Origin of the sequence: Longitalea arenae (genome assembly GCF_016924755.1) — a bacterium.
Lineage (GTDB): Bacteria > Bacteroidota > Bacteroidia > Chitinophagales > Chitinophagaceae > Niastella > Niastella arenae.
On the sequence record NZ_JAFFJX010000018.1, the window covers coordinates 57,672 to 112,351 of the forward strand.

Here is a 54,680-nt window from a genome sequence, read left to right on the forward strand (position 1 = left end):
ACTGATATTATCTGTTTTCTTTTCACATCCGCTTAACTGGATAGCTAATAGAACGACACCGGCAGTTATAACAGTAAATAAATATTTCTTCATACAACAGTTTGTAAAACAGCTACTTTGTTACAGGACAACCATGGAGGTGTTTAAGTTGCAGCCCAAAACTAAAAAAACCATCCGCCGTGTGGCGAATGGTTGTAACGTTGATCAGTAATTATTTATTGCCTGAAAATCAGGCTAATTGTCCCCGTTGGATCACGCCGCCGCCGATCACATCATCGCCTTCATAAAACACCGCGCTCTGGCCGGGCGCAATGCCTTTGGCGTAATGCGAGAACTGTACCTGCACGCCTTTTTCATGGTTGTACAGGCTGGCCAACGCGCCTTTATCTTTATACCGGATCTTGGTGATCGCTTCCATGCCATCGCTTATGCCATCGTACTTGATCCAGTTGATCTTACTAACCAGCATATCCTGGCGGTTCAGGTCATCTTCCTCTCCCAGCATCACCGTATTGGTTTCGGGAATGATATTGGTAACATACACCGGTTTGCCAAAAGTGATATCCAGGCCTTTGCGCTGGCCAATGGTATAGAAGGGATAGCCTTTATGTTTGCCCAACACTTTACCGGTCTTATCTACAAAATTGCCGCCCAGGACTTTTTCTTCCAGTCCATCAACCCTTCGCTTCAAAAAGCCCCGGTAATCATTATCGGGCACAAAGCAAATTTCATAGCTCTCGCTCTTCTTCGCCAATTCTGGGTAACCATAATCGAGCGCCATCTGGCGGATGGCCGTTTTATGATAAGTACCCAGCGGCAACAGCGTGCGGCTCAGCAGGTCTTGCTGCAGGCCCCATAATACATAACTCTGGTCTTTGGTCTCATCTACCCCTTTGCTGATATAATACCTGCCATTCTCATGCTGGTGCACATTGGCGTAGTGACCAGTGGCAATATAGTCGCAGCCCAATGCATCGGCCCGCTTTAAGAGGGCGCGCCATTTAATATGCGTATTGCACATTACACAGGGATTGGGTGTACGCCCTGCCAGGTATTCATCTACAAAATTCTCGATCACAAAATCGCCGAACTCATCGCGGATATCCAGGATATAGTGCGGAAACCCGTGCTGCACAGCAGCCATGCGGGCATCGTTGAAAGAATCGATATTACAACAGCCGGTTTCCTTTTTGCCGCCGCCACTGGTGGCATAATCCCATGTTTTCATGGTAATGCCCACCACCTCATAACCCTGATCGTTGAGCATCAGGGCGGTAACGGTACTGTCGATACCGCCACTCATTGCCACCAAAACTTTTCCTTTACGGCTCATATCATAAAAAAATTAAGCTTGCAAATATACGATTAATGGCTCAAAGGGAGGAACCAGGGCCGACGGGCTGCCGGTTATCCGGTTTCCCAACCGGCCAACAGGGCTAATAACAGCAAAGGGCTCAAATAGTTGAAAGGCGAAGCCATTAGATCCCCAAAATCGCAAAACCCCGAAATTCTTGTCTTATCTTCCATCCTAACTTCTATCACCAAACTTTAGAGTCATTATGAGAAAACATGATGCCTGCACCCGGATCTGGATGATGGTGGCTTGTATAATATTTTCAATACATACCGCCCCTGCGCAGGACCTTGCTTATTATCTTCCCGACAGCATTACCTACAATACAGCCATTCCCAAACCCAGGGATATCATTTACCATGAGCCCGGCGAATGGCATGTGACCCATGACCGCCTGGTGAATTATATGTACGCGGTAGCAGCGGCCGCTCCTGAGCGTATCAAACTGGAGCGGATGGGCTTTACCTATGAGAACCGGCCGCAAGTGCTGCTGATCATTACTTCGCCGCAAAATCACCAGCGGCTCGAAGCCATCCGCGAACAACATCTTCAGCTAAGCGATCCCCAACGGTCGGCCGGCCTCAATATCGACAATATGCCCATCGTCGTGTATATTGGTCATTCCATCCATGGCAATGAATCGAGCGGGGCCAACGCCGCCCTGGTAAGCGCCTATTACCTGGCAGCCGCACAGGGCAAACAGATCGATGCGCTTTTGCAAAAAACCGTCATTCTTTTCGACCCTTCCTTTAATCCGGATGGTTTACAACGCTTCTCCACCTGGGTGAACCAGCACAAAAGCAAGAACCTGGTAACCGATCCCAATAGCCGCGAGTTCAATGAAGTATGGCCCGGTGGCCGTTTCAACCATTACTGGTTCGACCTGAACCGCGACTGGCTGCCATTGGTGCATGTGGAAAGCCGCAACAGGCTGGAATGGTTTCATAAATGGAAACCAAATATTTTGACCGACCATCATGAACAGGGCAGCAATGCCACTTTCTTCTTCCAACCAGGGGTACCCTCGCGCGTAAATCCATTGACCCCGGCCGGCAACCAGGAACTTACTGGTAAACTCGGTGCATTTCATGCAGCCTTCCTCGACCGCATCGGCTCCCTGTATTTTACCAAAGAGAACTATGATGATTTTTATTACGGTAAAGGTTCCACCTACCCCGATATAAATGGCGCCATCGGCATCCTCTTCGAACAGGCTTCCTCGCGGGGGCATGCCCAGGAAACAGAACATGGTACCCTGCGTTTTCCGTTCACGATCAAAAATCAGTTCACCACTACCCTTTCTACCCTCGAAGGCGCCAACGTTTTACGCAAAGAATTCCTTAGCTACCAGCGCGATTTTTATAAGAACGCCCTCGCCGAAGCCGCCACCACTCCCATAAAAGCCTATGTTTTCGGCAGTGGCCGCGACCGCAGTAAAACGGCTTTGTTCGTTGATATGTTAAGACGCCAGCAGATCGACGTATATGAACTGAATACCGCTTTACAGGCAGATGGTACTGCTTTCGAAAAAGGAAATGCCTTTGTGGTGCCCGCCCATCAGGCGCAATACCGCGTGATCAGGGCCATCTTCGATAAAACACTCAATTATAAAGACAGCCTGTTTTACGACATTACCGCCTGGACCTTACCCCTCGCCTTTGGATTACCCTATGCTGAATTAAATGCGGGCCGTTACAATAACTCGCTGTTGGGTACGAAAGTCGACAAAGCCATACAACCCACCGGAAGCGTTGTGGGTGATAAAAGCAGCTATGGATACCTGTTTGAATGGGATGAATATTATGCGCCCCGCGCCTTGTATGCATTACAGCAGGCAGGTATTATGACGCGGGCAGCATCTGCTCCTTTCGACATAGCGGTTCATGATGGCAGGCGCAGATTCAATTACGGCGCTATTTTTATTCCGGTAACAACACAAACGATGGATGCCGGTAAAATATACCAGCAGGTAAAAACAGCAGCAGAACAAAACGGTATTACAATCTATTCCCTCCATACCGGCAGCGCGAGCAGCGGCAGCGACCTGGGCAGCCACCGAATGCGGCCGGTAGCACAACCTTCCATCGCTTTGCTCACCGGTACCGGTGTGAATGCTACCGATGCCGGCGAGATCTGGTTCCTGCTCGACCAGCATTTTAATATTCCGGCTACCCAGCTCGAAGTGCCGGTCTTTAACCGGATCGATCTCACCCGCTACAATACCCTCATCATGGTTGGCGGCACGTATAATAACCTCGACAAAGAAAAGCTCCGTAACTGGATCCAGGCCGGCGGTACTTTCATCGTTACTGAAGAAGCGGTTCAATGGGCCGCACAAAACGGACTGACCACGGTAAGCTTTAAAAAGGCAAAAGAAGACAGCGCGAAACAAATCCCTTATATAGAACGTGAATACCGGCTTGGCGCACAAAGAATGAATGGCGCCATCTTCAGGGCCATCACCGATCTAAGCCATCCGCTTGCTTACGGCTACAACCAGCCGTATATCGATCTGTTCAAAGCCAATGCTGTTTACCCCGAACGGAATAAAAATCCCTATTCAAATCCGCTCGTGTATGGCGATAAACCTTTGCAAAGTGGTTTTGTAACAAAGGAAAACTATAATGCCATAAAGAATTCAGCGGCTGTTCTGGTGAACACGCTGGGTTATGGCCGCGTGATCTCCATTGCCGACAATCCGAATTTCAGGGCGTTCTGGCTGGGCGGAACCAAATTGTTCTTAAACTCGATCTTCTTCGGAAGACTGATTGAGCCAGGATCTGCACGCAACGAATAACCAATGAGCTAATTTGCTAATTTGCTAATGTGCTAATGGTCAATATTGTAATTACTACGCATTTGCAGTGCTGTTAATAATTGAGCTTGCATTTAATTAGCACATCAGCAAATCAGCACATTAGCATATTATTCTTTAATTTGCCCCACAAAACAATATTTAAGTACGACGCTAAATTTATTAAGTATGATCAAGTTACAAGTAATCGGCAACCTGGGTAAAGATTGTGTTACCAACAATGTGAATGGGAAAACGGTAATGAATTTTACGGTAGCGCACACAGAAAGGTTTCGTGATGCCCAGGGTAACCAGAAAGACAAGACCATTTGGGTGGATTGTGCTTACTGGAGCGACCGGACCGGCATTGCGCCTTACCTGCGCAAAGGCACCCAGGTATACGTAGAAGGAAACCCCGAAATAAGAACATTTACCAAACAAGATGGAACATATGGCGCTTCACTTACCCTGCGCGTTGTGTCAATACAATTATTGGGTGGCCGTCCTGAAGGCGGCAGCGGTGGGGGAGACTATAGCGGCGGCGCCAGTCAGTATTCAGCGCCCACGCAAAGAAGCAGTGCCCCAACATCATCATCTGGCAGCGGTGGCTTTAATGAGCCTGTAGATGATCTGCCATTTTAGTCAATGTGCCAATGTGCTGATTTGCTAATGTGCTATGAAATGCAGTTCCGATAGTGAAGAATAATAATTAGAATAAGCCGGTAACATCGTAATGAAGTTGCCGGCTTTTTTGTGCATTGTCAATTCACGATCTTATGGGCATGCGGGCGATCATGAACCTGCAGAAGACAATAAGAAAGCTGCGAGCCCGCAATACGGGTAACCGGCAACTGGTAACCGGTAACTGGTAACCGGCAACCGGCAAAAGGTAACCGGTAACTGGTAACCGGCAACCGGGAACTGGTAACCGGTAACTGGTAACCGGCAACCGGGAACTGGTAACCGGCAACTGGTAACAGTGAACTTAGAACTTTGAACTATTAACTTTGAACTTGTTCTCAAACTCCTTCACCAGTCTTTCAATCTCAAACCTGCTCACCGGCTTCCGCTGATCATCGATATCAATCACATACAAATACCCCCTGTTGCCAGTGGTAGCACTAAAAGCGCTCACCAGGTTGAACTGATCACTTACCAGCAGGCGGCCATTCGATGTATTCCATAATTCCTTGGCGCACAAACAACCCATCGTAGGCGTTAGCGGATACCAGGGTTTGTTCCTGAAATACTCCGGGTCGATGGTAGTGCCGTGCGCGATGATGGAATTGCGGCCGATCTTACCGGCATAAAATGCTTCTGTAAGGGAACTGAAATTCCGCAGCGCGGGCGGCAGCAATTGCAAATAAGACCATAACGCATCAAAGTTGGGCGTATACACCACACTGTCGCCGGCATGAAAGTAACTTGTCCATTTTCTTTCATAAGGCATTACCAGCTGCAGGTTTGGCGTAGGGCCAATTAGTTTATTATACGTGACCGCAGTGCCCTGAATGCTGTATACACCCTGTGGCGTATTGCCATCGGGAATAAAATAGGGCATGCCCGAAGCAGCACGCGCCAGTTGCTCAATCATCATCAGGCGGCCATCGGCATGACGCATAAAACTGCCATCGGCATTTTGTACAATGGCCAGTCCGGCATAATCGCGATTATGGCGTTGAAAGGAATAAATGACCTTCTTCTTTACTACCTGTTGATAGCGGAACAATTCCACCAGGTCGTTCACGGCAGGCGCTTTATAGTGGGTATAGCTATTCAGGTATTTATCCAATTCGAACAGCACCGGAATATGGCCGTAATTAGGGAATTGCTCCCTGATCCTTTTTCGAATCGTGGCGGTATTGGCGGTTGATGAATCGTATCGCAGGCTATACACCGCTGCCATGGCAAACAGAAAGGGATTGGATTCCTTCGCCAGTAACAATTGAATGCTTTGAATGTATTGATGTGGATACATGCCATACACGGCTTCAAGCATGGCCCGTTTGGTATCATATTGCAGCGCATCGTAGTGAACAAATAACTGGGTAATGCCCTGTTGGGTGGTATCATTGTCGAGCATGAACTGAACAATGGCCCGGCAGGCAGCTTCATACTTATCTTCGGTATTACTGTCGAGTGGCGCTAAAAACGCCTTGCCCACTACATTCTCGTGCAGGTCTTTTAATAATAGTTGCCGCTTTTTATATAGCACAAAATCGCTATAAATATCTTCCCGGCGCGGCTGCGCTTCTGTATCATATTGTAAAAAAACAAGTAAACAAAGAAGTACGGCCTTAACCTTCATAGTTGTAAATATACTTTACCGGCTGAAAAAAAATCTTTAATTATCTGTAACTTCAGTCACCTTTTCGCAGCATCGATCTTATTGGCGGGTACTCAGCAAGAAACGTGCAGTTATTAATTTATTCAGTATAAGCAAAGAAAATTGTTTGTGGTTTGGTTTTTGCGAAAACAGCCAAACACTAAACGCACGATCTGCCGAACTGCTGAATCCCGCCTGCAACCGGCAAAGGACTGAACAAGCCATGATACATGTAGCCGGCAACCGGTAGGTCCCAAATAACCCGAAACCTGAAATTGTAATGGATCGATTCATGAACCTCATCAACTTGTCAACTAATCAACCTTAACTCTATGTCAAAAAGAGATTACGCATCTACCCGCCGCAGATTCTTAAAGCAGTTAACAGCTTCCGCTGCGATGCTGTCTGCCAGTCCCTTTGCCTCCATCGCCAAAGCCAATGAAGAAACACTGGAAGAACGCATCATCCGGTATGAAAAGCGCATCAGTGCCAATGACGCCATTCGCATAGGCATTATTGGCACAGGCATTATGGGGCACCAGGATCTTCAGACAGCCCTCAAAGTACCGGGCGTTGAACTGGCCGGCGCCTGCGACCTGTATACCGGCCGGCTCGAGCGGATGAAGGAATTACATGGCAGCTCTTTATTCACCACTCAGGATTACCGCGAATTATTAAATAAAAAAGACATTGATGCCGTGATCATTGCCACCAGCGATCACTGGCATGCTCGGATAGCCACCGAAGCATTTCGCAAGAATAAACACGTGTATTGCGAAAAGCCGATGGTGCATAAGATCTGGGAAGGCCTGCCATTGATCGGCGCGCAGCGACTGAGTAAAAAAGTGATGCAGGTGGGCAGCCAGCGGGTAAGCAGTATTGCCTATATCAAAGCAAAAGAATTATATAAAGCCGGCGAAATCGGTGCGCTTAATTGTGTAGAAGCCACCTACGACCGGCAAAGCGCGATCGGCGCCTGGGAATATACCATGCCCACGGATGCCAGTCCGCAAACAGTGGACTGGCGGCGCTACCTGAACGGAATGCCCCAGATGGCCTTCGACCCCAAAAAGTTTTTCTGGTGGCGCAATTACAAAGCTTTCGGCACTGGTATGGCCGGCGATCTGTTCGTACATCTGCTGTCAGGCGTGCATATGATCACCGATAGCAATGGCCCTACCCGCATTGTATCGAGCGGACAACTATCTTATTGGAAAGATGGCCGCGATGTACCGGATGTAATGACGGCCATTATGGATTATCCGCAAACAAAGGCGCATCCTGCTTTTCAACTCATGTTACGGGTGAACTTCATCAGCGGTGGCGGTAATAAGAGTATGATCCGCCTCTATGGTACGGAAGGGATGATCGAGCTGGAAGGCAATGGCTTTACGGTAACGCACAGTATGTTACCGAAGGCGCCGGGCATCGGCGGTTATGATGCCCTGAACACTTATCCTACCAGCATGCAGGAGGAACTGAAAAAACAATACAATGAGCGCTGGACGAAAGAAGATCATAAACGTCCGGAAAAGGCGCCGGTAAAATATAAGGTGCATGATGGCTATAGCGATCACCTCGATCATTTCACGAATTTCTTCGACGCTATTCGCAATGGCACGATGGCCAATGAAGGACCTGAATTTGCTTTCCGGGCCGCAGCGCCCTGCCTGGCCGCCAATGACAGCTATTACCAGAAAAGGGTCATTCACTGGGACCCCGTGAATATGAAACTAAAAGCATGATGTGCTGATCGGCTAGTGACTAATTTGCTGATTTGCTAATGTGCTGATTTGCTAATGGAATACGCCTGCAGGAACTGGTAACTGAACGATCCATTTGCAACAGAAAAGGACTTTCTTTGCACCATGGCTGAAAAAATATACTCGTACCAACAGTTATTCAATTTTACCAACCTGGTATTTCAACAGATCGGCTGTCCGCCTGAACAGGCCGAACTCGCCACCGAAGTTTTATTGAGCGCCGACTTGCGCGGCATTGATTCCCATGGCGTTGCCCGCCTCAGCGGTTATGTTCGCCTCTGGGAAGCCAAAAGGGTGAATGCCAAACCGGTGATCAGGATCATTCATGAAACACCTTCTACCGCCGTAGTGGATGGGGATAGTGGATTAGGGCTCGTAGTGGCGCCCTTTGCCATGCAGGTAGCCATCGAGAAGGCCAAAAATGTAGGCACCGGCTGGGTCAGTGTACAGAACAGTAATCACTTTGGGATTGCCGGCTATCACGCCATGATGGCCCTCGAATATGACATGATCGGCCTGGCCATGACCAATGCCAGTCCACTGGTGGCGCCCACTTTTTCAACCGAACGCCTGCTGGGCACCAATCCCATTTGCGTAAGCATCCCGGCCGGTGAAGAGCCTGCTTTTGTGGCCGACCTGGCCACCACCACTGCCGCCAATGGCAAACTGGAGATCCTGCAACGGAAGAACCTGGAAGCCCCGCTGGGCTGGATCCAGGATAAAGAAGGTAAGGCGAGCACCAACGCCCACGAGCTGAAAACCGGCGGCGCGCTGCTGCCGCTGGGCGGCGACCGGGAGCATGGCAGCCATAAGGGATATGCGCTGGGTGCCGTGGTCGATATCTTTTCAGCCGTACTCAGCGGCGCCAATTACGGGCCCTGGGTTCCTCCCTTTCCGGCTTATGTGCCCATGCCCACCGGCATGCCGGGTAAAGGCATCGGTCATTTCTTTGGCGCCATGCGCGTGGATGCATTCCGCCCCGCCAGTGATTTCAAAGAACATATGGACAAATGGATCAGGCGTTTCCGCAGTGCCAAACCGGTGAAAGGCGAAGAAAAAGTACTGATCCCCGGTGATCCCGAGCGCGAGATGGAAGCGGTTCGTTTCAAAGAAGGCATTCCGTTGCTGGAGGCGGTAGCAAATGATCTTAATGCGCTGGGAGAACGGTTTGGTGTTAAGTTATAAACCAATTGTTACAAGGTGCAGGTTGCAGGTTACAGGAAAAATCAATACGGCAGGTAGCCATGTAACCTTGAACTTATAAGGCGCAACGCTGAAGTGGTAACCGGAAACCAGCAACTGGTAACTGTTTGCACCTTATCTTTGCAGCCCTAAATAAATATTCCCAAATGAAAATCATGAAGTTTGGTGGTACCTCGGTAGGCAAACCCGATCGGATGCACCAGGTAGCGCAACTGATAACGAAAGACGACAGCGAGCCACGTATTGTAGTGCTGAGCGCATTAAGCGGCACCACCAATGCACTGGTAGCTATTGGCGAAGCCATGGCAGCTGGCAACCGTGACCAGGCCAAAGAACTGATCGACAAGTTGGAAGCCCATTACCAGTCTTTTATCAAGGAACTGGTGAAGACCGATAAGGCATATGCCAAGGCCAAGAGCATCGTATCTGAGCATTTCGAATTCCTCAACATCATATTGAAGATCTCATTCAGCGAAGCGCTTAGCAAGGATATCCTGGCGCAGGGTGAGTTGCTTTCTACCAAATTATTCAGCGTTTACCTCGACGAAAAAGGCATAGATCATATGCTGTTGCCGGCGCTGGAGTTCATGACCATCGATGCCCAGGATGAACCGCAGCTGAGCACGATCAAAGTAAAGCTGGGCCGCATTTTGCAGGAAAACAGCAAGAAGAAATTATTCATTACACAAGGTTATATCTGCCGTAACGCCCGCGGTGAAGTGGATAACCTGAAACGCGGTGGCAGCGATTATACCGCATCGCTGATAGCTGCAGCGGTGAACGGTTCTGTTTGTGAGATCTGGACCGATATCGACGGTATGCACAACAACGATCCGCGTATCGTTAAGAAAACAGTTCCTATTGAACAGCTGAGCTTTGAAGAAGCAGCCGAGCTCGCTTATTTCGGCGCTAAAATATTACACCCAACCTGCATCTGGCCTGCCCAGCAACAAAAGGTTCCGGTAAAATTACTGAACACCATGCAGCCTGAAGCGATAGGTACTACCATTACGCAGGAAGCAGGTTCCGTTGGCGTGAAAGCTGTAGCCGCCAAAGACGGTATTATTGTTGTCAATATCAAGAGCAGCCGCATGCTGTTGGCGTATGGCTTTCTCAGAAAGATCTTTGAAGTGTTTGAAAAATACCGCACCTCTATCGATATGATCACTACTTCTGAAGTAGCAGTATCGGTAACGATCGATCATGGCGGTAACTTAACCTCTATCGTAAAAGAGCTGGAACCATTCGGCACCATTACTACGGAAGACAATCACACCATCATTTCTGTAGTGGGTAATGAAATTGCACAGACCCAGGACATCCTGAGCAAGTTATTCGAAGCATTGAAACCCATACCGGTTCGCATGGTAAGTTATGGTGGCAGCAAACACAACGTATCGATGCTCGTTCCTTCTTCGTACAAAACCCAAACCCTGCAATTGTTGAATAAGGGCTTGTTTGGTTTGGAGTAGCGAGCAGTAAATAGTGAGTGGCTGCTAGGGTTCGCCGATAGTGAACGCGTAATAAAAAGCCGGTAATCTCGAAAGATAGTACCGGCTTTTTATTTCTTGAAAAGTCTCCTTATTTAACTTGCGCGAAGCGCACCCCAGGTCTTGTTAATTATCGGAACTGTATTCCATTATCACATTATCAAATTATCACATTGCGCCAAGCGCACCCCCAATCCCCTTGATTATCGGAACTGTATTCAATCAGCACATCAGCACATCAGCACATCAGCTAATTGCTCACTGGCGTTTCAGCCAGCCGCTTTTATCCATCCATTCCTGCACCAGGTCCATCCACTTTACATCACTGGTAGGGTTATTCATGCCAAAGCCATGTCCGCCTTTTTCATACAGGTAGAAATCGAAGGGCACTTTATTCTTTTGCAGGGCCGTAGCAAACAGGAGCATATTCTGCACTTTAACGGTTTGATCGTCCTCCGCATGCACGAGGTAAGTAGGCGGTGTTTTTTTGGTGACCTGCAATTCATTGGAGTATTCCTGCTTCTTTTCGGCCGAAGGCTCATTGCCTAATAAATGCTCACGCGATCCCATATGGGTAATGCTATCCGCAAAACTGATCACCGGGTAGATCAGGATCATGAAATCGGGCCGCAGGTTCGTCTTTTTGCCCACTTTAATATACGCATGATTGAAATGAGTGCCCGCTGTGGAGGCAAGGTGGCCGCCGGCAGAAAAGCCAATAATACCTACCCTGTCTTTATCGATGCCCCAGTCTTTTGCATGCTCACGCACCAGTTGGATCGCCCTTTGTGCATCCTGAACAGGACCTATTTCCTTATTCACCATTGTTAGATCGCTGGGCAAGCGGTATTTCAGCACAAAAGCCGTTACGCCCATTTCATTAAAACGTTTGGCTACATCATGGCCTTCGTGGCCGGCTGCCAGCAGGCGGTAACCACCGCCCGGTATAACGATCACTGCTGCGCCATTTGCTTTTTCTTTCGGCGCCTGATATACCGTGAGCGTTGGCCGGCTTACTTTATAAATGCGGAGAATGCCCTTCTCATCGGTCTGGCTATTTTCTTCATCAGGAACCTGTCTGGCATTAGGAATGGAATCAGGGTATAAGGGAATGACGTTTTGTGCGCAACTGATCAAGGCAAAGCAAGTTAGGTTTATCAAAAGTGTGAGTAGTTCTTTCATAAAACGTACTTATCACCAAATTTACTTGTTTGCATTAATAAACGGGCAATCGGCAAAGGACAATGGGGAATAAATTTCCGGCGGCAAAAACCGTCGATTGATCTCAAAGACCGCGCGCCATTTCCGCCTGACCATTGCCGGTTCACCAGCAATTTAGCTGAATATTAAGTTAAATGCATTTGCACGAATAGCTACTTCACAGCCAGGACAGCCACCTTTGTAACAGAACCGGATCATCTTGTTACTCCACCACTAAAAAACTTACATATGAAGAAACTTTACCTTACGGTCATCCCTATTACCATGTTGCTGTCAGGCTGCAGCAAAGACTTTTTGAAAAGTTATGAAAGACGCCTCGTGGGCGGTACCTGGGAGTTATACGACGTGAACCGCTTTGGCATTGGCAGTGGCGACAGGCCCAATTTTACAAACGGCCGCTTTACGTTTGAATCATCCGGCGATGTAACCTATGTGAATGACCAGGGCCAGGTTTATGAAGGCAGCTGGGACATCCGGCGCGACTGGCAGCAGGATACGCAGATCCGGGGACTGTTTATAACCGTGGTCAGCTTTCAAACCCAGGATGTCATTTCTGAATACTTTGATGATATGCAATTCACCGGCACCAACCGGTTCAAAGCATTTACCTACAATGGCGGGCGCACCTATACCTGTAAGTTTAAACGATAACAGAACGAAGACAGTTGGCAAAATTAGAAGTGGCAGGTTTGGACAGATGCTCGTTGCGAGTAGTAAGGATCGAGCAGGAAAAGATCAGATTATTTAGAGCCCAGCGCGAGAGCCAAAGCCAGCCCTGCCAGCCAATCCACGAGCTACCGCTTTCAAGAAAAAAGCCGGCAACCTCATCTAAGAAGCTGCCGGCCTATATTTATTTTCTTATTTATCCCTGCATTTCATTAGCAAATCAGCACATCAGCAAATCAGCTAATCGACTACAGCACCAGCATGGCATCGCCATAGCTGAAGAAACGGTATTTGTCCTTAATAGCCTTTTTATAAGCTTCCATCGCCAGGTCATAACCGGCAAAAGCACAAACCATGATCAGCAGACTGGTTTTGGGCAGGTGCAGGTTGGTAACCAGTGAATCGGCAATATTGAACTGGTAAGGCGGATGGATGAAGATGTTCGTCCAGCCCTCAGAAGGCTTCAACAACTTTTCAGCAGTATAAGAGCTTTCGATGGCCCGCATGGTGGTGGTTCCGATAGAACAAATACGGTGTTTGCCTTCGATCGCTTTGTTCACGATCTTGCAGGAGAGCTCATCGATCTTATAGTATTCAGCATCCATTTTGTGTTTGCTGAGGTCTTCCACTTCAATGGGTCGGAAGGTACCCAGGCCTGTATGCAGGGTCACCTCGGCAAAACGAATACCTTTAATTTCCAAACGTTTGATCAGCTCGATGCTGAAGTGCAAACCGGCAGTAGGCGCAGCCACGGCTCCTTCATGCTTGGCGTACACGGTTTGATAGCGTTCTTTATCTTCTGCTTCAGGTTTGCGTTTGATATATTTCGGCAATGGGGTTTCACCCAGGAATTCGAGCATATTGCGGAACTCTTCATCGGTACCATCCCACAAAAAGCGAATGGTTCTTCCGCGGGAAGTGGTGTTATCGATCACTTCTGCGATCAGTTCATCGTTCTCGCCAAAATAAAGTTTATTACCAACCCGGATTTTACGGGCCGGATCTACAATCACATCCCAGAGCCGGTTGGGTTTGTTTAATTCACGCAGCAGGAACACCTCAATTTTCGCCCCTGTTTTCTCTTTCCGCCCATACATGCGGGCAGGAAATACTTTGGTATTGTTCACTACGAACACGTCCTTATCATCAAAGTAATCCATGATGTCGCGGAAATGTTTATTCTCTATCTGACCGGTGCTGCGATGCACAACCATTAAACGTGCATCTTCACGTCTTTTTGTAGGGTGCTGGGCAATAAGGTTAAGTGGTAAATCGAACCGGAACTGTGAAAGTTTCATGTGTATTTTTAACTGTTTTTAAGTGCCACATGAATCGAACAAGGGGAGTAAGAACAGGGTACATCGGGGGGTGAGTTCCGATACAAACGAGGTCTTACGGCACCAGGTTTGATCATGTAAGCTAAAATTCGAGCGGGCAAAGGTAATTAAAAAAAAGGCGGTTCCCAAATTTAAAAATCGATAATATGATAGAATTATCGGCCGCTACAGGAAACTGCTTACCAGTTACCGGTTACCAGTTACCAGTTACCAGTTACCAGTTACCGGTTACCAGTTGCCGGTTACCGGGTGCCGGTTACCAGTTACCAGTTACCAGTCGCCGGTTACCAGTTACCGGTTGCCAGTTGCCGGTTGCCCGGTGCTGCTTGCCGCTTGCCCTTGCGCGGAATTTCACTAACCCTGCCCGCAGCCGGCAGCTCCGGCTTTTTTGTACAACCGACCGGTGAACCCGCAACCGCTGATTGAATTTACCCGTTAAGATTTGCCATATTATTACGAAATTTATAAAGAGGGATCAGTGCCTGCAGACAACTTCCTTATTGCGCCTTAAAACAACAGACCTGAGAAGATCACCGGTCACTAATTATTGAACAAGTATGAGAAAATGTATCCTCTTGCTGCCTGTTCTGCTGCTGGCGATCGTTATGCCATCGATGGCGCAACAGTCGGGCAACAAACCGAAACCGGCTCCGCCACATCCTGCCTCCATAGTTCCCAAACCTGCCTCCAAAAAATACCCGAGCTTATTGTGGGAGATCAGTGGCAATGGCCTCAAAAAGCCATCCTACCTCTTCGGTACCATGCACGTCAGTGATAAACTGGCTTTTCACCTGGGCGATTCCTTTTACACCGCCATCAAAAGCGCCGACGTAGTAGCCCTGGAAACAAATCCCGAAAGCTGGCAGGATGATTACAGCCAGTCTGTTTTCTTCCGCGGCCGCCGCAGCAACGCCGGATTAATGAACCTGTATTCAAACCGCTGGGAATGGCCATCAGACCACATGCGCATTACCACCTTCGCTATCGACCGGTACGAAGAAGCCATCAAGGCAGCGCTGGCGGTAGAACCTTCCATGATCAATGGGATGTTATACCGCACCTACGGACGGCAGTCAGACGATTTTGAAGAAGACACTTTCCTCGACATGTATATTTTCCAGACCGGCAAGAAACTGGGTAAACGGGTGAGTGGAGTAGAGAATTTCCAGGAAAGTGAAAAGCTGGTCATGGAAGCCTACAAGGCCATGCTACGCGACCAGAACAAGAAAAAAAGAAGCTACGATTATGAAGGCATGATGACCAATCCCAAAAAAGTGGAGGATGCCTACCGCAAAGGCGATCTCGACCTGCTCGATTCCCTCGAAAGCCTCACTGTTTTCTCCGATGCCTTCCAGGAAAAGTTCCTCTATAAACGCAATGAGATCCAGGCGAATTCCATCGACTCCATTATTAAAAAAATGTCGCTTTTTGTAGGCGTGGGCGCTGCGCATTTACCCGGCAAACGCGGCGTAATTGAACTATTGCGCCAAAAAGGCTATACCATGCGCCCGATCCGCATGGACAGCCGCAACAGCCATCAAAAAGAAACCGTAGACAGGATCAGGATCAATCATCCATTCACTACCCAAACCTGCGACGATGGCTTTTATACCGTATCGATACCCGGCAAAAAGTTCTACCGCTTTACCGACTGGAACGGGATGGATGTGGTGCAATACGCCGACATGGTGAATGGCGCTTATTATATGGTCACCCGCATAAAAACGAACAGTCTCGCCTGGGGTCATAGCAGTGACCAGGTGTTCAAAAAGATCGACAGCCTCTTATATGAAAATATTCCCGGCAAGATCCTGAAGAAAACATCGATCACCAGGAACGGGTACAAAGGGCTCGACATCATTAACCGCACCCGCCGCGGCGATCACCAGCATTACCAGATCTTTGTTACGCCCTTCGAGGTCATCCTGTTTAAAATGAGCGGCAATGGCGAATACATCAGTACAGGCAATGAAGCGCAGGAATTCTTCGGGTCCATTCGCCTGAAGGAATATCCCGCCGCCAACTGGCTCACCTGGCAGCCGCCTACCGGCGGATTCAGCGTTCAACTGCCCCACGCCCCTGCCCTGTTAAAGGACAATGGTTTTGGTACCGACAGAATGGAATATGCTGCCCGCGATGCAGCTACCGGCGACAGTTACCTGATCATGAAAGCCAACCTGCACAATTATTCCTTTATTGAAGAAGACAGCTTTGAGTTGAACCTCATGGATGAAAGTTATGGTTATAGCGACTTTATTGATAAACAGCTTAGCCGCCGCTTTGTGACGGTCAACGGTTATCCCGGCCTCGAAAGCAAATTCAAACATAAGGACGGCAGCTTCAGCAGCGTAAAATATGTGATCAAAGGACCCGTGTACTACGCCATTGTTGCCAGTTACAAAGACGACCATCCCGGCATCCAGCGCTTCCTGCAATCTTTTTCCATTACGCCCTGGTTTTACCCGGCAGCGAATGAACATACTGATACCACCCTGAAGATCAGCGTCACCTCCCCGGTATATACAGAAGCTGGCAAAAAAAATGAAACGGTCGGAATGGAAGACTGGATACAACTTTCGAACGGTATCGTAGATGACGATAAAGACGATGATCATTTGCCCCCTTTTGGCACCAGGCTGATCGGCAACGACACCATTGGCGAAAAGATCCTGGTGATGCATTACAAAGTGCCGCCATACAGTTATAAAAAAGACAGCACCACACTCTGGAAGAACGCCACCGTGAACACCTGGTTTGCCGACAGCACCTTTATCATTAAACAAAACAAGGAATACACCCTGCCCAACGGCATGCGCTGCCGCGACCTGCAGTTGACAGATACCAACAGCAGCCGGCTGATCATCGCCAAGCTGTTTTACAATAAGGGACATTTTTTCAGTATCTCTACCTTAACCGATACCTTCAGCCATAAAAGCGCTTTACTCTCCAGTTTCTTTGCCAGCTTTAAACCGGCAGATACGCTGAAAGGTGAATCGCTGTTTGTTAAAAAAACCAGCCGGTTCATGAACGATCTCTTCAGCAAAGATTCCCTGGTGGTGAAAAAAGCCCGCAAATCGCTGTACCAGGTCGCCTACGACGCACAGGATGTTCCGCTGCTGAAGAAAGCCATTGATTCCCTTAACTGGTCAATGAAAGATTACCTGCTGTTGAAAAGACATTTCATCGAAAGCCTGGGCAAATTGAATGACAGCACCATTGCCCCTTACCTGCAGCAATTATACTGGAAAGTAAAAGATACGGCCGACTGGCAGAATGCTATCTTAAATGCATTGCTGCACCAACGGACGAAAGCAGCCTTCCTGGCGTTTAAAGACCTGGTGCTGCAGGAACCGCCGATCATGGACGAAGATTACTCGTATGCGCGGCCCTACAGGCTGCCTTCCGGCTATGCAGATCATACCGTCGCCGGAAAGACTGGCCGAAAGAATATGTACTATGGCCGCTGGTCGCCCTTATTCGATACGCTCGCGCTCACAAAGCATATCTTCCCCGACATCCTGCAACTGATGAATATCGACGACTACCGTAATGACATTATGAATTTACTGGTAACCATGGTAGACAGCGGGTATCTGAAAGCAGCAGATTATGAAAGCAGTTTCCCAAAGATCTACCTGGAGGCGAAACAATTGCTGAAAAAACAGCTGGCCAAAGAGAACAAGGCCAATATGGAAAAAGCCGCCCGTAAAGAAGCCGGGCCCTCCGTTTCATTCTATGCCAGCGATGAAGAGGAAGACCGTCCTTCGGATGCCGGCAATGCTGAGCTGGACCGGTATGCCACCCTGTTGTTACCATTTTATACTAAGAATCCCGGTGTACCAAGCTTCTTCGAACAACTGCAATCGACCCAGGACCGCCGTTTGCTATACAATACCTTCATTCTTCTGCTGCGCAACAATTATAAAGTGCCCGACTCCCTGTTCCTGAAGTATGCACAGCTCGATGAATACCGCAGTGAGCTGTATATGGACCTGGAAACAATGAAAAAGACCGACAAATTTCCTAAACAATACAAGACCCAGCTCGACATAGCAAGAAGTTTGATCGTGCAATCCCTTAGCAATTACGACAAGATCGACACCCTGATCTTTCTCGACAAACTGCCGGTAGCCTACGAAAACAAAAAAGGCTATGTATATTTCTTCAAATACAAACGCATGCGCGATGACATCACCTGGCAGGTAGCATCGGCAGGACTGATACCGGAAAAAGCAGAGGTGATAGATCTGAAGAATGACGACTTTACCGCTGTAGAAGAGGAGCGGAAACTGGCGAATGACAAACCGGTAAAAGAACAATTACAAAAAATGCTGAAGGAAATGTTGTATGCCCGCCGCAGCAGCGCCTCTGTATTTTATGATGCGCGCTCCTATAGTTTATACCGCAATTATTTGTCGGAAATGGTGAAGAGCCAGCGGTACCGGGATTAGTTGAAAAAGTTGATACGTTAACAAGTTGATACAGGGTGCCACACGTTGAAAGTGTGGCACACCTTGCCTAACTTTACGGAATGGCAGATGAACAAACGGTAATTACCCAAACAAAACAATGGATACAAAAAGTAGTGATAGGATTAAACTTCTGTCCCTTCGCCAACCGGGAATTTAAAAATAACACCATCCATTACCAGGTAGCATTCAACAGCAAACGAACAGATGCCCGGGATCTTATACTGCAGGAATGTAAACGGCTCGACAGGGACAGGTCAATTGCCACTACCCTGCTTATTTTTCCCAACGCTTTCGCCGAATTTGAAGAATACCTGCAATTGGTTGCATTTGCCGAAAAGCTCTTGATCCAAAAGAAATATGAAGGCATTTATCAGCTGGCTACCTTTCATCCCTTATACCGGTTCGAGAACAGCGCTCCCGATGACCCGGCCAATTATACCAACCGGTCGATATATCCCATGCTGCATTTACTACGCGAAGACGAGATCAGGAAAGCGATAAAATTTTATGGCAATGCCGAAGCTATTCCGGAAAGAAACATTCAATTTGCAAGGGAAAAAGGTGAAGTGTATATGCAGATGCTCAGAGATAGCTGCTTTTAATAGTTTATGGTTTATGGTTTATGGTTTTTAGTTGGCTCAAAACGAGGAATTCTAACAATAGGAATGCCCGGCAAAAGAACCATAAACAAAAAACCATAAACCCTACAATCCTTTTGGAATAGACGCAATTAACTGCCTGGTATATTCTTTCTGCGGATGAAAATACACCTGCTCAGCATCCCCGATCTCCTCGATCCTTCCTTTGTTCATCACCATTATACGGTCACTGATATATCGTACGACCGACAGATCGTGTGAAATAAAAACAATGGTAAACCCCATTTCGGCTTTCAGGTCGTTCAGGAGGTTTAACACCTGCGCCTGCACGCTTACATCCAGGGCCGACACCGATTCATCACAAACGATGAACTCCGGGTTCAGCGCCAATGCCCGCGCAATGACGATCCGTTGACGTTGGCCACCCGAAAACTCGTGCGGATACCGGTTAAAATGTTCCGGTTTCAGATTTACTTTTTCCAGTAGTTCAACAACGCGGTCCTTTCTTCCCTGGCTGGTGGAAATAATATGGTGCACCTTGAGCGGTTCTGCAATAGCAGCCCCAATGGTCAGCCTTGGATTGAGCGAAGAATAGGGATCCTGAAAAATGATCTGGATATCCTTGCGCATTTGCTTCATGGTTTGGGCATCGATGGCCGACAGGTCGGTACCATCATACAACACCGAACCGGAGGTTGGCGGTATCAAACCCAGTAAGGTTCTGCCAAGGGTTGTTTTCCCACAGCCCGATTCACCGACCAGTCCCAGGGTTTCTCCCTTATAGATCTCAAAGCCGATATTATCAACCGCCTTTACATATTCTACTGGCTTGCCCAACAGGTTCTTCTTAGCGGGGAACCATACATTCAGCTGGTTAACCTGGATAAAGGGCCGCTTTGCGGGCAGCGGTTCCTGCGTTTTCGCAACAGGCTGCGCAGCCGGTGTATAACGGTTTAGGTCAAACGGACGGTTTTGTTCCAGGAAATCGCTTACGATGGGCAGGCGCTCTCCTTTAGGATGCAACACCGGCCTGCAGGCCAGTAACCCTTTCGTATAAGGATGCTGCGGATTATTGAAGATCTTTCGTACCGTGCCCGCCTCCACGATTTCACCGCGGTACATAACAATGGCCCGGTCAGCCACTTCCGCCACTACACCCAGGTCATGGGTAATAAAGATGACGCCCATCTGGCGGCTTTGCTGCAATTCCCTGATCAGTTGCAGAATGGTCTTTTGCACCGTAACATCCAATGCGGTGGTTGGCTCGTCACAGATCAGTAAAGCCGGTTCACAACTCATCGCCATCGCGATCATTACGCGCTGTTTTTGTCCACCACTCAACTGATGCGGATAGCGCCTGAATAATTGTTCCGGATTGGGCAATCGCACCTGCCTGAACAGGTCGATCGTTTTTTGCTTTGCTTCCTGTTTACTGATCTTCAAATGCTGGCGCAAGGCTTCCTGTACCTGGTGACCGCAGGTGAATACCGGGTTCAGGGAGCTCATGGGCTCCTGGAAGATCATCGCGATCTGGTTGCCACGAAGCTCCTGCAGCTGCTGCGGGGTTTGCGTTAATAAGTTCACGGTATTATTGCCATCGGCCGAAAACAGGATCTCCCCATTGGTATACCGCGCCGGTGGCTTGGGCAATAACTGCAAAATCGACAATGAAGTGACCGATTTACCCGAGCCCGACTCGCCTACGATGGCGACGATCTCGCCACGGGCAACGCTAAACGACACCTCCTTTACAGCCGTCGTGGTCCCGATCTCAGTAACAAAATCAACCTGCAGGTTATTTATTTGAAGTAAAGGCGCTGGCATTGTTGTGGAATGGGTATGAACAAATATCGGAAAAATCAATTTCTGATTTTGAGATTTAGAGATTTTGTGATTTGCTAAAGTTTGAACTTTCCGATAAATCTCAAAATCTCTAAATCCCGAAATCTCTGAATTTCTCAGTTCCTACTTCCTGTTCACCCTGATCACTCCGCCGCCATTGTAAGAATGGTATTCGCCATTATACATGGCTTCAGCGCTTACAGGGCCCATTTTATAGTTTCCGGGCGACACAGCGCGCACCGCATAATAATACACTTTGCGGCTGCTTCTCAGATCATCGAACAAATTAATGCGATCATCCCGCACATCGAGCGCAGTAGGCGTTGAAGCATCCTTGATCCATTCCATCCCCGGGATCTCTTTGGTACGTGGGTTCTCGATCTCAAAGCCGGCCGGCAGAATGTCCGAGATCGCCACATTATCAACATCACCGCTGTAGGCCTTTTCAAGTGTGATCTGAACGACTATGAGGTCATTTTGCATAAAGCTATTGCCATCAACAGAACGGCCATAGCGGTCAAAGAAGCGGCGGCGCACCTTGATGAAATTGTCTTCTTCCTTATAGTTACCACTGGTGCTGATGCCTTCACTTTGCCAGTAATAATACAGGCGGCCTTCCCCTTTTGAACTTAACTCAATATTCGTACCGCCCAATTGTTTGGCCGTTAACTTTAAGGGACTGCCGGCTACACTGCCCACCGTTTTACCATTCACTTTTACATCGGCAGTAACCGTTGCCTTGTTCGCTGCCCGGGCCATTTTGCCCAATGATAGAAAACTGAATGAACACTCCTGCGTACTGTACCAGCTCCGCTGTTTCAATTTATCAGCCACATGTTTTGCCATCACCGGTATTTGCGCATTTGACGGATCGGCATCCAGCAAAGCATTCAGGGAAATGGCCTCATCGCGGATCTCGGAGTAATAGCTGCCACCGGTTTGTGCAACCGATACTTCTCCACTAAATGAAGCGGGCAGCAACTCTTTAAACTTCGCTTTATCGCCAGCCACTGCATAGGCTACGCTCAGCAGGTATTTGCTATCAAGGCTCAGCAGCATGGGATTGGCCTTGTAATAGTTCATGGCGCTCACATTGGGTTTACCGGCCAGCGCCAGCACATATAAGCTATACGCAACTTCCTTAGGCGCTATTTTCTTCTTTTGCGATTGATTGTAATAGTATAAAATGGTCTCTTTATTCTTCAACCGGTTGTTCATGTAGTTGAGAATACCATTTAAGACATTCTTATCTACTTCAAAACCCGCTTTCTGGGCTTCCAGCAGGAAATGACCTGCATACACCGTCGCCCACCAGTCTTCAGAGCCCTCACCATCCCATAAGGTAATGGCGCCATTATACAGCTGGCGCAATTTGATCTTACGGATAGCTTCCAGCACATTCCAGTTGGCAGATGATTTGTTCTCTTTATTGCTATGCAGCTGATCGGCCAGGTCGCCGAAATACAATTGCGGGAAGGCAATAGAAACGGTTTGCTCGGTGCAGCCATACGGATATTCAACCAGGTAGCGCAACTGCTTGCCCAGTTCCAGCGCCGGATTACGGCTTACCACCAGTTGGTAATCGGTGCTGTTTGGCAAAAAATCATTCAGCGTAATATTGATGCGTTGCCCATTGCCGCCAGTGAAGGATCCACTGCCGGTTACCACCTGTAAAGGCGAAGCTGGTCTTATGCTGATCTCTGTTTCGTCTGTGAACTTTTCACCCATGCCCTGCACTTCCACTTTAACTTTTCCGGCGCTTACGGCAGGCGACGCCACCAACTGGAAAACAGCCTGGCCTTCGCTATTGCCGCTGACGGACAGGGATTGCTGTTTATCGCCCAGTAAATTTAACGGACCACTCACATGCAGGGTAGCAGTGGCCGATGCGGCGTTTTTAGTGGTATTGGTGATCGTAACGGGCACGGTCACCGTATCGCCCGGACTTAAGAAACGCGGCAAAGCCGTACTTAAGACCAGCGGATCAGCTACTGTCATGGCCGCTTCGCCACTGCCAAAGCTTTCATCTTTATAAGCGACAGCCATCAATCTTACTTCACCGCTGAACTGCGGAATATCGAATTCAAACTCCGCCTCACCACTCATACCGGTTTTAGTAGAACCGCTCCAGTATGAAACGATCTTAAAACGTTTAGCTGGCATGGGATTGGTACGCTTGTTCATTTCCAGGTCACCATCACCCCCCGTACTGCTTAGCGTTGCTTTCAGTTCGGGGAACAGGAGCGGATAAAGGTCATAACCGTTTACTTCCAGCGCTTTTGGCGCATAGAAATGATTGTAGGGATCCGGTGTTTTGAAATCCGTTATCTGCAAAACGCCATTATCAACGGCGGCCAGTGTTATAAAACTGTTGGCGGCAGCTTTCACCGTCACCTTTTGGTGCGTACGGGAGCGAACCGACTTTTGCGCAACGATCTCTACATTTATCTTGCGGCTTTTTTCTTCCACCTTCAAACTTTTATAACCATGCGCTACTGTCAATGGTATTTCACTTACCTCGTGCGGTTTAATGAGCGTTGCTGTAACATACACATTCGGTAAATGTTCTGCCGAAACTTTCAGATCAACGGAAGCAGTGCGGTTCTCTACATTTACATACTGGTAAGAAACGACTTTATCCGTTTCCATCGTAACCAGCATCCGGCCGCTGAATGGCGTCTTGAACAGGAGTTTGGCGTTATCACCGGCCTGGTAAGAAGATTTGTCTGCTTCTATATCGATATTTCCTTCGGTATTTACTTCAAATGATGTGTTTTCACCGCCCCAGAAGCCATAACTATAGAAGCTCTTGCTTACATAACTGCTGGATCCGGGGGTCGCCACGCGCAGTTCATACTGGCCAGGCGAACGGGGTACAAAAGCATAAGAGGCCGTTTCACCACTTACGGTAATCGTTTGCTCAGCCACTATCTTATCATCTTTTTGCGATTCATACCTGAAATAATCGCCGCTTTTGGAAAGTACCGTACGGTATTCATGTTTGATCACCTTTACTTCAGCGCGGGCTCCGGTTAACACCTGCTCGTCTTTATTCAACGCAATGATCGGGAACTTCACCTGCTGGTTCAACGGATAATACCAATAACCATCGCTGCCTACGCCAAAGAACACTTTTTGCGTATAGATATTGGCAGTAGCGCTGCGGCTCACCGGGCGGCCTGTTTCATCAAAGACCGTTGCATAGAAGGTGGTTTTCAATAAGCCCTTGTTAGCAAACAAGGCAGGCACTTCAAAGCTTTGTTTCGCATTTCCATTTTCATCTGTACTGCCTTCGTTCACAGCTTTGTCGAAAGACATACCCTGGTTTTCTATACTAAAGTCAAACTTGCTGTATTTTTTCGGACTGAAATAAGCGGCACTCGTCTGGATCTCGGTCTCATAATTCCGGTTGGCCGCCGGTGGTCCAAAAAAGTTAACAGCATTGATAGAAAAGACAGCGGTTTGCCCGGGCTCCAGGGCATTTTTATCCAGTTTCGCCGTTACCTTAATACGATCCGGCACAAACTCTTCAATACTGAAATTCTTACTGGCCAGCAGCACGTCGTTGGATGTATACACTTCAAGTGTATAACTACCCGTTATAGCCGATTCAGCAATATCTACATCGCCATCGGTAGCGCCCTGCGCATTCAGTGTTTTGCGGAAACTTTTTAACTCTTTACCATTGGGCAGCAGGAACTTCATTTTTACCGGCAGTTCACCCGGCGACTTCCACTGGCGGTCGCGCAGCAGAACGGCAAAATTCACTTTTTCGCCCGGCCGGTAAATATCGCGTTCCGCATAAATAAATGCGTCGAGTCCGGTACTGTTGCTGCGTTTACCACCTACCTCAAAGCGGGAGGTATTTACCCTGGTACTGCTGAAAGGCAGGTAGTTAAAATCATTGGCTGTTTTGGCAATGATCATGGCTGGTTTAAAGCCGGCGAATTCCTTGCGCGAGAACGCCACTTCGGCCACACCATCTGCATTGGTAGCGCCGCTTCCCAACACCTGGTTATTATTACCATACACCACTACATTCATACCGTTCACCGGCTGCGCCGTTTTGATGGAGTTGGCAAATACAAAGAGTTTATCTTTTCCTTCCCGGGCGATCAACCCGAGATCTGATTTGGAAATGAACCGGCTGTCGCTGATCCAGTAATCCGTGGCCGAGCGCATTTTGATATGATAGATGCCTTTGAAATCGGGCAGGCGGTCTTCTACATTAAAACTGAATAAGCGGCTGCTGCCATATCTGGGCAATGAGCGGGTATCGATCTCCTGTTCGTAGATCACATCGCCGAAAGAAACATCACTGTTGTCGTAATAATCTCCTTCATAGTAGTCTTCTTCTCCGCTGCTTTCTCCTCTTGCATCTTTTGGGCTGTACCCATACCGTTGTGCCGCCAGCAGATTGCTTTCATAAATTTTGGAAACGATCACTTTTACCTTCGGTATATTGGTGATGCGCACTTCAATATGCTGGTTACCGAGAGCGCTCAGGTACACAGCCTTGCTATTGCCAAAACGTAAAGAAGGTTCTAATTCGCCAAAAGCGACATTGTTATCATATTGCTCCCGCAGTACACCACCAATACGGCCGCGCAGTCCTTTGGCGATGGTGAAAACATAACTTTTATCGGCGTCAAAATTCTCACTGCTTACCGAAAAGCCATCTTCGGTTTGTTCAACACTGAATTTTACCGCCGGGTTAAAACGGATCAGGGAAGAAATATTTTCCATGAGCACCTGTTGGCTCGTGCGAACAAACACTTTTCCGGTCAAGCCATCATGTTCGGCAGTTACATCATTGATCGTTAGATTATACGGAGAAGGAATAAAGACTTTATTCTCGATCGCTTCCCTGGTTCCATTCACCCCACCATCAGGCACCAGGCCTTTGTCGAAACTCAGCTTAGCCTCCAGGTCTTTATCTTCCAGTTTCAGTCCGGCAATGCGCAGGGAGACCCGGCTGTCGGTACCTTCTGTGATAATGGTGTAGTTAAGGGCTTTGCCACCGAGCTCCAGTTTCATCTTGTCTTTAATGGTAGCCGGACTGATTGCATAGTTAAAATACAGGTCCATCTGCGGATAAGCCGTTGTTGAATGCTGGTCGGCCAGCATCCAGGTCACGTTGGTATTATCCAGTTGCAGGTAAGGTGTATAGAATTTGATCTCCTCGCTTTTGTCGAGCTTGCCGTATTTGCTATGATCGAGCAGGTCGCCACGCAAGGTGGCCTGATAGGTAGTAGCCGGCGAGAAAGGTTGTGCCGGCGAGAAAACCAGTTCATCTGGATGTTCCCAGCGGAACCGGCCGGCAATTTTTGGTTCGAAGGAAATATACTCAGTAGAATCCCAGTTATTTAGAAGCGAATCAGGAACAAGGGATTTATCAAAACGGAACACCAGGTTACCGAGGGATTGCACTTCCCCTTTGGCATTGGTATAACTCAGGGAAACAGCGCTTCGGTTACAGGCGGCTATGATACTCACTACAAATACGCCGATTGTAACCAGCGCGATCAGTGGCTTACGCATATAGGGTTAAAGTATTAGAGAAGTTAGGGCCCACCCGTTCCGAAGGACAATCCAGGCAGGGTTGCGGGCGTTAAAATACAAAAAGGAATATAAATATTATAGCGTTCTTTTGTTGGTTGAAAATAAACCGGAAATTAGCAAGGAAACTAAGGAGGAAGGCTTGACAAAGCCATAGCATTGATTTGTAACAGAAAGGTACAATCAATTTATTCACCCAGCCTGTTAATTTGTTATTAAAGTGCCTGACCTTGGTGATATAACACACATGAAAACCCCAGCCGGAAAAATCATAAAACAATTTTTTAACCACATGCTAAGGTGGCAGCCACGACATCGTTACGCCCGCATTGGCTACAGATGGCTCCAAAGGATTTTCCTTGCCGCTTGTGTGTTTGCCATTTTATTTTTCTCCCTTAACTGGGTATTTCCGCTTCCCGATAAAGTAGAATACTCCACCATCATTACCGATAGCAAAGGCGAAGTGGTACATGCTTTTCTCACAAAAGATGAAAAATGGCGCATGAAGACCGAGCTCGATGAAATTTCACCGCTCCTGCGCAAAACCATTATTGAAAAAGAAGATAAATATTTTTATTCGCATCCCGGTGTTAATGCCCTGGCCATCAGCCGCGCATTTGTAAAAAACATTTTCCGCTGGAAACGAACCTCCGGCGCTTCCACCATTACCATGCAGGTAGCCCGCGCCCTGGAACCCAAAAGCAGGACCTATTTCAATAAGATGATCGAAATGTTCCGGGCACTGCAACTTGAATGGAAGTACAGCAAGAACGAGATCCTGCAGCTCTACCTGAACCTGGTGCCCTATGGCGGTAATATTGAAGGGGTAAAATCGGCATCGATCCTGTACTTTAAAAAGAATCCCGATCACTTATCCCTGGCCGAGATAACAGCCCTATCCATTATCCCCAACCGGCCTTCTTCTCTGGTGATGGGAAAACACAACGACCGCATTGTGCAGGAACGCAACCGCTGGCTGCAATATTTTGCCAGGGAAAAGGTGTTCACCCAAAAAGAGATCACCGATGCCCTTAGTGAGCCATTAACTGCTACCCGCGGAACCGTTCCGCAGTTAATGCCGCATTTTGCCTGGAAACTGAAACAACAGGGCGGCGATATCATCAGAACCAATATTGAACTGAATACCCAGTTAAAAACGGAAAAACTGGTGGCCGATTATGCCCGCATTCTCACGTTAAAAAATATCCGCAATGCAGCCGTGATCATTATCGATAACCAAACACATAAAGTGATCACCTATGTAGGTTCCGCCAATTTCAAAGACACCATCGATGCGGGGCAGGTGAACGGCGCCAAAGCCATTCGCCAGCCGGGCAGCACCTTAAAGCCGCTGTTATACGGCCTTTGCATTGATCAGGGTTTAATGACACCCAAAGCCATTATCACCGACGTGGCCGTAAATTATAACGGTTATGCGCCGGAGAATTACGACAAACAGTTCAACGGGTATGTAACCATGGAGTATGCGCTCGAGCATTCCCTGAATATTCCGGCGGTAAAAGGATTGCAATGGCTGGGCAAAGATCCGTTCATCGATAAACTGGCGGCCTGTCAGTTCCAACAGATCAAAAAAGACCAGAGCAAGCTGGGGCTTTCCATGATCCTGGGCGGTTGCGGCGCCAGCCTCGAAGAATTAACCGGCATGTATTCGCTGTTTGCCAACAATGGCCGTTATATTCCGCCGAAATATACCCAGGAAGCATTCGAAGCGCCAGGCCAGGGCGAAAAGATCTTAAGTGCCGCCGCCACCTTTATGATCAATGAGATCTTATCGAAAGTGAACCGGCCCGATTTCCCGCTCAACTGGCAAAGCACCGAGCACATGCCCAAGATCGCCTGGAAGACCGGCACTTCCTATGGCCGCCGCGATGCCTGGAGTATTGGGTATAACAGAAAATATACCGTAGGTGTCTGGACCGGCAATTTCTCGGCCCTGGGTATTCCGGAACTAAGCGGCGCCAATATTGCCACGCCCCTGCTCTTCAAAATATTCAATACGATCGATTATGACAGTGATGAACAATGGTTCACCCAACCGCAAGACTGTGATATAAGGATGGTATGTTCTGAAACCGGTTTACCACCCGGCGCCAATTGTAAGCATACGGTGACCGATTATTTCATTCCGCTTATTTCTACCAGTCAGCTTTGCGATAATATACAGGAAGTGGCTATCTCGGGCGACAATAAGATCTCATATTGTAAGACCTGCCAGCCGGCAGATGGCTATAAGAAAAAGCTGTTCCGGGTGGTATCGCCCGACATGCAACGCTATTACGAAGAACGGCACCTGGTATATGAAAAAATGCCGCCGCATAACCCCGCCTGTGAGCGGGTATTCAAAGAAGGTGGACCAGCCATCACCTCGCCCCGCAATGGCTCAGAATATTTTATCAGCAAGAAACATCCTGAACCTTTACAGTTATCCTGTAATGTGGGCAACGATGTACATAAAGTGTTCTGGTATATCAATAACCAGTTCTATAAAGCCGGCGATGCGTTTAACCGCCAGTTCTTTATACCGGAGGAAGGTCCCGTTAAAATCTCCTGTACGGACGATAAGGGAAGAAACAGGGATATCTGGATAAGAGTGAAGTATGTGGATTTATAAGCAGTTATTAAGTTATTCAATTCATAAGTTCATAGGTTAACGTTCTTATAGAACTGAATAACTTAATGACTTAATAACTGAACAACTTATTGAACTTTCTCTATATTCCCGGCCCCCGTAACATTGCGGCTTACCTGCGCATCTCCTTTATATTTTACGTTTCCGGCGCCTGAAATATTGGCCGTCAGCTTTACACTGGCGTATATTTCTATACTACCGGTACCTGAGATCGTGAGATCGGCTTCTTCTGTGAGTAAGTTAAGGGCGCTTATATTACCTAAGCCACTCACATCTCCGTTGAATTTTTTCGTTTCACCGCTCAGGTCGATATTTCCGGCGCCCGAAATACTGGTAGTGATCTCAGGAGCATCTACGTCCAGTTTCAGCGCACCAGCGCCGGAGCAGGCTATTCTCATTGGCCCATCAGCACTGATCTTTGATTGTGAGGTAACCGCGCCCGCACTGCTCACCTCGATCTTGTTGTATTGGGGCGAAGTGATGTAGATCTTGATCCCTTTCTCTGACTTTAACCGTACATCATCCGTTGTTTCCAGCTTCAATGTTCCGTTTACTACCCGCAATTGTATATGCTGTTGTAAGTTCTCATCCGCTTCTATTTTTACGGCGGCCGGACTACCCTCCGTAAGGTACACGTCATAATTGCCATGCAGTTCAACACCGGTGAAATCGCCCAGTGATTTGTTCACTGTGGTTATATTGCCATTCCCCTCGATGCGGTCGCCATCCCACATGCAGGACTGGAATGCTGCTATGCAGAACAACAAATAAAAGATTCTTTTTTTCATACTAAGGCTGGTTAAATGGTTAGAATAAATGGTTTGTATAACTATTTCACCTGGGTAATACTGCCATTACCGGTAATATGGGTAGAAGGCTGTGCATTGCCTTTATATCGAACATTGCCATTACCACCCACCGAAACATCGAGTTTTACACTCGCAAACACTTCAGCGTCGGCATTACCGAGAATATTCACTTTGGTTTCTTCCGTCATCAGATCAAAAGCTTTTAAATTACCATTACCCTGCAGTTTACAGTCAAAGCGCCTGGACTGTCCCTTTAACTGAATGCCGCCATTACCGGTTAATTCGGCTTTGATCTCAGGCGCATCCACATCCAGTTTGATATTTCCGTTGCCCTGCACTTTTAAGCTCATTTTGGCAGGATCGGTGATCGGCGTTTGCCCGATGATATCACCTGAACCGATGGAATATATTTTATTATAACTGGGAGCTGTAACAAATACTTTAATGGTCTCGCGGGTGCGCAGCCAGATGCTTTTGCGGGTACGTACTTTTAAGGTGCCGTCTTCTACGAAGGTCTCGATATAAGGCAGGAGATTACTTTCTGCTTCGATCTTTACCGAGGCTGGGCTGCCGACAGCCACATATACGTCAAAGAAACCATACGATGCCACCCCGGAAAAGCTGCTGAGATTCCTGGTTTCGGTAGTTACTTCGCCATTTCCCTTAATTCTTTTCCCGGTATAGCGGCAACCAGCTGCCAGTGCGGTTGTTAAAAAGAGCAAGACGGCCCAATGCTTCATAATTAGAGGTTTAGTTTGATTACGTTTTACAATATAACCGGTTTTTCCAGCATTTGACGCTGAATGCGCTAAAATGTTACAGTAAGCCCTTGACAAATAGTGGATTACTATAATTTGACCGGGTTACCGGTTTACCGGTTACCAGTTGCCGGTTACCAGTTACCGGTTACCAGTTGCCGGTTACCGGTTACCAGTTACCGGACGCCAGTTACCAGTTGCCGGTTGCCGGTTACCAGTTACCGGAGGCCAGTTACCAGTTGCCGGTTACCGGGTACTGGTCGCCGGCTCCAGGTTCCCGGTTTCGGGTTACAGGGTATGGGAACCAGAGATCTTTCCATAGCCACGTTTGATCCGCAAAACCCTGGAACCTGCAACTTGTGACCTGAAACCCTCTTTCTGGCTCGTTGCCTTTGCGGGTGCTTTTTCTTACCTTCGCACCACCATGACGGAAAAGATTCTTATTCTCGATTTCGGCAGTCAGTACACTCAATTGATTGCCAGGGCCGTCCGGGAGGCCAACGTTTATTGCGAAATTATTCCCTATCACAAAAAAGTTGAATTTGATCCTTCGCTGAAAGGTATAATCCTCTCGGGTTCACCTTTTTCCGTGAACGATCCCAAAGCCCCGGAAGTAGATGTAAAAGCACTGCACCAGCAACTGCCCTTACTGGGCGTTTGCTATGGCGCCCAGCTAACTGCCAAACAGTTTGGCGGACAAGTAGCCAAAAGTAACAAACGTGAATACGGCCGCGCCCTCATGCACAAGCAGACCGACGATGTATTATTGAAAGATGTGATGGACCAGTCGCAGGTTTGGATGAGCCATAGCGATTCGGTACTGCAAATGCCCGAAGGGTTCAATGTACTTGCTACCACCGACAGCATTCCCTTTGCGGCGTTCAAAAAAAACGGCGAAGCCAATCCCCTCTACTGTGTTCAGTTCCACCCCGAGGTATATCACTCCGTGGAAGGAAAAAAGATCATTAAGAACTTTCTCGTAAATATTTGCGGCTGCCAGCAAAGCTGGACCCCCGCCCACTTTATCACCGATACGGTAAACGATCTCAAAAAACAGATCGGCAACCGCAAAGTGATCATGGCCCTGAGCGGTGGCGTAGATTCAACCGTCGCTGCAACATTGATCCACCGGGCCATCGGTAATAATCTGTACGGCATTTTTGTTGACAATGGCGTGCTGCGCAAAAACGAGTTTGAACAGGTGCTTGACACCTATAAGACCATTGGTCTGAACGTAAAAGGCGTAAATGCCAAACAACTTTTTTACGACGAGCTGAAAGGCAAGACCGACCCCGAAGCCAAACGCAAGACCATCGGCCGCCTCTTCATTGAGGTCTTTCAGCAGGAAGCCAAAGCCTTCGAAGGCGTTGAACTGCTGGGCCAGGGAACCATTTACCCTGATGTAATTGAAAGCGTTTCCGTGCATGGCCCTTCAGTCACCATCAAATCGCACCACAACGTAGGTGGTTTGCCCGATATCATGCACCTCGAACTGGTAGAACCCCTGCGTTTCCTGTTCAAAGATGAGGTGCGCCGGGTAGGACATGAACTGGGTATACCTGCTGACCTCCTGCACCGCCATCCTTTCCCCGGTCCGGGCCTGGCAATCCGCATCCTGGGCGAGATCACCCCTGAAAAAGTACAATTACTGCAGGAAGCCGACCACCGTTACGTTCAGGGTTTGAAAGAGCATAAGCTCTACGACCAGGTCTGGCAGGCAGGCGCTATCTTACTGCCCGTTAAGAGCGTAGGCGTTATGGGCGACGAAAGAACCTATGAATACACTGTAGCTTTACGTGCTGTAACCTCTGTAGATGGCATGACCGCCGACTGGGCGCACCTGCCTTATGAATTTTTGGCACATATTTCGACTGATATCATTAATAACGTTAGAGGTATCAACCGGGTGGTCTACGATATCAGCAGTAAACCACCTGCAACTATAGAATGGGAGTAGGCGTCTTTTAGTTGTTACCGGTCGCCGGTTACCAGTTACCGGTTTTCCCGGCAACTGGTAACCGGTAACATTGAAATTCGCGAGGCGTGCGTATTATAATGACAACTCAACAGTTAGTATATAAAGCATTCCCTATGATGAAAAAATGGTTCATATCAGTACTTTCATGCCTTGTCCTGGCCTGGGTAGCACCCGTAGCAGCTCAAACAACACCAACAGTACAACCGGCTCAGCCAACACAACCGGCACAAACAATGCCGGCCACTGTGTTAACAGATTCCAGCCGTCAGCAGATCGCGATCTTCACTCCATTGTATCTTGATTCCGCTTTCGATATGGCCGGCAATTACCGGTACGATAATAAAACCTTTCCTAAACAATCCAGCGCCGGATTGGAATTCTGGGAAGGCGCCGAACTGGCCATCGATTCCTTACAAAAAGAAGGTGTTCAACTGGAAGTTCATGTATATGACATCAAAGCGCCGGCCCAGCAGCTGGACTCCATCCTGAACAGCGAAGCATTTAAGGGCACAGACCTCATCATTGGCCAGGTTAATGCCAATGAGATCGTAAAATTGGCGGGTGTTGCCGCTGCATTGGATATTCCTTTTATCAATGCAACTTCACCAAGCGATGCAGGCATTACCAATAATCCCCATTACGTTATTCTGAATTCAACCCTGGCAACACATTGCACAGGCATTTACCGCTTCCTGCAAAAGAATTATTCTTTACAGGATATCATCGTCTTCAGAAAGAAAGGCGTACAGGAAGACCGCATCCGCAATTACTTTACAGACTTTGAAAAAACAACCGCTGTAAAGCTGAAGCTTAAATACGTTACGTTAGATGACAATTTCACCGCAGACAAACTAAAGCTGTATCTCGACGAGGAAAAAGCCAATATCTGCCTGGCGGGCAGCCTTGACGAATCCTTTGGCAGAAATCTTTGCCAGCAACTGGCCCTCTCCAGTACAGCCGGCACGCCCAATGTGGTCATTGGTATGCCTACCTGGGACGGAATAGATTTTGAAAGATCGCAGTTCAAGAACCTGGAAGTGATCTACAGCACACCGTTCTACGTAGCGCCCACCAACAAACTCGCATCATCAGTATACGAAAACTTCAAGAATACATTTTATTCCCGCCCATCGGATATGGTTTTCCGTGGCTTTGAAACAATCTATCACTTTGCGCATTTATTGAAACTCTATGGCAGTAATATAGGTTCCAGCCTGAGCGATAAAAAATACATGCTCTTTGGCGAATTCGATATTCAGCCTGTTATCAATAAAACCACCATGACCCTCGATTATTTCGAGAACAAAAAACTCTACTTTGTGAAGAAGGTAGATGGTGTGGTGAAGACAGTTTATTAGTTACCAGTTGCCAGTTCCCGGGTACCGGGGAAAGCCGTATCATGGATAAAACCGTGGCACGGCTTTTTTGCTTAAGGAATAGATGTGTTCCCGGTAACTGGAAACCGGTAACCGGCCACCAAATGCATTCTAATGCCACTAATATCTTTTACAGATAAAGGCCTCTATTGTGAGGCGGGACAGTTCTACATTGACCCCTGGCAACCGGTTGATAAAGCGGTGATCACCCATGCCCATAGCGATCATGCGCGCGCCGGCAGCCAGGCCTATTTATGCCATCACGATACGTTGCCATTATTACAACTGCGCCTGGGGCCCAACCACTACCAGCCGGTAGCATGGAATGAAAAAATAACCATGAATGAAGTCACTGTTTCTCTGCATCCGGCGGGGCATATCATCGGTTCATCACAGGTGCGGGTGGAATACAAAGGAGAAGTATGGGTGGTGAGCGGTGACTATAAAACCGAAGCCGATGGCATTAGCGGCATCTTTGAACCTATCCCCTGCCATACATTTATTTCAGAATCCACTTTCGGCTTACCTATCTATAACTGGAAGCCACAGGACGAGCTGTTTCAAGAGATACAAAACTGGATCCGCAATAACCAGGTAGCCGGCAAAACCTCTGTCCTGATCGGGTATAGCCTCGGCAAAGCACAGCGATTGTTAAAAGCTTTAGGCGAAGTTACCGGTACTATTTACGCCCATGGCGCTATCTGGAATGTACACGAAACGCTGTTACAGGCCGGCTGGAAATTACCGGCGATACAACGTGTTACGCCCGAGATTCCCAAAGAAAGCTATCGGGGTCATGTAGTACTGGCGCCACCTTCTGCAGACGGCAGCTTATGGATGCGGCGATTTCCATCGGCGAGCACCGGCATATGCAGTGGCTGGATGCAGGTGCGCGGCCACCAGCGCCGCCGCAATGCAGATGCCGGTTTTGCATTAAGCGATCATGCCGACTGGAACGGTCTCCTGCAATCTGTAAAAGCAACCGGGGCACAGAAAGTGTATATTACCCATGGGTTTCAATCAGCTTTCAGCCGATATCTGATTGAGATAGGCATATCTGCTGCAGAAGTGAAAACGGAATTTGGCGAAGAAGAGGAAGGTGCACCCGCCGACCCCCTGAAGGGGGACGAAGAAGGGAACTCACCCCCGCCTCCGCCAGCTGGCGGAGAGGATGAATTTGCTCCTTTGTAAATGAACTCTATACCATTTATCTATATACAAAAATCGTTAACATGCCTGAACGTACTCCCAATATCAGCCTGGAAGATACTAACACCCCTTTAGAGGCTGGGGCTATGGTTGGGGGTATGGCTTCCTTCGCGCAATTATTATTCAGGTTAGGTACAAGCACAAAAACAAATGAAAAGCTGGAAGCTTTGTCCGGCTATTTCGCGCATGCCAATGAAAAAGATAAAGTGTGGGTGATCGCCCTTTTCAGCGGAAGGCGGCCACGCCGCGCCGTTAGCGGCACGCAGCTCGCCGTATGGTGCACAGAACTTATTGGCTTGCCCATGTGGCTTTTCCAGGAATGTTATCATACCGTAGGTGATCTGTCGGAAACCATCGCCTTGTTGATCCCTGAAAAAAGCGCTTCCACTCATTCCACGGAAGGGGCCCATACCATCGGCCAGCCACTGCACTATTACGTTGAAAAATTTCAGCAACTGGAAAAAGCACCCGAGGCGGAAAAGAAACTATTCATCCTGCAATCCTGGCTCGAATTAAGCAGCCGGGACCGCTTTGTGTTCAATAAATTGCTGTCGGGCACTTTCCGGGTAGGCGTATCCCAAAAACTGATGGTGAATGCCCTGGCCCGTACGGTTCAGCTGGAGCCCAATACCATTGCCCATCGCATCAGCGGTAACTGGGATCCCGCTAGTACTACATTCACCGAACTGTTAAGCGAACAGCTAACCCAGACAGATCATTCAAAGCCCTACCCTTTCTACCTCGCCTATGCGCTGGAAGATGCTTTGCCTGAATTAGGCGAACCGGCAGACTGGCAGGCCGAATGGAAATGGGACGGCATAAGAGGGCAGATCATAAAAAGGAATGACCAGTTATTCGTATGGAGCCGGGGCGAAGACCTTATCACAGAAAAGTTCCCCGAATTCAGCATCCTGCAAAACAAATTGCCAAACGGCACGGTGATCGATGGCGAGATCTTACCTTACCATGATGGACAGGTGCTTAATTTCAATGTACTGCAAACCCGCATCGGGCGCAAGAACATTACCAAAAAACATTTGCAGGAAGCGCCCGTAGGACTCTTTGCCTATGACCTGCTGGAATTGAATGGCGAAGACATCCGGCACCTGGCTTTGCGTGAGCGCCGGGCCGCCCTTGAAGAATTGGTGCTGTCACTGCAACTGCCTTTTATCCAATTATCACCGGTCGTTTCTTTCACCGATTGGGATGAATTAACCACCATTCGCGAACAAAGCCGGAACATCAACAGCGAAGGACTGATGTTAAAAAGAAGATCATCTGCTTACCAGGTAGGCCGCCGCCGGGGCGATTGGTGGAAATGGAAGATCGACCCGCTCACCATCGATGCGGTAATGGTATATGCCCAGAAAGGAGCCGGCCGCCGCAGCAACCTGTATACCGATTATACTTTTGCAGTAAAAGACGGCGACAAACTGGTTCCCTTCACCAAAGCTTATTCGGGATTGACAGATAAAGAATTTGCCCAGGTAGACGCATTTGTAAAAAGGAATTCTCTAGAGAAGTTCGGACCGGTGCGCACCGTAAAACCCGAACTGGTGTTTGAAATTGCCTTCGAAGGCATAGCCGCCAGCAACCGCCACAAATCAGGCGTGGCCCTTCGCTTTCCCCGCATCAGCCGCTGGCGAACCGATAAAACACCGGAAGATATCAATACGTTGGATGATCTGAAGAAAATGTTGCAGTTGTATGGCAAGTGATGGACGGTGAACTGCCACGGATGCCAAATTTCAAATTCGTAAATTTGGAGAATAATTCCTGCGCGAGTGAGACGTCCATGACATCATTTTCAAATCCAGCTGCGGATCTGAAGATGTTGGCCTGGTAAGTTTCATCTGGCAAAATGACAATAAAAATGTTCAGATGAAAAAATGGATGGGGGTGCTGGCACTGATAGTAGCCAGTGGTGTTGCTTTTACGGGAGTACTGACCGACGGCGACTATGAGCCGGTTCATATTCCGCCCAGCGCACAACGCACTGGGGGCGATGCACAAAAAGGATACGAATACCTGACTACCGGTGATTATGTGAAAGGCGGTATGCCTTATAACATCTGGATCCTGGGTATGGGTAAGAACAAAACCAATTACCTGGAACGAACCGGCAAAAATGCCGATATCTCACACGAATATACCGCCGTTACCGCCAACAACGGCGAAATACTCGTAGCTCCAAATTGCATGCAATGTCATGCACAGGTCTTCGACGATAAACTGATCATGGGCTTAGGCAATACTTTCATTGATTTTACCGCCAACGAAAAGCTCAACGTGAACCGGCTTAAAAAAGTGGAAAGCCTGCTGAAACTTACGGCGCCCAACAAATACAGGGCCGCCAAACCGTTTATCGACGTGGCCAAAAAGATCAGTCCTTATCTGATCACCGAGATCAGGGGCGTAAATGCGGCCGACCGGCTGGCTGCCGTACTGGTAGCACATCGCGACCCCATCACTTTTAAATGGAATCCGGATGCACAGTTGGATATTCCCGACGGCGTTATTCCTTCGGATGTGCCGCCATGGTGGCTGCTGAAGAAAAAGAACGCTATGTTCTATAATGGATTCGGCCGCGGTGATTTTGGCCGCTTCTTAATGGCATCCAATCTCCTTACAGTAAATGACACAGCCGAATCGCAGGAAGTAGATACCCACATGCCCGATCTGCTGGCCTATATTTATTCGCTGGAACCGCCCAAATACCCGGGCACCATCGATAACACGCTTGCCACAGCCGGAGAAACGATCTTCAATAAGAAATGTTCCGGTTGCCATGGCACCTACGGAGACCATGAAACCTATCCCAACCTGTTGATCCCGCAAGCCATTATTCAAACCGATTCGCTGTTGTACAAGAACAATTATTCAAGCCCGCAGTTTGTGAACTGGTTCAATCAAAGCTGGTTCACTACCGGCGATCATCCCGCCCGGCTGGAGCCATTCATGGGTTATATTGCGCCACCACTCGATGGCATCTGGATAACAGCACCATTTCTGCATAACGGATCCGTACCAACGCTCGAAGCCCTGCTCAACAGTGATCTGCGGCCAAAATACTGGGGCCGGAACTTCGACAAACCGGAATATGATTATGAGAAGTTAGGCTGGAAATACACCAAAGAGCAGGCGCCCGGCGGCAAGTCCATTTACAATACCGACCTGCCAGGCTATGGCAATTATGGACATACCTTCGGTGATAAATTAACGGAAGAGGAAAGAAAGGCGGTGCTTGAGTATCTGAAAAAATTGTAGAAGCAAAAGATTATAGGCAACCGCTAATGTACGTGTAATTACAGGTTGCTGTAACCTGTATCCTGCAACTTGCAACGGATAATTGATCTCTGGCATTTTTGCGGCAGGCTGAAACCTTGGTTAATAAAAAACTCCCCGCATAGCGGGGAGCCTGTGTGCAAAAACCCTCGTAATACATCATTTGATCAGTTTTTCGAACGAAGTATGTTCGCCTGCTTTGATCTGCAGCAGATAAGAACCGGTGGGCAGCGCCGACAGATCACTGATGACAATGGTATTTCTGCCCAACATTCCTGTATGTTGTTGCTTTCGTACCAATCGGCCACCCGCATCGAACAGCGCCACCTGAATTTTTCCGGCTTTCTCCAGTTGCATACTTATTTGCAGGATCTCTGTAAAAGGATTAGGGAACACCGCCTTGCTGGGCAATAAAGTATTCCCTGTTTTTACCACTACCATATTGGTGTAATACATATTTCCATCCAGCGCTGTTAAACGAACTCTGTAAAAAACAGTGCCGCCAACAGCCGGAGCATGCATGTACACATAAGGTGTGGACCAGTCATTAGAGCCGGCAGCCGTCATTTCACCCGCAGGGCTAAAGAACCGGCCATCCCGGCTGTATTCAATGGTAAAGGAACGTACATCGGTTTCTGCGTAAGCAAGCCAGTTCAGTTGTACCTGGCCGTTATAGTAAGCAGCCTGCAAGGGTGAAAGTCTTACGGGCAGCACCGTGCAGGCATCGGGATTGGCCATGGTGGGCGTGTATGTACTTGTATCGGCGGCGGCCAGGGAAGTATTCACCGTCAGGTGCTGGGTAGTGCCCGGCAAATTCTGATTAACAGTTAACCGGTTGGCTCCGTTAATGCCGCTAATGGTCTGGTTATTATTTACCCCACCGGCTACATGTAAACTCCCGTTTCCGCGTATCACGCCATTGTTGCTCAGTGCACCGCCTATTCGCAGCTGCGCATCGCTGTTATTTATTCTAAAGTTATCGCCATTGATCGTATAAGAGCCATTCACCACTACCAACCCTTCATTGCGGGTGCCGATGGAACTGGTTATACTGCCGGTAACCGTGATCTCCCCCAGATTAACCAGGGAATCGATGCTGTTACCGCTGCTGATATTGTTATTCCCACCCCGGAAAACAGCTATGTTTTGGTTATAGAATGTACCCGAGATGTTAATATCCCCCATGACATTTACCCGGCCCCGGTTATTGATGGTCGTTCCGCTGCTGGTAGTGAGGCTTTGCGAAAAATGCAAAACGCCATTATTGGTAATGACCGCATTGCTGCCAAGATTGGTGCCCTGGCTGAAGGTCATGGTGCCACAGGCGGTATTTGACACGGCGATGGTATTGTTCTGGTTCCAGTTGCTGGCCCAGGTGAAGCTGCCGCTATTGGTGATGGCAGCGCCATTGTTCAGTGACACGCTATTCATCACTACAATACCATTATTCGAAAGGCTGGCCGAAAAGCTATTGGCCTGGTTAGGTGCAAGGCGTCCGCCTGCCTGTACCTGGATGGTTGATCCTTGGTTGGTATTCAGGTCACCGGTATAGTTACCGCCGTTGGCCACAACCATGGTAGCCCCGTTATTCAATTGAATGGAACCGCTAAAACCGGTGGTGATACATACGGTTTGGCCATTGTTATAAGTACCGGCAGTATTAACAATACTGCCTGCGGGGCATTGAGCGGAAACCTGCCGGATGGTACATACCACCAGGCTCATCACCCATATCCAACGGATACAGGTGCGGGTACGAAAATGCGATTTCATGCGGGTCGAGGGTTGAGTTGCGCGCACTAGTCAACCAATCCCGGGCCAGATCATGAAAATTTTATATCCGTTCACCTTGCCATAAGAAGGAATCCTCCCGAATTAGCTGTATTTAATACACTTAGAACCATGTATTATTTTTAAATAAATCCACTTAGTCAACTGGTATAAACATGTAATAAGCGGTAGTCAATTCCCATTATTGGAGCAATTCTTCCAAAATAGGGAAACCGGCACCATCCCTGAAAGGCGGAAGGCAGAAGGCCGAAAAATCACTAAATTACCACCCAAAGGGAAAGGCAGCCGGGTAAGCATAGGGCTTTCGGTTTGCCCCTGTGTTATGAGGCTTCAAACTACTACCGGATATAAGATCATTGGTGACTGGCTGGCAAACAAAGGCCTCCATCCTTTTACATTCCAGGAAGAGACCTGGCAACATATTATTAATGGAAAAAGCGGACTGGTAAATGCGCCTACGGGCTGCGGTAAAACCTTTTCCGTTTTTTTAGGCGCCCTCATCGACTTCATCAATCACCATCCTGATAACTGGAGATCAAAAGCTAATAATGGATTGCAGTTATTATGGATCACGCCCTTGCGCGCCCTGGCCAAAGACATTGGGCGGGCCATGGAAGAAGTTATCAATGAGCTGGGCATGGCATGGAAGGTGGGCATCCGCAATGGCGATACTGAGATCAGCGAACGGCAGCGCCAAAAGCGCCGCATGCCCGAAGTATTGATCATCACGCCCGAAAGCCTGCACCTGCTACTGGCGCAAAAAGGCTACCCGGCGGTCTTTGAAACCCTCAAGATCATGGCCGTTGACGAATGGCATGAATTGATCGGTTCTAAAAGAGGGGTTCAGGTAGAGTTAGCCGTCTCGAGACTTGCCGGTTTGAGGCGGCCAAAAAACCGGCAGTTAACCAACAGCGAAGAACACGGAAGGGAGGATGGTACATTGCCGATTGCCCATTGCGCATTGCAGGTTTGGGGCATCTCGGCAACCATCGGCAATCTCGATCAGGCGAAAGAGGTACTGCTTGCTCCGGTATTATATAATGCCCCGGCAACAGGCGGGCAGCGTGAAGAAAGAAATGCTGATCAGCCGGCTGACGGTACAGATGCTGCGGCCGCCGCCACCGTGAAAGCCAATATCCGCAAAGACGTGGTCATTGAATCCATCATTCCCGATGAAATTGAAAAATATCCCTGGGCCGGTCACCTTGGGCTCAAACTCATTCATAAAGTACTACCTATATTAAACAGCAGCCGCACTACCCTGATCTTTATAAATACCAGGGGTATGAGCGAGCAGTGGTACCAGGCCCTCTTAAATGCAGCGCCCGACCTGGCTGGCGCCATTGCCCTGCACCATGGCAGTATTGAACAGGAATTGCGCATCTGGGTAGAAGAAGCCCTGCACACTGGCCGGCTGAAAGCGGTGGTGTGTACGGCCAGCCTTGACCTGGGAGTTGACTTTCGACCGGTGGAAACCGTTATACAGGTAGGATCGCCGAAAGGCGTTGCCCGCTTTTTACAACGTGCCGGCCGAAGCGGCCACAGTCCGGGCGACGTAAGCAAGATCTATTTTCTGCCCACCCATTCACTGGAGCTGGTAGAAGCCGCTGCCTTAAAAAAGGCCGTGGAAGAAACCTTTATTGAAAGCCGCGAACCCATGCTCCTGTGTTTTGATGTGCTGATCCAATACCTCAGCACCCTGGCTATTTCAGATGGGTTCCGCCCTGAACTGCTGTTTGATGAGATCCGGTCAACCTATTGTTACCGCGAACTTACCCACAATGAATGGATGGCCATCCTCGAATTCATTACAACCGGCGGCAACGCATTGCAACAGTATGATGAATATAAAAAGATAGAGATCATAGACGATGTATACCGCATCACCAGCCGCCGGATAGCGATGCGGCACCGGATGCATATCGGCACCATTGTAAGCGAAGCCATGATGAAAGTGAAATTCATCAGTGGTGGATTTATCGGGGTAATAGAAGAAGGGTTCATTACCCGGCTCTCACCCGGCGAAGTATTTACCCTGGCGGGGCGCAACCTCGAGCTGGTGACCATCAAGGATATGACCGCACTGGTCAGAAAATCAAATGCAAAAAAGTCTATTGTACCAAGCTGGCAGGGCGGCCGCATGCCATTGAGCGCCAATTTGGGCAAGAAGCTGAGGGAAAAGTTTGAAGAAGCCCGGGATATGAAACCGGAGGCCGGAAGCCGGAAGCCGGGGACCGGAGCTCAGAAGTCCCATTCACCATTGACCATTCGCCATTCGCCAGATATTGAACTGCAGGTTTTACAACCATTATTCACCCTTCAGCATCAACTCTCCCATGTTCCGGGGGCCAATGAACTGCTGATTGAACAAATTGAGACCAAAGACGGGTATCACCTGTTTGTGTATCCATTCGAAGGCAGGCTGGTGCATGAAGCCATGGCAGCGATCCTGGCCTGGCGCATCAGCCGGATAACGCCCATAACATTTTCATTTGCCATGAATGATTATGGCTTCGAACTCCTGAGCGATCAACCGATCCCGGTAGACGATACCAATGTGTATGAGTTGTTCACCGCCGATCATTTAGTTACTGATATACAACGCAGTGCAAATGCAACAGAAATGGCGAAACGAAAATTCCGCGATATAGCCGTTATTGGCGGATTGATCTTCCAGGGTTATCCGGGGGAGCAGAAAAAAGCGCGGCATTTACAATCTTCCGCATCGTTGTTATTCAATGTATTTTCAGAATATGAGCCCGGCAATTTACTATTACGCCAATCTTACCAGGAAGTATTCGATCAGCAGATGGAAGAAATACGACTTCGTAATATGTTGGAACGCATCCGGGGATCGAAGATCATAATTACTTTTCCACAGCAGTTAACCCCCTTCTGTTTTCCGATAAAAGTGGATAGTATGCGGGAAAATCTAACATCGGAAAAACTCGAAGACCGGGTGAAAAGAATGCAGGCGCAGCTTAACCAATAAACAATAAGCAATTTGAAATTGATAATTGGCAAAGCAGGTTGCATTCAAGTTATTGGATGACAGTTGCCTGTTACCGGTCACCAGTTACCAGGCCTTGAATGCGATCATTCTACCTGCAGTCGAGCGCTCTGATTTTTTTGCCCGGCAACCGGGACCCGGCAACCGGTAACAATAATTTTCACCATCACGATCTTATCCACAATGTGTCTCATATAGGGAAAAGATAAATGATAAAAAGAAAAATACCTGCCTTTTAATTGCCGTACCGGTAGCACGCAAAAAAAGCAGGCATAGTAAATTTTACACACAGCTCTAACCAACAACGTTTAATACTTTCAGAGGAACTTAGGTTTGTGATAAGGCTCTGAAAAAGATTCCATAAGCTAGGGATTAATACGAGCCAAAACAGCCAGGCCTTTCCCAGGAATTGATACGGGTACGCTGTTTTCAAAGGTTTACAGATGATGCAGGGAATGGATGAAAACGTGTTTTTACAGGGTCAGTGTATTGACTAATTGAGTAAAAGGCTAAAAAAAGTTGATTGACATTGGATTTCGCCGGTATTCATTGGATATTAGAATGACTTTTGGACGGTTGAATTAAAGGACTCTGGACGATACGAGGTTGCCAATCCCCGTCAATCAACTTGGCACCAAAAATAGCTGTGGATAAGAATGTGAACAAGAGAACAATTGCCCTATTTTATTTATTCGGTTTTTACCCGTCAAACTAGTAATATTCACATACCAATAGGGTATGATATACATTTAGCCATCGTAAACTTACCCTGTAATTTGTTTTACGTATATTCCGAAATAGTATAATTTCGTAAAACTGCTATAGTATTTGTCACGAAAATTTAAGATTTTGGGGGCGAAAATTGAAGTAGTGTAAACAGACATTTTCAATCCCTTATCTTATTAAAAAATACAACCCGCATGAAAAAACCTGACACCGAAGGCGTTATTAAAGTAGCTATTGCCGACGACCATGCCCTATTCAGGGCCGGCGTTCGTACAGCCCTGGCTGCTAAAAGGGACGTAGAGCTCATCGCCGAAGCCGACAACGGCATGCAGCTGCTGAACCTGCTCAGACACATTGAACCAGACATTATTTTACTGGACATTCAGATGCCTATTATGGATGGCATTCAAACACTGCCTGAGATTCGCAAACTTCGGCCAGAAGCAAAAGTGATCATTCTTTCCATGCACAATGATCATTCAATGATCAGTAAACTCATGGAGATCGGTGCCAATTCTTACCTCACCAAGAACTCCGATTCGGAAACCATTTACCAGGCCATTAAAACCTGTTATGAACAGGAATTCTTTTTTAATGAGCTTACCAACAAGGCTTTACTAACTGGTTTGCGTACCAAACGCACAGATGTAGCCGGACCACAGGATGTAAACTTATCCGAAAAAGAGATCAGGGTCTTAAAGCTTATGTGTGAAGAAAAGACCACCAAGGAAATTGCTGATATCGTTGAGATCAGCCCCCGTACCGTTGAAGCCATCCGCGACAAACTCAAAACCAAAACCGGCGCCAAATCAATGGCCGGACTGGTTATGTATGCGGTGAAAAACGGCATTATAGATCAGAACGTGTGATTTGATCTTTGTTCATCAGTAACGCTGTTCCATCAGTCAAATGTCTGTAAATCCGTTCCGGTTCCATCGGAACGGATTTTTTTTGCTCACCCCATCCGCAGCTTCGTTTGTGCCCCCTCTTGGCTGACTACACTTAGCGGATTTGGTCTGCCCTTTAATTGCCTTCTGGCTAACCCCAGAACCGGGTTCGCTTCGCACCAGCTCCGGTAATATCCCGTACTTATTTCGTACATGTTCCGTAGATGTCCCGTATATAAGCCGTTCCTATTAAGATACGGGACATCTACGGGAAACGATTGGAAGGCCTGGCGTACATCAACAACTCATTAGCGGACCAGGGGCGAAGCAAATACGGCTAAGACCCGAACCCGCCCTGTCTTAATTGGCATTGTTATATTACATTCTTTCCGGAACTTCACCAGATGAACAGCTGGTTGTTTTATAATGAAGCGATTATCCCCGCAGACACTCCTATCGTCTCCGCGGGCAACCGGGGACTGCGCTTTGGCGACGGCTTGTTTGAGACCATTAAAGTAGTAGATGGGAAAATGCCCCTGTTCGACCTGCATATGGAGCGAATGAACCATGGACTGGAACTATTACAGATGCAGCTGCCCGAACATTATACGCCCGATTATCTTATCCAGATCATCTTGGATCTCTGCAGCCGCAATAATTTGGAAGGGGCAGTGCGGGTGCGAATCACGGTCTTCCGCGGGAATGGCACCTTGTTCAGCGCCGAGGAACCACATGCATCGATCATTGTTCAGGCCGAACCGCTTTCCAGCGATTACCTGGCCCTGAATGAGGTAGGTTTAACCATTGATGTTTGTGCAACCGTACAAAAAAGCGTTGATCAGTTGGCCAACCTTAAATCAAACAACTACCTGCCCTATGTAATGGCTGCGCAATATGCCCGGCAACATCAGTTGACTGACTGCCTCGTACTGAATACGCATGGCCGTATTTGCGATGGCACCATTTCGAATGTCTTTTACATTCATCAGAACAGCATTTATACACCTCCTTTAGCTGAAGGCGGTGTGGCAGGGGTCATGCGAAACTATTTATTGACGGCTCTGCCCAAAGCGGGTTATACAGTACATGAAAAAATATGTACCCCCCAGGACCTGGAAGCCGCCAATGAAGTATTTCTGACCAATGCGTTGTATGGCATCAGGTGGGTGGGCCGGTTTGGGAAGAAAGTATATACGAATAGGCTGGTTGCAGACTTGCATAAAAAATTTGTAGCCAACGAACAATAAGCAATAGACAATAGGCATGGGTAAAAAGAAACGATTCAGTTGTCCATTGCTTATTGCCAATTTCCCTTAGCAACCGCAAAAAACTTCATTTAAAAGATCAAACAAGCGATTAATATATTCTGGCTACGCCGTGATCTAAGGTTACACGATAATGCGGGGCTTTATCATGCCTTGAAAAGCAATCATCCCGTATTACCCATCTTCATTTTCGACACGAATATCTTAAACCAGTTGCCGTCAAAAACGGATCGCCGGGTTGAATTCATCCATAACACCCTGCGTGCGCTTCAACAGCAACTGGCGGAACTGGGAACCTCATTGCAAGTATACCACGACACCCCAATCAATGCTTTTAAAAAGCTGATCAAAGAATACCATATCGAAAAAGTATTCACCAATCACGATTATGAACCCTATGCCCGCGAACGGGATGACAGTATAGCGGCCTTACTGCAGCAACATGCCATTGCATTGCATACCTACAAAGACCAGGTGATCTTTGAAAAGAGTGAAGTGATAAAAGATGACGGACGGCCTTATACCGTATTCACCCCTTACAGCAAAAAATGGAAAGCCAAATTGGATGACTTTTATATCAAAAGCTATCCCACCGAAAAATACACCGGTAATTTTTACCAGCAGGCAGGCAAAGAGATTCCCTCATTAAGATCAATCGGTTTTACAGGAACAGGCATTCCCTTTCCACCGGTAGATATCGATGACCGCATTATTGAGCAATACGATAAACTCCGCAATTTCCCGGCCATTGAAGGCACCAGCCATGCAGGTATCCACCTTCGTTTTGGCACTATCAGTGTACGGCAACTGGCGCAAAAAGCGCAACAGCTCAATGAAACCTTTCTGACAGAACTGATCTGGCGCGATTTCTTTCAAATGATCCTCTGGCATTTTCCGCATGTGGGACAGGGGAAGGCCTTTAAAGCCGAATATGACTTTATTAAATGGCGCAATAATGAAGATGAGTTTGCCCGCTGGTGCGAAGGCAATACCGGCTACCCCATCGTAGATGCGGGCATGCGTGAATTAAATGCCACCGGTTTTATGCACAATCGCGTGCGGATGATCACCGCTTCCTTCCTGGTCAAACATCTACTCATCGACTGGCGCTGGGGCGAAGCCTATTTTGCTGAAAAGCTGCTGGATTATGAACTGGCCAGCAACAATGGCAACTGGCAATGGGCTGCCGGCTGCGGTTGCGATGCAGCGCCCTATTTCCGCATTTTTAATCCCCATGTACAAGCTAAGAAGTTCGATGGGCAACTGCAATATATCAGAAAGTGGGTACCCGAATATGAAACGCTCAGCTACCCGCAACCGATAGTTGATCATGAAATGGCGCGCAAGCGTTGTTTGGAAACCTATAAAAAAGCCCTGGACCGCTGAGCTTCAGATAGCGGCATCCGGTGCAGCCCATATTTGCAATTTTCTCCTGAGATCGATGCGCCCGCTTTGGAAGCATCGGCAAGCAAACCGTTTTTTCGATAGCTTTGTCCATCCTTTTTAAAACAGCCATGGAAATAACCACCGAAGTCCTGGAACTGCGACCTTACCTTTTCAAAATAGCATACAGTATGCTTGGCGAAGTGGAAGAAGCCGAGGATATTGTGCAGGACGTATATGAAAAATGGATACGTACAGAACATGTGAGAACGCCTAAAGCTTATATGGCCCGCATGACTGTCAATAATTGCATAAAACGCCTCCATGAGCTGAAACTGATGAGAGAGACCTATACAGGCACATGGCTGCCTGAACCATATATTAGTTTTGAAGCTACCGCTGATATGCCTACAATAGAATATGGCCTGCTATTCCTCCTTGAAAAGCTTAACCCGGTAGAAAGGGCGGTTTTCATCTTACGCGAAAGCTTTTCAGAGGAGTATAGTTATATAGCAGAGCTGACAGGGCTTTCCATAGATAACTGCCGCCAAACCTTACATCGTTCCTATGACAAATTGGGCCGTAGTTCGCAGCTCCCGATCGATTCTGCAAAACACAATGACCTGTTGGAAGCATTTGTTCGATCTGTCGTTAACCAGGACCGCTCTTCATTGGAACAGCTCCTTCGCAGCGATATCGAGCTTTACAGTGATGGAGGTGGCAAACGAACAACTGCCATTAAACCCATTGTTGGTTTTGATAGAGTTCAAAAATTCCTCTTTGGGGTGATACAGCTGGTGAAAGATCAGGGTGAAGAATATGAGTACATGCCCGTATTTGTAAACGGAGTACCAGCACTGCTGATACTCCGCAGAGACAACCGGGAACTGGATTCCATCCAGTATTTCGAATGGGATAACAACCTTATTAGCCGCATGTTACTGGTTCGAAACCCTGACAAGCTAAAGGTGAGAACAGGATCATAAGGCTTTTTGCCTTTTTCTCATTTTGGCAATGTCACATAACATATCTGAATGCACATTAAGCCCTATGTTGGTAATGTTATAATAAAATTCAGTAGCTGTTATCCAGATGATCTCACATATCGATCGCTCATCATAATATCTAGCCAGTTCGTCGAATAAGTCTTTTTCCATTTTCCGGTCGCGGGCCAGGCGTGTCACAAAATCCAATAAGACTTTTTCCTTTTTGGTAAAAAGGCTGCTGGTCTCATAGGCACTCAGCGCATCGAATTTTGCCTGATCCATGGATGATTCTATGGTTTTAGCCCGCCCGATATCGATACAAAAAAGACAGACATTGATCTCTGCCACTTTTTGCCTCACAAGCATAACTGTTTCGGCTGGTAACTGTAATTTTTTATCCAGCTGGCTGATCTTTCCGGCAAATACAGCAAAGCTAAAGGGCAACCTATTCACCATTACCTTTAATGGGGTCATTACCTTGCCTATTTTCTTTTTGGAATAGAAATAAAGGAATTTCGCAAGAAAGCCTTTAGGCTTTTCAATAGGGGTAAGAAATGGAGTGTCCATATGCATTTAATTTGTTCTTACCTATGATCCGGGATCATTCGTTTTGTGACAAGGCGGGAAGAATAATTTTTAAAAAATTTTCCGGTTGCTATAAAAAGAAAAAAGGCTGTCTTCTCATTGAAAAGACAGCCCTGGCCCCTTGAAGGCATCAGATCCCATAAAACAAGATCAGATTAAAATATTTTTTAATGCTGGGCCATTCTAATGGCGGTACTGCGCAATTTATAATAGTAATCGTCGATATCCTGGCCACCTTTGAGCGTTAAAGCAGAACCATAATGATCTGTAGCATCAGCATAAGTAACACAGGCCCTGTCGTATTTACTGCCCGATGCCCGGGAAGAGAACCAGGCTTGCAGCACGATCTCGTTCTTGCTTATATAAATGATCTGACCGGTAGAATCGCATTTGATCTTTTGTTTGGTATCCCGTTTACCATTGATCAGTTCTTTGTAGATATTGATCTCCGATGCGTCGGTAATAGTTTCAGCAAGTGTATCACCGTGATTAAAGAACTTCAGCTGGATCTTATCCACATCCTTTAACAGGTCTGCAAAATATTTTTTGCCTTTGTTCTTGTGGGTGATGCTGCTACAGGAAACCAATGTTAATAAGGCGAAACCAAGGGAAACTTTTTTCATATAATTACTTTTACAGTGCGGCACTGCTGACGCCCGCATACAAATCAATCGCCCGGTTCAATGTACATCGCCGGGGATTCAGCAAAGGATATACCATATTTAACCCGGTTGCAAAAAGATCTCTTTTTCACGGGTATTTACGTTCTTCAATTGTTTGTAAATATCCAAAAAAGTATTTACCGCCGCTTTGCCGTCGGGTCCTAATTGCAGGGAATAGTTATTCACATACAGATCGATATGTTGCCGCATTACATGTTCGCTCATTTCCTGTGAATGTTGTTGTACATAATCGGTTATCTGCGGGTAATTTTTGAATGCGTATTCAAGGCTCCGTTTAATAAGGGTATCTACTTTTTGTTGCAGGGCCCTGTCAATACTTTTCTTTATTACGATGCCGCCGAGCGGAATGGGGTTACCGGTTTGTTGTTCCCAGTATTCGCCCAGGTCAACCAGTTTATGCAATCCCCTTTGTTGATAGGTGAAACGGTTCTCATGAATGATAACACCGGCATCTACCTGTTCATTCAACACGGCATCTTCAATGGCAGAGAAGATCATGAATTTCTTCTTCGTAGCCTGGGGATAAGCCAGCGAGAATAACATGTGTGCAGTAGTGTGTTCTCCCGGAATGGCAATGGTCATATCATTTACCGCTTTGGCATCAGCACCTGCCTGTTTCGTTATTAACAAGGGACCTACGCCTTTTCCCAGGGCGCCACCCGCATTCAAAACGATATATTTATCGAGCAACAATGGCAATACGCCATAACTGATCTTGGTTATATCGAGCCGGCCCTGCAATGCCCATTCGTTCAGCGTTTGCACGTCTTCCAGCACGGGTTCCACGGTTAAACCTTCCGTATCGATTTTATTATTTACCAGCGCATCAAAGATGAAAGTGTCATTGGGGCAGGGGGAGAATCCTAACGTTAGCGTCATTGGTTTTAAATTCTTTGTTTGTACTTCTAACAATAATTTACAGGTTACAAGTTGCAGGTTACAGGTTTGTTTTTCCTTGCAACCTGAAACCTGGAACATGCAACGCATTTTTATATACCATCATGTTCTACAATTCACCAGACACCATTTTTATCAACTTTTCATTCAATAACTGGATCGCTTCCTTCATCTTCCATTTCGATTTATCGCGTTCGCCCACAAAATTCGATACGGCGCGCAATTGTAAATATGGGATTTTTTCCATCAGTGCTATATAATGAAAAGCAGCGCCTTCCATGGATTCAACAACCGGCTGATACTTTTGTTGCAGCTGCTGAATGCGAACCGGGCGTGTACTGATCTCGCTGATGGTAACCGCTTTTACCAGGGGCAGGTTGAACCGTTGCAGTAATTCAAGATGTTCATTCACCAGGCTTTTGCCCGTATAGGGATCGCTGATTTGCGGAAGCCCCATATCGAACACATCTTTAAACTCATCATTCTCTTCTACGCCCAGATCGCCGGTCACTTCTTCCTGCACTAGCACAAGACTGCCGGGCGGGTATTTGTCGGAAAAACTGCCTCCTACGCCTGCCTGGATAAGCAGATCAGGACGCTTTTTGCCGATCGTTTTGGTGAGCCAGTAAGCGGTGCTCATACTGCCGATGCCGGTGATCAGCAACTCGAACTTATTATTGCCGATCAGTAAATTCTGGTCGGCCAGATAATTGATCGTGGGCTGAATTTCAAGATTGGTAGCGGCTATTAATAGAATCTCCATACTGCAAAGCTAAGGGCCTGATCGCAAATAGAATATCCCGGTTTGAGACGGATTAATCCGGCCTTGTCGGGATGGGTACCACTATAAACCGCAGATATATTACCTTTGCGGCAAATTTTCAGGACAACAATGGTGTATCTGACTCGTGTTGAACATTTTAATGCGGCCCATAAACTGTATAACCCCCAGTGGAGCAAGGAGCAGAACGAGATCGTTTTTGGCAAATGCGCCAATGAGAACTGGCATGGTCATAATTACGAATTGTATGTTACCGTAAAAGGCCGGCCCAGTGCCGACACCGGGTTTGTATGTGATGTAAAGGAACTGAGCCGGATCATCAATACATATGTTATTGAACAATTGGATCACAAGAACCTGAATGTGGATGTGCCATTCATGAAGGATCAGCTTTGTTCAACCGAAAACCTGGCTATTGCCATCTGGCGACAGCTTCAACCTAATTTACCAGCCGGGGTGCAATTACATGGCATCAAACTCTATGAAACACCCCGCATTTTTGTAGAGTATTTTGGCGAATAGCCGTTAAATACCCCGAACAATCACAACACCAACCTGTTATAATTGGTGCTTTAGGCGTTAACACTTGTATTTTAATAACATGAGCAAGAAAGTAGCTGTTTACCGAAAGGAACATTTTAATGCGGCTCACCGCTTATATAATCCTGCCTGGGATATGGCTAAGAACGATGCCGTGTTTGGAAAATGCAATAATCCCAGTTTCCATGGGCATAACTATGAATTAATAGTAAAGGTGACCGGTGTACCTGATCCGGAAACAGGTTATGTGATGGACTTGAAACTATTAAGCGACCTCATCAGGGATCATGTGCTGGAAAAATTTGATCATAAGAACCTTAACCTGGATACGGAATATTTTAAAACGCTGAACCCAACGGCAGAAAATATTTGCCTGGTGATCTATGATCTCTTGCGTGAAAAGATTGATCCGCAGCTCGACCTGCAGGTACGATTGTATGAAACTGAAAGAAATTTTGTGGAGTATCCGGCATAGCAGCAACCCATCATTCTCAGCTATCGTTACACGTTGCATACTTCAGCATTAAGATATATAAACTAAATCAACGGAAATGGCCTACAAAAAAATTGATCACTACAACGATAAAATCATGCCGGAGCTAATACACCATTACCGCGAAACACTGTCGTTGCTGGGGGAAGATCCTGAAAGGGAAGGTTTGGTGAAAACACCGGAAAGGGTGGCGAAAGCGATGCAATTCATGATGCAAGGTTATGAAATGGATGCAAGGGCCATTTTAAATTCAGCCAAGTTCAAGGAAAGTGTAAGTGAAATGATCCTGGTGAAAGATATTGAACTGTACAGCCTGTGCGAGCATCATATTCTTCCTTTTTTCGGAAAAGCGCATATAGCTTATATTCCTAATGGATATATTACAGGCCTTAGTAAACTTGCCCGGGTGGTGGATGTATATGCCCGGCGCTTACAGGTACAGGAACGGCTGACTACACAAATCCTCGATGCCATAAAAGAAACCCTGCAACCCCTGGGCGTAGCAGTGGTCATTGAAGCATCCCACCTTTGTATGATGATGCGGGGTGTGCAAAAACAAAATTCGGTGACCACAACATCGGCTTTCTGGGGCGAATTCGAGAAAAACGAAACGCGCAGTGAATTTACCAAATTAATTTCCAGCAAATTACATTAACGAATACGGAAGGCCGGAGGCTAAATTGGGCTGGAAAACGGAAGCCGGATGTGAGAAGACCTTGATGTATTACCTCACTTCAGACTTTAGATCTCAGCCATCGAACTTTGATATCGAATTTCAAACTGCTGATTTCAGATCTCAGAATCTTGACCTCAGACTTCCTACTTCTTTTTTGGATAGTTAAAACCTTTGTGGCATTTTTGTTTTTTAAACCCCTTTTTACATTATGACACATGCTTTTGTGTTCCCCGGCCAGGGTTCTCAGTTTCCGGGGATGGGAAAAGAACACTATGAAAACAGCGCTTTTGCAAAAAGATTATTTGAACAGGCAAATGAGATCGTGGGGTTTCGTATTTCGGACATCATGTTTAACGGCACTGAAGAAGATCTGAAGCAGACCAGGGTAACCCAGCCCGCCATTTTTCTTCATTCCGTTATTGCCTTTAAAAGTATTGATAATGCACGACCTGAAATGGTTGCCGGGCATTCACTGGGTGAGTTTTCGGCTTTAGTGGCCAACGGTGTATTGAGTTTTGAAGATGGATTAAAACTGGTAAGCGTACGGGCGCAGGCCATGCAAAAAGCCTGCGAGACCAATCCTTCTACCATGGCAGCCGTATTAGGCCTCGATGATGCCAAAGTAGAAGAGATCTGTGCCCAGGTACAGGCAGAGACCAATGAAGTGGTAGTTCCGGCTAATTATAATTGTCCGGGCCAGCTCGTGATCAGCGGTACCATTAAAGGCATTGAAGTGGCAATTGAGCGGCTGAAAGCAGCTGGCGCCAAACGGGCACTGGTATTACCGGTGAGCGGCGCATTCCACTCCCCCTTAATGGAGCCTGCCAAAGCTGAATTGTCGAAGGCGATAGAGGCCATTACATTCTATCATCCCAATTGCCCTGTTTATCAAAACGTTGTGGCAAAAGCCGTTGGCAATAAAGAAGATATTAAACAAAATCTCATCGATCAGCTCACAAGTGCTGTTAAATGGACCCAAAGCATCAAGACCATGATCACTGATGGCGGCACCCATTTTACAGAATGCGGTCCGGGTAAAGTGTTACAGGGGCTGATAGGCAAGATCGACAAAAAAGTAACTACTGATGGCGTTAGTTAAAAGAGGCTGCCAGGCATAAAGGCAACAAGTAAACTGCCTGGCTGATCGTAACCCACAAGCTATCGAGTAGGAAGTAAGGGATTACTTCCCTTACTGTCCTCTCACACCACCGTACGTGCCGTTCGGCATACGGCGGTTCATTAAACATAAACAGTTTTAGGAAGGCTTTACAATGTCTGTTAGACTA

At 47.5% G+C, this 54,680-nt stretch carries 38 protein-coding genes (1 of these 38 only partly in view); 24 read left to right on the forward strand and 14 right to left on the reverse strand.

The window, feature by feature from the left end:
- A protein-coding gene (locus tag JT717_RS24440) for a hypothetical protein (RefSeq protein WP_205513671.1) crosses the window boundary here: on the reverse strand, window positions 1–93 show its 5' portion. It extends 678 nt beyond the left edge of the window; only the first 93 of its 771 coding nucleotides appear in the window; it begins with the start codon at window positions 91–93; the stop codon falls past the left edge of the window.
- A gap of 136 nt (window positions 94–229) precedes the next feature.
- Entirely contained in the window at window positions 230–1,333 is a 1,104-nt protein-coding gene (gene mnmA / locus JT717_RS24445) for a tRNA 2-thiouridine(34) synthase MnmA (protein WP_205513672.1), read from the reverse strand.
- Between the two features lie 226 nt (window positions 1,334–1,559).
- Between mnmA and JT717_RS24450 the strand changes: the two genes are divergently transcribed.
- Window positions 1,560–4,151: a M14 family metallopeptidase gene (locus JT717_RS24450; protein ID WP_205513673.1), complete on the forward strand. Its 2,592-nt coding sequence runs from the start codon at window positions 1,560–1,562 to the stop codon at window positions 4,149–4,151.
- Window positions 4,152–4,337: 186 nt separating this feature from the next.
- Window positions 4,338–4,790: a single-stranded DNA-binding protein gene (locus JT717_RS24455; protein WP_205513674.1), complete on the forward strand. Its 453-nt coding sequence runs from the start codon at window positions 4,338–4,340 to the stop codon at window positions 4,788–4,790.
- 343 nt (window positions 4,791–5,133) lie between these two features.
- Here the strand turns inward: JT717_RS24455 and JT717_RS24460 are convergent, their stop codons facing one another.
- Window positions 5,134–6,456 carry a hypothetical protein gene (locus tag JT717_RS24460; protein WP_205513675.1) on the reverse strand — a complete coding sequence of 441 codons (1,323 nt, stop codon included), beginning with the start codon at window positions 6,454–6,456 and terminating at the stop codon, window positions 5,134–5,136.
- 350 nt (window positions 6,457–6,806) lie between these two features.
- Here JT717_RS24460 and JT717_RS24465 point away from each other — a divergent pair, with 350 nt between their 5' ends.
- The 3 genes from JT717_RS24465 to JT717_RS24475 all read left to right on the forward strand — a co-directional run bounded on the left by JT717_RS24465 (window position 6,807) and on the right by JT717_RS24475 (window position 10,912).
- Window positions 6,807–8,219 carry a Gfo/Idh/MocA family protein gene (locus JT717_RS24465; protein WP_240348400.1) on the forward strand — a complete coding sequence of 471 codons (1,413 nt, stop codon included), beginning with the start codon at window positions 6,807–6,809 and terminating at the stop codon, window positions 8,217–8,219.
- A gap of 123 nt (window positions 8,220–8,342) precedes the next feature.
- Window positions 8,343–9,422 carry an Ldh family oxidoreductase gene (locus tag JT717_RS24470; protein ID WP_205513676.1) on the forward strand — a complete coding sequence of 360 codons (1,080 nt, stop codon included), beginning with the start codon at window positions 8,343–8,345 and terminating at the stop codon, window positions 9,420–9,422.
- Window positions 9,423–9,586: 164 nt separating this feature from the next.
- Window positions 9,587–10,912 (forward strand): aspartate kinase, encoded by a 1,326-nt coding sequence (locus tag JT717_RS24475; protein ID WP_205513677.1) that lies wholly within the window; start codon window positions 9,587–9,589, stop codon window positions 10,910–10,912.
- A gap of 276 nt (window positions 10,913–11,188) precedes the next feature.
- On the opposite strand, the gene JT717_RS24480 is transcribed toward JT717_RS24475, so the two are convergent.
- Window positions 11,189–12,112, reverse strand: a complete 924-nt coding sequence (locus JT717_RS24480; protein WP_205513678.1) for an alpha/beta hydrolase — start codon at window positions 12,110–12,112, stop codon at window positions 11,189–11,191.
- A 267-nt stretch (window positions 12,113–12,379) separates the two neighbouring features.
- Here JT717_RS24480 and JT717_RS24485 point away from each other — a divergent pair, with 267 nt between their 5' ends.
- Window positions 12,380–12,802 (forward strand): hypothetical protein, encoded by a 423-nt coding sequence (locus JT717_RS24485; RefSeq protein ID WP_205513679.1) that lies wholly within the window; start codon window positions 12,380–12,382, stop codon window positions 12,800–12,802.
- A gap of 263 nt (window positions 12,803–13,065) precedes the next feature.
- Here the strand turns inward: JT717_RS24485 and queA are convergent, their stop codons facing one another.
- A complete protein-coding gene (gene queA, locus JT717_RS24490) occupies window positions 13,066–14,115 on the reverse strand; it encodes a tRNA preQ1(34) S-adenosylmethionine ribosyltransferase-isomerase QueA (protein ID WP_205513680.1) in 1,050 nt (349 codons plus the stop codon).
- Window positions 14,116–14,300: 185 nt separating this feature from the next.
- Between queA and JT717_RS24495 the strand changes: the two genes are divergently transcribed.
- The 3 genes from JT717_RS24495 to JT717_RS24505 all read left to right on the forward strand — a co-directional run bounded on the left by JT717_RS24495 (window position 14,301) and on the right by JT717_RS24505 (window position 19,228).
- The gene (locus tag JT717_RS24495; protein ID WP_205513681.1) at window positions 14,301–14,561 is read left to right on the forward strand and encodes a hypothetical protein; all 261 of its coding nucleotides are present in this window, start codon (window positions 14,301–14,303) and stop codon (window positions 14,559–14,561) included.
- Between the two features lie 150 nt (window positions 14,562–14,711).
- Window positions 14,712–18,605: a TraB/GumN family protein gene (locus JT717_RS24500; protein ID WP_205513682.1), complete on the forward strand. Its 3,894-nt coding sequence runs from the start codon at window positions 14,712–14,714 to the stop codon at window positions 18,603–18,605.
- 80 nt (window positions 18,606–18,685) lie between these two features.
- Entirely contained in the window at window positions 18,686–19,228 is a 543-nt protein-coding gene (locus JT717_RS24505; protein WP_205513683.1) for a DUF1415 domain-containing protein, read from the forward strand.
- A gap of 102 nt (window positions 19,229–19,330) precedes the next feature.
- On the opposite strand, the gene JT717_RS24510 is transcribed toward JT717_RS24505, so the two are convergent.
- Window positions 19,331–21,049 (reverse strand): ABC transporter ATP-binding protein, encoded by a 1,719-nt coding sequence (locus JT717_RS24510; RefSeq protein ID WP_205513684.1) that lies wholly within the window; start codon window positions 21,047–21,049, stop codon window positions 19,331–19,333.
- A gap of 141 nt (window positions 21,050–21,190) precedes the next feature.
- Entirely contained in the window at window positions 21,191–26,608 is a 5,418-nt protein-coding gene (locus JT717_RS24515; protein ID WP_205513685.1) for an alpha-2-macroglobulin family protein, read from the reverse strand.
- 310 nt (window positions 26,609–26,918) lie between these two features.
- Here JT717_RS24515 and pbpC point away from each other — a divergent pair, with 310 nt between their 5' ends.
- The gene (pbpC, locus tag JT717_RS24520) at window positions 26,919–29,258 is read left to right on the forward strand and encodes a penicillin-binding protein 1C (protein WP_240348401.1); all 2,340 of its coding nucleotides are present in this window, start codon (window positions 26,919–26,921) and stop codon (window positions 29,256–29,258) included.
- Window positions 29,259–29,344: 86 nt separating this feature from the next.
- Here the strand turns inward: pbpC and JT717_RS24525 are convergent, their stop codons facing one another.
- Both JT717_RS24525 and JT717_RS24530 read right to left on the reverse strand, forming a co-directional pair.
- On the reverse strand, window positions 29,345–30,064 hold the full coding sequence (locus JT717_RS24525) for a head GIN domain-containing protein (RefSeq protein ID WP_205513687.1): 720 nt from the start codon (window positions 30,062–30,064) through the stop codon (window positions 29,345–29,347).
- 41 nt (window positions 30,065–30,105) lie between these two features.
- Window positions 30,106–30,825 (reverse strand): head GIN domain-containing protein, encoded by a 720-nt coding sequence (locus tag JT717_RS24530; protein ID WP_205513688.1) that lies wholly within the window; start codon window positions 30,823–30,825, stop codon window positions 30,106–30,108.
- A 346-nt stretch (window positions 30,826–31,171) separates the two neighbouring features.
- Here JT717_RS24530 and guaA point away from each other — a divergent pair, with 346 nt between their 5' ends.
- The 5 genes from guaA (at window position 31,172) to JT717_RS24555 (ending at window position 38,673) form a co-directional block, all read left to right on the forward strand.
- Window positions 31,172–32,800 (forward strand): glutamine-hydrolyzing GMP synthase, encoded by a 1,629-nt coding sequence (gene guaA, locus JT717_RS24535; RefSeq protein WP_255553035.1) that lies wholly within the window; start codon window positions 31,172–31,174, stop codon window positions 32,798–32,800.
- A gap of 254 nt (window positions 32,801–33,054) precedes the next feature.
- Window positions 33,055–34,179 carry a type 1 periplasmic-binding domain-containing protein gene (locus tag JT717_RS24540; RefSeq protein ID WP_205513689.1) on the forward strand — a complete coding sequence of 375 codons (1,125 nt, stop codon included), beginning with the start codon at window positions 33,055–33,057 and terminating at the stop codon, window positions 34,177–34,179.
- 132 nt (window positions 34,180–34,311) lie between these two features.
- Entirely contained in the window at window positions 34,312–35,388 is a 1,077-nt protein-coding gene (locus tag JT717_RS24545; RefSeq protein WP_205513690.1) for a ligase-associated DNA damage response exonuclease, read from the forward strand.
- Window positions 35,389–35,429: 41 nt separating this feature from the next.
- Entirely contained in the window at window positions 35,430–37,124 is a 1,695-nt protein-coding gene (locus JT717_RS24550) for an ATP-dependent DNA ligase (RefSeq protein ID WP_240348402.1), read from the forward strand.
- A 163-nt stretch (window positions 37,125–37,287) separates the two neighbouring features.
- Window positions 37,288–38,673, forward strand: a complete 1,386-nt coding sequence (locus tag JT717_RS24555; RefSeq protein ID WP_205513691.1) for a c-type cytochrome — start codon at window positions 37,288–37,290, stop codon at window positions 38,671–38,673.
- A 177-nt stretch (window positions 38,674–38,850) separates the two neighbouring features.
- Here the strand turns inward: JT717_RS24555 and JT717_RS24560 are convergent, their stop codons facing one another.
- Entirely contained in the window at window positions 38,851–40,464 is a 1,614-nt protein-coding gene (locus JT717_RS24560; protein WP_205513692.1) for a T9SS type A sorting domain-containing protein, read from the reverse strand.
- Window positions 40,465–40,804: 340 nt separating this feature from the next.
- Between JT717_RS24560 and JT717_RS24565 the strand changes: the two genes are divergently transcribed.
- The 5 genes from JT717_RS24565 (at window position 40,805) to JT717_RS24585 (ending at window position 48,739) form a co-directional block, all read left to right on the forward strand.
- Window positions 40,805–43,474 carry a ligase-associated DNA damage response DEXH box helicase gene (locus tag JT717_RS24565; RefSeq protein WP_205513693.1) on the forward strand — a complete coding sequence of 890 codons (2,670 nt, stop codon included), beginning with the start codon at window positions 40,805–40,807 and terminating at the stop codon, window positions 43,472–43,474.
- Between the two features lie 938 nt (window positions 43,475–44,412).
- Window positions 44,413–45,087, forward strand: coding sequence for a response regulator transcription factor (locus JT717_RS24570; protein ID WP_205513694.1), 675 nt, complete (start codon window positions 44,413–44,415; stop codon window positions 45,085–45,087).
- Between the two features lie 422 nt (window positions 45,088–45,509).
- Window positions 45,510–46,352: an aminotransferase class IV gene (locus tag JT717_RS24575; protein ID WP_205513695.1), complete on the forward strand. Its 843-nt coding sequence runs from the start codon at window positions 45,510–45,512 to the stop codon at window positions 46,350–46,352.
- A 114-nt stretch (window positions 46,353–46,466) separates the two neighbouring features.
- A complete protein-coding gene (locus JT717_RS28915; RefSeq protein WP_369411747.1) occupies window positions 46,467–47,756 on the forward strand; it encodes a cryptochrome/photolyase family protein in 1,290 nt (429 codons plus the stop codon).
- A 104-nt stretch (window positions 47,757–47,860) separates the two neighbouring features.
- A complete protein-coding gene (locus JT717_RS24585; protein WP_240348404.1) occupies window positions 47,861–48,739 on the forward strand; it encodes a sigma factor in 879 nt (292 codons plus the stop codon).
- Here the strand turns inward: JT717_RS24585 and JT717_RS24590 are convergent.
- The 4 genes from JT717_RS24590 to mqnB all read right to left on the reverse strand — a co-directional run bounded on the left by JT717_RS24590 (window position 48,734) and on the right by mqnB (window position 51,667).
- Entirely contained in the window at window positions 48,734–49,306 is a 573-nt protein-coding gene (locus JT717_RS24590; RefSeq protein WP_205513696.1) for a carboxymuconolactone decarboxylase family protein, read from the reverse strand. The genes JT717_RS24585 and JT717_RS24590 overlap by 6 nt on opposite strands.
- 185 nt (window positions 49,307–49,491) lie before the next feature.
- The gene (locus tag JT717_RS24595) at window positions 49,492–49,947 is read right to left on the reverse strand and encodes a hypothetical protein (RefSeq protein WP_205513697.1); all 456 of its coding nucleotides are present in this window, start codon (window positions 49,945–49,947) and stop codon (window positions 49,492–49,494) included.
- A gap of 99 nt (window positions 49,948–50,046) precedes the next feature.
- A complete protein-coding gene (locus tag JT717_RS24600; RefSeq protein WP_205513698.1) occupies window positions 50,047–50,886 on the reverse strand; it encodes a 1,4-dihydroxy-6-naphtoate synthase in 840 nt (279 codons plus the stop codon).
- A gap of 127 nt (window positions 50,887–51,013) precedes the next feature.
- Window positions 51,014–51,667 carry a futalosine hydrolase gene (gene mqnB, locus JT717_RS24605; protein WP_205513699.1) on the reverse strand — a complete coding sequence of 218 codons (654 nt, stop codon included), beginning with the start codon at window positions 51,665–51,667 and terminating at the stop codon, window positions 51,014–51,016.
- A 129-nt stretch (window positions 51,668–51,796) separates the two neighbouring features.
- Here mqnB and JT717_RS24610 point away from each other — a divergent pair, with 129 nt between their 5' ends.
- From JT717_RS24610 to fabD, 4 genes are all read left to right on the forward strand, one after another.
- Window positions 51,797–52,207: a 6-pyruvoyl trahydropterin synthase family protein gene (locus tag JT717_RS24610; RefSeq protein ID WP_205513700.1), complete on the forward strand. Its 411-nt coding sequence runs from the start codon at window positions 51,797–51,799 to the stop codon at window positions 52,205–52,207.
- A gap of 79 nt (window positions 52,208–52,286) precedes the next feature.
- Window positions 52,287–52,700, forward strand: a complete 414-nt coding sequence (locus tag JT717_RS24615) for a 6-pyruvoyl trahydropterin synthase family protein (RefSeq protein WP_205513701.1) — start codon at window positions 52,287–52,289, stop codon at window positions 52,698–52,700.
- A gap of 76 nt (window positions 52,701–52,776) precedes the next feature.
- Entirely contained in the window at window positions 52,777–53,373 is a 597-nt protein-coding gene (gene folE / locus JT717_RS24620; protein WP_205513702.1) for a GTP cyclohydrolase I FolE, read from the forward strand.
- A gap of 229 nt (window positions 53,374–53,602) precedes the next feature.
- Complete coding sequence (fabD, locus tag JT717_RS24625; protein ID WP_205513703.1) at window positions 53,603–54,493, forward strand: ACP S-malonyltransferase; 891 nt, start codon at window positions 53,603–53,605, stop codon at window positions 54,491–54,493.
- The last annotated feature ends 187 nt before the right edge of the window (window positions 54,494–54,680 follow it).

What these genes read in the sequence shown, in the direction of transcription:
- JT717_RS24610 (WP_205513700.1), top strand. Translation starts at nt 51,797, where the DNA reads ATGGTGTATCTGACTCGTGTTGAACATTTTAATGCGGCCCATAAACTG.
- JT717_RS24450 (WP_205513673.1), top strand. Translation starts at nt 1,560, where the DNA reads ATGAGAAAACATGATGCCTGCACCCGGATCTGGATGATGGTGGCTTGT.
- JT717_RS24560 (WP_205513692.1), bottom strand. Translation starts at nt 40,464, where the DNA reads ATGAAATCGCATTTTCGTACCCGCACCTGTATCCGTTGGATATGGGTG.
- JT717_RS24530 (WP_205513688.1), bottom strand. Translation starts at nt 30,825, where the DNA reads ATGAAGCATTGGGCCGTCTTGCTCTTTTTAACAACCGCACTGGCAGCT.
- JT717_RS24590 (WP_205513696.1), bottom strand. Translation starts at nt 49,306, where the DNA reads ATGGACACTCCATTTCTTACCCCTATTGAAAAGCCTAAAGGCTTTCTT.
- folE (WP_205513702.1), top strand. Translation starts at nt 52,777, where the DNA reads ATGGCCTACAAAAAAATTGATCACTACAACGATAAAATCATGCCGGAG.
- JT717_RS24615 (WP_205513701.1), top strand. Translation starts at nt 52,287, where the DNA reads ATGAGCAAGAAAGTAGCTGTTTACCGAAAGGAACATTTTAATGCGGCT.
- JT717_RS24500 (WP_205513682.1), top strand. Translation starts at nt 14,712, where the DNA reads ATGAGAAAATGTATCCTCTTGCTGCCTGTTCTGCTGCTGGCGATCGTT.
- JT717_RS24540 (WP_205513689.1), top strand. Translation starts at nt 33,055, where the DNA reads ATGCCGGCCACTGTGTTAACAGATTCCAGCCGTCAGCAGATCGCGATC.
- JT717_RS24570 (WP_205513694.1), top strand. Translation starts at nt 44,413, where the DNA reads ATGAAAAAACCTGACACCGAAGGCGTTATTAAAGTAGCTATTGCCGAC.
- JT717_RS24515 (WP_205513685.1), bottom strand. Translation starts at nt 26,608, where the DNA reads ATGCGTAAGCCACTGATCGCGCTGGTTACAATCGGCGTATTTGTAGTG.
- JT717_RS24455 (WP_205513674.1), top strand. Translation starts at nt 4,338, where the DNA reads ATGATCAAGTTACAAGTAATCGGCAACCTGGGTAAAGATTGTGTTACC.
- JT717_RS24555 (WP_205513691.1), top strand. Translation starts at nt 37,288, where the DNA reads ATGAAAAAATGGATGGGGGTGCTGGCACTGATAGTAGCCAGTGGTGTT.
- fabD (WP_205513703.1), top strand. Translation starts at nt 53,603, where the DNA reads ATGACACATGCTTTTGTGTTCCCCGGCCAGGGTTCTCAGTTTCCGGGG.
- JT717_RS24485 (WP_205513679.1), top strand. Translation starts at nt 12,380, where the DNA reads ATGAAGAAACTTTACCTTACGGTCATCCCTATTACCATGTTGCTGTCA.
- JT717_RS24575 (WP_205513695.1), top strand. Translation starts at nt 45,510, where the DNA reads ATGAACAGCTGGTTGTTTTATAATGAAGCGATTATCCCCGCAGACACT.
- mqnB (WP_205513699.1), bottom strand. Translation starts at nt 51,667, where the DNA reads ATGGAGATTCTATTAATAGCCGCTACCAATCTTGAAATTCAGCCCACG.
- JT717_RS24600 (WP_205513698.1), bottom strand. Translation starts at nt 50,886, where the DNA reads ATGACGCTAACGTTAGGATTCTCCCCCTGCCCCAATGACACTTTCATC.
- JT717_RS24595 (WP_205513697.1), bottom strand. Translation starts at nt 49,947, where the DNA reads ATGAAAAAAGTTTCCCTTGGTTTCGCCTTATTAACATTGGTTTCCTGT.
- JT717_RS24460 (WP_205513675.1), bottom strand. Translation starts at nt 6,456, where the DNA reads ATGAAGGTTAAGGCCGTACTTCTTTGTTTACTTGTTTTTTTACAATAT.
- mnmA (WP_205513672.1), bottom strand. Translation starts at nt 1,333, where the DNA reads ATGAGCCGTAAAGGAAAAGTTTTGGTGGCAATGAGTGGCGGTATCGAC.
- JT717_RS24465 (WP_240348400.1), top strand. Translation starts at nt 6,807, where the DNA reads ATGTCAAAAAGAGATTACGCATCTACCCGCCGCAGATTCTTAAAGCAG.
- JT717_RS24510 (WP_205513684.1), bottom strand. Translation starts at nt 21,049, where the DNA reads ATGCCAGCGCCTTTACTTCAAATAAATAACCTGCAGGTTGATTTTGTT.
- JT717_RS24505 (WP_205513683.1), top strand. Translation starts at nt 18,686, where the DNA reads ATGGCAGATGAACAAACGGTAATTACCCAAACAAAACAATGGATACAA.
- JT717_RS24525 (WP_205513687.1), bottom strand. Translation starts at nt 30,064, where the DNA reads ATGAAAAAAAGAATCTTTTATTTGTTGTTCTGCATAGCAGCATTCCAG.
- JT717_RS24495 (WP_205513681.1), top strand. Translation starts at nt 14,301, where the DNA reads ATGATAGAATTATCGGCCGCTACAGGAAACTGCTTACCAGTTACCGGT.
- JT717_RS24480 (WP_205513678.1), bottom strand. Translation starts at nt 12,112, where the DNA reads ATGAAAGAACTACTCACACTTTTGATAAACCTAACTTGCTTTGCCTTG.
- JT717_RS24550 (WP_240348402.1), top strand. Translation starts at nt 35,430, where the DNA reads ATGCCTGAACGTACTCCCAATATCAGCCTGGAAGATACTAACACCCCT.
- JT717_RS24475 (WP_205513677.1), top strand. Translation starts at nt 9,587, where the DNA reads ATGAAAATCATGAAGTTTGGTGGTACCTCGGTAGGCAAACCCGATCGG.
- JT717_RS24565 (WP_205513693.1), top strand. Translation starts at nt 40,805, where the DNA reads ATGAGGCTTCAAACTACTACCGGATATAAGATCATTGGTGACTGGCTG.
- queA (WP_205513680.1), bottom strand. Translation starts at nt 14,115, where the DNA reads ATGAAACTTTCACAGTTCCGGTTCGATTTACCACTTAACCTTATTGCC.
- JT717_RS24470 (WP_205513676.1), top strand. Translation starts at nt 8,343, where the DNA reads ATGGCTGAAAAAATATACTCGTACCAACAGTTATTCAATTTTACCAAC.
- JT717_RS24545 (WP_205513690.1), top strand. Translation starts at nt 34,312, where the DNA reads ATGCCACTAATATCTTTTACAGATAAAGGCCTCTATTGTGAGGCGGGA.
- pbpC (WP_240348401.1), top strand. Translation starts at nt 26,919, where the DNA reads ATGCTAAGGTGGCAGCCACGACATCGTTACGCCCGCATTGGCTACAGA.